General features: G+C 66.6%; 48 protein-coding genes and 1 riboswitch (1 of these 49 running past the window's edge). Of the genes, 36 read left to right on the top strand and 12 right to left on the bottom strand.

The genetic code is table 11. The annotated features are described in order from the left end of the window. From KF791_14770 to KF791_14750, 5 genes are all read left to right on the top strand, one after another. Positions 1-453, top strand: the 3' portion of a protein-coding gene (locus KF791_14770; GenBank protein MBX3733842.1) for a response regulator transcription factor. The gene continues 288 nt to the left of window position 1, outside the view; the window shows 453 of its 741 coding nt (coding positions 289-741); the start codon falls outside the window, past its left edge; it ends in the stop codon at positions 451-453. A 389-nt stretch (positions 454-842) separates the two neighbouring features. Beyond that, positions 843-1,202 (top strand): antibiotic biosynthesis monooxygenase, encoded by a 360-nt coding sequence (locus KF791_14765; GenBank protein MBX3733841.1) that lies wholly within the window; start codon positions 843-845, stop codon positions 1,200-1,202. Between the two features lie 48 nt (positions 1,203-1,250). Next, positions 1,251-2,276: a Gfo/Idh/MocA family oxidoreductase gene (locus KF791_14760; GenBank protein ID MBX3733840.1), complete on the top strand. Its 1,026-nt coding sequence runs from the start codon at positions 1,251-1,253 to the stop codon at positions 2,274-2,276. A gap of 20 nt (positions 2,277-2,296) precedes the next feature. Beyond that, positions 2,297-3,100 carry a PIG-L family deacetylase gene (locus KF791_14755; GenBank protein ID MBX3733839.1) on the top strand — a complete coding sequence of 268 codons (804 nt, stop codon included), beginning with the start codon at positions 2,297-2,299 and terminating at the stop codon, positions 3,098-3,100. 4 nt (positions 3,101-3,104) lie between these two features. Further along, positions 3,105-4,043, top strand: coding sequence for a glucosamine-6-phosphate isomerase (locus tag KF791_14750; GenBank protein MBX3733838.1), 939 nt, complete (start codon positions 3,105-3,107; stop codon positions 4,041-4,043). Positions 4,044-4,103: 60 nt separating this feature from the next. Here the strand turns inward: KF791_14750 and KF791_14745 are convergent, their stop codons facing one another. Further along, a complete protein-coding gene (locus KF791_14745; protein MBX3733837.1) occupies positions 4,104-4,514 on the bottom strand; it encodes a type II toxin-antitoxin system VapC family toxin in 411 nt (136 codons plus the stop codon). Beyond that, on the bottom strand, positions 4,514-4,906 hold the full coding sequence (locus KF791_14740) for a hypothetical protein (GenBank protein MBX3733836.1): 393 nt from the start codon (positions 4,904-4,906) through the stop codon (positions 4,514-4,516). The genes KF791_14745 and KF791_14740 overlap by 1 nt, the downstream gene beginning before the upstream one ends. Before the next feature lie 195 nt (positions 4,907-5,101). On the opposite strand from KF791_14740, the gene KF791_14735 reads away from it, so the two are divergent. The 7 genes from KF791_14735 (at position 5,102) to KF791_14705 (ending at position 11,060) form a co-directional block, all read left to right on the top strand. Continuing rightward, entirely contained in the window at positions 5,102-6,289 is a 1,188-nt protein-coding gene (locus tag KF791_14735; GenBank protein MBX3733835.1) for an ATP-binding protein, read from the top strand. A 599-nt stretch (positions 6,290-6,888) separates the two neighbouring features. Then, positions 6,889-7,821: a hypothetical protein gene (locus KF791_14730; GenBank protein ID MBX3733834.1), complete on the top strand. Its 933-nt coding sequence runs from the start codon at positions 6,889-6,891 to the stop codon at positions 7,819-7,821. A 36-nt stretch (positions 7,822-7,857) separates the two neighbouring features. Beyond that, entirely contained in the window at positions 7,858-8,541 is a 684-nt protein-coding gene (locus KF791_14725; protein MBX3733833.1) for a protein-L-isoaspartate(D-aspartate) O-methyltransferase, read from the top strand. Positions 8,542-8,640: 99 nt separating this feature from the next. Further along, positions 8,641-8,767, top strand: a riboswitch (SAM riboswitch). A gap of 96 nt (positions 8,768-8,863) precedes the next feature. Beyond that, positions 8,864-10,129, top strand: a complete 1,266-nt coding sequence (locus KF791_14720; protein MBX3733832.1) for a threonine synthase — start codon at positions 8,864-8,866, stop codon at positions 10,127-10,129. 28 nt (positions 10,130-10,157) lie between these two features. Next, complete coding sequence (locus tag KF791_14715) at positions 10,158-10,430, top strand: MoaD/ThiS family protein (GenBank protein ID MBX3733831.1); 273 nt, start codon at positions 10,158-10,160, stop codon at positions 10,428-10,430. A gap of 60 nt (positions 10,431-10,490) precedes the next feature. Next, positions 10,491-10,766 (top strand): MoaD/ThiS family protein, encoded by a 276-nt coding sequence (locus KF791_14710; GenBank protein MBX3733830.1) that lies wholly within the window; start codon positions 10,491-10,493, stop codon positions 10,764-10,766. Positions 10,767-10,778: 12 nt separating this feature from the next. Further along, positions 10,779-11,060 carry an NIL domain-containing protein gene (locus KF791_14705; protein MBX3733829.1) on the top strand — a complete coding sequence of 94 codons (282 nt, stop codon included), beginning with the start codon at positions 10,779-10,781 and terminating at the stop codon, positions 11,058-11,060. A 25-nt stretch (positions 11,061-11,085) separates the two neighbouring features. Here the strand turns inward: KF791_14705 and KF791_14700 are convergent, their stop codons facing one another. The 3 genes from KF791_14700 to KF791_14690 are packed head-to-tail and all read right to left on the bottom strand — an operon-like array spanning position 11,086 to position 13,270. Then, positions 11,086-11,754 (bottom strand): hypothetical protein, encoded by a 669-nt coding sequence (locus KF791_14700; GenBank protein ID MBX3733828.1) that lies wholly within the window; start codon positions 11,752-11,754, stop codon positions 11,086-11,088. Next, a complete protein-coding gene (locus tag KF791_14695) occupies positions 11,751-12,695 on the bottom strand; it encodes a hypothetical protein (protein MBX3733827.1) in 945 nt (314 codons plus the stop codon). The genes KF791_14700 and KF791_14695 overlap by 4 nt, the downstream gene beginning before the upstream one ends. An 8-nt stretch (positions 12,696-12,703) precedes the next feature. Then, complete coding sequence (locus KF791_14690; GenBank protein ID MBX3733826.1) at positions 12,704-13,270, bottom strand: RNA polymerase sigma factor; 567 nt, start codon at positions 13,268-13,270, stop codon at positions 12,704-12,706. 357 nt (positions 13,271-13,627) lie between these two features. On the opposite strand from KF791_14690, the gene KF791_14685 reads away from it, so the two are divergent. Further along, positions 13,628-15,913, top strand: a complete 2,286-nt coding sequence (locus KF791_14685; GenBank protein ID MBX3733825.1) for a hypothetical protein — start codon at positions 13,628-13,630, stop codon at positions 15,911-15,913. A gap of 11 nt (positions 15,914-15,924) precedes the next feature. Here the strand turns inward: KF791_14685 and KF791_14680 are convergent, their stop codons facing one another. After that, positions 15,925-17,508 (bottom strand): sulfotransferase, encoded by a 1,584-nt coding sequence (locus KF791_14680; GenBank protein ID MBX3733824.1) that lies wholly within the window; start codon positions 17,506-17,508, stop codon positions 15,925-15,927. A 218-nt stretch (positions 17,509-17,726) separates the two neighbouring features. Between KF791_14680 and KF791_14675 the strand changes: the two genes are divergently transcribed. Both KF791_14675 and KF791_14670 read left to right on the top strand, forming a co-directional pair. Further along, on the top strand, positions 17,727-18,572 hold the full coding sequence (locus KF791_14675) for a UTP--glucose-1-phosphate uridylyltransferase (protein MBX3733823.1): 846 nt from the start codon (positions 17,727-17,729) through the stop codon (positions 18,570-18,572). A 70-nt stretch (positions 18,573-18,642) separates the two neighbouring features. Next, positions 18,643-19,872, top strand: coding sequence for a M20/M25/M40 family metallo-hydrolase (locus KF791_14670; GenBank protein ID MBX3733822.1), 1,230 nt, complete (start codon positions 18,643-18,645; stop codon positions 19,870-19,872). A 442-nt stretch (positions 19,873-20,314) separates the two neighbouring features. Here the strand turns inward: KF791_14670 and KF791_14665 are convergent, their stop codons facing one another. Next, positions 20,315-21,088, bottom strand: a complete 774-nt coding sequence (locus tag KF791_14665) for a prepilin-type N-terminal cleavage/methylation domain-containing protein (GenBank protein ID MBX3733821.1) — start codon at positions 21,086-21,088, stop codon at positions 20,315-20,317. Positions 21,089-21,188: 100 nt separating this feature from the next. Here KF791_14665 and KF791_14660 point away from each other — a divergent pair, with 100 nt between their 5' ends. From KF791_14660 to KF791_14620, 9 genes are all read left to right on the top strand, one after another. After that, a complete protein-coding gene (locus KF791_14660; GenBank protein MBX3733820.1) occupies positions 21,189-21,629 on the top strand; it encodes a hypothetical protein in 441 nt (146 codons plus the stop codon). A gap of 149 nt (positions 21,630-21,778) precedes the next feature. After that, complete coding sequence (locus KF791_14655; protein ID MBX3733819.1) at positions 21,779-22,165, top strand: hypothetical protein; 387 nt, start codon at positions 21,779-21,781, stop codon at positions 22,163-22,165. A gap of 169 nt (positions 22,166-22,334) precedes the next feature. Continuing rightward, a complete protein-coding gene (locus KF791_14650) occupies positions 22,335-23,396 on the top strand; it encodes an SPFH domain-containing protein (GenBank protein ID MBX3733818.1) in 1,062 nt (353 codons plus the stop codon). Positions 23,397-23,547: 151 nt separating this feature from the next. Beyond that, positions 23,548-23,715, top strand: coding sequence for a hypothetical protein (locus KF791_14645; GenBank protein ID MBX3733817.1), 168 nt, complete (start codon positions 23,548-23,550; stop codon positions 23,713-23,715). Positions 23,716-23,766: 51 nt separating this feature from the next. Then, the gene (locus KF791_14640) at positions 23,767-25,107 is read left to right on the top strand and encodes a PQQ-like beta-propeller repeat protein (GenBank protein MBX3733816.1); all 1,341 of its coding nucleotides are present in this window, start codon (positions 23,767-23,769) and stop codon (positions 25,105-25,107) included. 90 nt (positions 25,108-25,197) lie between these two features. Further along, positions 25,198-26,121 (top strand): ADP-glyceromanno-heptose 6-epimerase, encoded by a 924-nt coding sequence (gene rfaD / locus KF791_14635; GenBank protein ID MBX3733815.1) that lies wholly within the window; start codon positions 25,198-25,200, stop codon positions 26,119-26,121. Positions 26,122-26,129: 8 nt separating this feature from the next. Continuing rightward, complete coding sequence (locus KF791_14630; GenBank protein MBX3733814.1) at positions 26,130-29,144, top strand: hypothetical protein; 3,015 nt, start codon at positions 26,130-26,132, stop codon at positions 29,142-29,144. Between the two features lie 311 nt (positions 29,145-29,455). Beyond that, the gene (locus KF791_14625; GenBank protein ID MBX3733813.1) at positions 29,456-31,492 is read left to right on the top strand and encodes a YjhG/YagF family D-xylonate dehydratase; all 2,037 of its coding nucleotides are present in this window, start codon (positions 29,456-29,458) and stop codon (positions 31,490-31,492) included. Further along, entirely contained in the window at positions 31,456-32,073 is a 618-nt protein-coding gene (locus KF791_14620; protein ID MBX3733812.1) for a sigma-70 family RNA polymerase sigma factor, read from the top strand. Before KF791_14625 ends, KF791_14620 begins: the two co-directional genes overlap by 37 nt. Positions 32,074-32,129: 56 nt before the next feature. On the opposite strand, the gene KF791_14615 is transcribed toward KF791_14620, so the two are convergent. The 3 genes from KF791_14615 to KF791_14605 form a co-directional block, all read right to left on the bottom strand. Next, positions 32,130-33,671: a response regulator gene (locus tag KF791_14615; protein ID MBX3733811.1), complete on the bottom strand. Its 1,542-nt coding sequence runs from the start codon at positions 33,669-33,671 to the stop codon at positions 32,130-32,132. Between the two features lie 4 nt (positions 33,672-33,675). Then, positions 33,676-34,074 (bottom strand): response regulator, encoded by a 399-nt coding sequence (locus KF791_14610; protein ID MBX3733810.1) that lies wholly within the window; start codon positions 34,072-34,074, stop codon positions 33,676-33,678. Between the two features lie 158 nt (positions 34,075-34,232). Then, the gene (locus tag KF791_14605; GenBank protein MBX3733809.1) at positions 34,233-34,874 is read right to left on the bottom strand and encodes a hypothetical protein; all 642 of its coding nucleotides are present in this window, start codon (positions 34,872-34,874) and stop codon (positions 34,233-34,235) included. A 243-nt stretch (positions 34,875-35,117) separates the two neighbouring features. Here KF791_14605 and KF791_14600 point away from each other — a divergent pair, with 243 nt between their 5' ends. From KF791_14600 to KF791_14560, 9 genes are all read left to right on the top strand, one after another. Further along, positions 35,118-37,769, top strand: coding sequence for a zinc-dependent metalloprotease (locus tag KF791_14600; protein MBX3733808.1), 2,652 nt, complete (start codon positions 35,118-35,120; stop codon positions 37,767-37,769). Positions 37,770-38,223: 454 nt separating this feature from the next. Beyond that, entirely contained in the window at positions 38,224-38,523 is a 300-nt protein-coding gene (locus KF791_14595; GenBank protein ID MBX3733807.1) for a transposase, read from the top strand. Between the two features lie 255 nt (positions 38,524-38,778). Beyond that, a complete protein-coding gene (locus KF791_14590; protein ID MBX3733806.1) occupies positions 38,779-41,640 on the top strand; it encodes an immunoglobulin domain-containing protein in 2,862 nt (953 codons plus the stop codon). 79 nt (positions 41,641-41,719) lie between these two features. After that, entirely contained in the window at positions 41,720-42,010 is a 291-nt protein-coding gene (locus tag KF791_14585; protein MBX3733805.1) for a hypothetical protein, read from the top strand. Beyond that, a complete protein-coding gene (locus KF791_14580) occupies positions 42,007-43,590 on the top strand; it encodes a hypothetical protein (protein ID MBX3733804.1) in 1,584 nt (527 codons plus the stop codon). The genes KF791_14585 and KF791_14580 overlap by 4 nt, the downstream gene beginning before the upstream one ends. A 425-nt stretch (positions 43,591-44,015) precedes the next feature. Then, positions 44,016-45,443, top strand: coding sequence for a hypothetical protein (locus tag KF791_14575; protein MBX3733803.1), 1,428 nt, complete (start codon positions 44,016-44,018; stop codon positions 45,441-45,443). 198 nt (positions 45,444-45,641) lie between these two features. Next, the gene (locus tag KF791_14570; GenBank protein MBX3733802.1) at positions 45,642-48,182 is read left to right on the top strand and encodes a DEAD/DEAH box helicase; all 2,541 of its coding nucleotides are present in this window, start codon (positions 45,642-45,644) and stop codon (positions 48,180-48,182) included. A gap of 94 nt (positions 48,183-48,276) precedes the next feature. After that, on the top strand, positions 48,277-49,203 hold the full coding sequence (locus tag KF791_14565) for a shikimate dehydrogenase (GenBank protein MBX3733801.1): 927 nt from the start codon (positions 48,277-48,279) through the stop codon (positions 49,201-49,203). Then, a complete protein-coding gene (locus KF791_14560; protein MBX3733800.1) occupies positions 49,200-50,336 on the top strand; it encodes a prepilin peptidase in 1,137 nt (378 codons plus the stop codon). Before KF791_14565 ends, KF791_14560 begins: the two co-directional genes overlap by 4 nt. Positions 50,337-50,402: 66 nt before the next feature. Here KF791_14560 and KF791_14555 read toward each other — a convergent pair whose 3' ends face one another. Then, entirely contained in the window at positions 50,403-50,684 is a 282-nt protein-coding gene (locus KF791_14555) for a hypothetical protein (protein MBX3733799.1), read from the bottom strand. Between the two features lie 108 nt (positions 50,685-50,792). Here KF791_14555 and KF791_14550 point away from each other — a divergent pair, with 108 nt between their 5' ends. From KF791_14550 to KF791_14540, 3 genes are all read left to right on the top strand, one after another. Further along, positions 50,793-51,548 (top strand): fumarylacetoacetate hydrolase family protein, encoded by a 756-nt coding sequence (locus tag KF791_14550; GenBank protein ID MBX3733798.1) that lies wholly within the window; start codon positions 50,793-50,795, stop codon positions 51,546-51,548. Between the two features lie 162 nt (positions 51,549-51,710). Continuing rightward, positions 51,711-54,041, top strand: a complete 2,331-nt coding sequence (locus KF791_14545) for a hypothetical protein (protein MBX3733797.1) — start codon at positions 51,711-51,713, stop codon at positions 54,039-54,041. After that, positions 54,038-56,365, top strand: a complete 2,328-nt coding sequence (locus KF791_14540; protein ID MBX3733796.1) for a hypothetical protein — start codon at positions 54,038-54,040, stop codon at positions 56,363-56,365. The genes KF791_14545 and KF791_14540 overlap by 4 nt, the downstream gene beginning before the upstream one ends. Positions 56,366-56,403: 38 nt before the next feature. On the opposite strand, the gene KF791_14535 is transcribed toward KF791_14540, so the two are convergent. Next, positions 56,404-57,216 (bottom strand): GTP cyclohydrolase I FolE2, encoded by an 813-nt coding sequence (locus tag KF791_14535; GenBank protein ID MBX3733795.1) that lies wholly within the window; start codon positions 57,214-57,216, stop codon positions 56,404-56,406. Positions 57,217-57,671: the final 455 nt, after the last annotated feature.

Below are 57,671 nucleotides of genomic sequence, written 5' to 3'. Positions count from 1 at the left end.
AACGGCACCGCCGGCTGGCTGCGCAAACCCGTCTCGCCCGCCTCGCTCGGTGAAGCGCTCCGTGCGGCCCGGACCCATCTTGCCGCCCGGATCGGCCCCCCGGCGTCCGCTGGAGGCGCCGGCGGACGCATCACGGTCAAGACGGGAACCTCCCTCACCCTGGTGGACCTCGACTCGGTGGTGAGGGCCGCGGCAGCCAACAACCATTGCCACCTCGTCACGACCCACCGGACCCTGACGGTGCGCGAAGGGCTGTCGGCCCTTGCCTCACGGCTGCCGCCAGGGCGCTTCGTGAGGGTCAACCGTTCCTCCCTGATCAATGTGGACTACATCGCCACGCTGGAATCCAAGTCGCACGGAGACTGGATCGTGCGGCTCCGGGACGGCTGCCAACTGACCATCAGCCGCGCCCGTCGCGCCAGCATCTTCCGGCAGATCCGCGCCGTGACCTGACCTGACCCCAAGGACTAGCCACGGGCACGGCGGACCTGATCCCGATGGGTAGGGATGGGCTCCCGCACGTCCCATACTTCCGCCGCCAGCCGCGCGAAGTCGCCGCGGGGATCGGGGGAAGCACCGGGGCGGCGGTACTTCCCGCGTTCCCAGTCGCTCGCCCACGGGCACGCCGGATCTGATCAGGGTCGCGGATGGAACGCGCCCCTACCAATGGGTAGGGGCGGGCTCCTGCACGTCCGAAACTTCCGCGCCAGCCGCGTGGAGTCGTTGCTGGGATTGGGGGAAATGCCGGGGTGGTGGCGCTTCCCGCACTCGCCGTCGCCCGCCCTCAAACACGCCGCGACGTTGCACCCGGGGGCCGATCTCTGGAATCCTCCCGCCGCATCATGAATTCCACGGCGCTGGTCACCATTCACCCCTACTTCAAGGCCCATCCCGGCAAACGGGACGCCGTGCGCGCGCTTCTGCCGGCGTTTGTCCAGCGCACCGCATCGGAATCCGGGTGCCGCTACTACGAGTTCACCCTGCAGGACGACGTGGTTTTCTGCCGCGAGGGCTATGTGAGCGGCGCTGCTGCCTTGGCCCATCTGGAGAACGTGGGTGAACTGCTCCAGCAACTGCTGGGCGTCTCGGACTTGATCCGCCTCGAACTCCATGGCCCTGCCGCGGAACTGGAGTGCCTGCGCGCGCCGCTCGGCCCCTTTCAGCCCGCGTGGTTCCTCTGGGAATGCGGCCTGCAGCGGTGACCGGTCCGTCACACGGCTTTCCGCACACCTCACGCACCCGTCCCCTTCATGAAACCCCTCAATGTCGGCGTCATCGGTCACGGATGGGTCGCCAGCGCGCACATCCCGGCCATCAACGCCACCGGCCGGGCCCGGGTGACCGCCATCCATTCGTCCCGCCCCCTCGATGATGCCGCGCTGTCCGCACGCTACGGCAGCCCGATCCGGGGCTACGACGACCTCGATCAGATGCTTTCCGATGCCTCGCTCGACGTGGTGAGCATCTGCAGCTACCCGCAGGAACACGCCCGCCACACGGTGGCGGCGGCGCAGGCGGGGAAGCACGTGATCATCGAGAAGCCACTGGCGCTCTCCTGGGCGGATTGCCTCACCATGGATCGCGCCATTCGCGATGCAGGCGTCAAAAGCTGCGTCTGCTTCGAGTGTCGTTGGTCCAGCCAGTTCCTGGTCACCAGGGCGGTCCTGGACCAGGGGTTGCTCGGGGCCCTGCACTACGGGGAGGTGGACTACTACCACGGCATCGGACCGTGGTACGGACAGTTCCGCTGGAACACGCGCAAGGATGCCGGCGGCAGCGCGCTCCTGACTGCCGGATGCCACGCCCTGGACGCGCTGCTGCTTTGTCTGGGTACGGACGTCGCCGAGGTGACCAGCTACGACACCCGATCCCGCAGCCCGATCTTTGAGGCCTACGAATACCCCACCACCAGCGTCAGCCTCCTCAAGTTCAAGGGGGGCCAGGTGGGCAAGTGCGCCGCGATCGTGGATTGCCTGCAACCGTACTATTTCCACACCCACCTGGTGGGCAGCGAAGGCAGCCTGCTCGACCGGAAGTTCCACTCGAACAAGCTCGCCACCCACCGCCACCAATGGAGCGAGCTGTCCATGAAGATGCTCGATTCGGGCGACGTGAGCGATCATCCGTATCAGACGCAGTTCACCGCGTTCTTCGCCGCCATCGAGCGGGGCGAGGAGATGCCCCTGACGAGCTTCCGGGACGCGCTGAAGACGCACGAGATCCTCTTCGCCGCCGACGAGTCCGCGGCGACCGGCAGACCGGTCCGGATCGGATGACCCCAGCTCCCCTGAGCCGCATGCCCGCCGTCCTCGCCCTCGCCGCGCATCCCGACGACATTGAGTTCCTGTTCGCCGGCACCCTGCTCCGCCTCCAGGCCGCCGGCTGGGATCTTCACTATTGCAACCTGTCCTCCGGCAACCTGGGGAGTCTGACGCTCTCCGCCGCGGACACCCGGCGCACCCGCGAGGCGGAGGCCCGCGAGGCCTCCGCCCGGCTGGGTGCCACCTGGCATGCACCGTTCTGCGACGATCTGGAGATCCTCTACACCGTCCCAAACCTCCGCCGCGCCGCCGGCATCATCCGGTCCGTCCAACCCCGCATCCTGCTCACGCATTCCCCGGTGGACTACATGGAGGACCACATCGTCACCTGCCGCCTCGCGGTCACCGCGGCCTTTGCCCGCGGCATGCCCAACTTCTGGACCGAGCCGGGTCACACCCACGTCGAACAGGACGTCACGATCTACCACGCAATGCCCCACGGGTTGGTGACGCCCCTGAGGGAGGCAGTTCTGCCCGACCTGTTCGTGGACACCGCCGGCGTGCATGAGGCGAAACGGGCGGCTTTGGATTGTCATCGCAGCCAGAAGGCGTGGCTGGACGCCTCGCAAGGCATGGACAGCCACCTAGGGGCGATGGAGGAATTCTCCCGGCGTGTCGGCCGGTTGTCCGGCAGGTTCGAGCACGCCGAGGGCTGGCGCCGTCGCCTGCACCTCGGCTACAGCGCCCACGATGACGATCCCCTCGCCAACGCGCTTCAGGAATTCGTCACTCCCCGCCCCCAGCGTCCGGCCTCCAGTTTCCAACCCCCGGCCCTCTGATCCCATGCCTCGCAACCTCAGCACCATCGCCCCAACCTGGTGGGACTACACCACCCTCGACGCCGGCCTGATCCGCGAAGCGGCCACGCTCACGCCGGAGAAGCTGGCCAAGCTGTCGCGTCCGGGATTCCAGATCTACCTGTACGAAACGCTGGAGGAATTCTATCTGGCGGAGGCCCTTGAATACATTGAGGCCTGGCGTCAGGCCACTCCGGACAATCCGGTCGGCATCTGCGGACCGATCGGCCCCACCGAGCAACTTCCGTTGGTGGCCCGCCTGGTAAACGCCTTTGGTCTCAATCTGGGTGCCGCCCATTTCTGGGGCATGGACGAGTGGGTGGACGCCGCCACGGGTCTTGAGGTTCCCGTGAGCCATCCGCTGAGCTTCGAGCGGGCCGATCGTGAGCTGTGTTTCAACCGGATCGAGCGACGCCTCCGCCCCCCCGAGGCCAACCTTCACTTCCCCAAGTCCGACACCGCCGCCTACCGCAAGTCCTGGTCCGCGGGCATCCGGTGTGCCGTCATGCAGGGTGGGCAGGGAGACATCAAGCACTGGGCGTTCAACGATCCCCTGCCCCGTCGCGGACGCTGGAAGCACGAGCCGCCGCCGCCGTCCGAATACCGCAAACTCGCAACCCGGGTGGTGGACCTGCACCCGTTGACCCTTGCCCAGAACGCCCGAACCAGCGGCGGCGGCAATATCGCACTGGTCCCCACAAAGGCGGTCACGGTCGGCCCCGTCGAGACCTGGAAGGCCGACCGGGTGTCCATCTGGCATGCCGGCACCCACGACAATCCCCTCGGCCAGCGTCTCACCGCCCTCATGATTTCCCGGCGCCTGGCCGACAGCGCGGTGCCCATGTCGCTGCTGGCCGATCATCCCGACGTGCGCTTCCATTATTTTCGCGGCGGTCTCGGCCGCTGCGCCATCGAGATGCATTGACCGATGACGGGCGCCCAGCGGTGGTGCGCTCCCGGAAACAGCGGACCACCGCACCGCCGTTCACCCGACGACTTCGAATCCGCCGACCTGTCGAAAATGGTCGTCGAAGGCGGCAACCCGTTTCACGCCCAGGCGCCTCATGACCACGAAGGAAATGGCGTCACAGAAGGGATACGACTTGTCCGCATGCTGCCGGAGGAACCGGATGGCCTCCCGGTGGTCGGCGTCGGTGATCTCCGCGAAGTGCAGCAGCGGATTCTCCCAGAAATCGGCGATGATCATTTCCCGCACCACTTGAGACCGGGCAAAGGTCGCGTGGGTTTCCGCAAACACGAAGGGCGTGCTCACGAAGTGGGTCCGCTCCCGAAACAACTCCCCAAGGCATGCGCGCGCCCGGGCATGATGGGTCTGGCGGGCATCGCGAAACGCGATCCAAAACGACGAGTCAAGAAAGACCCGATGGCTGTGCATCAGCGCCCCGCCTCCGGTGCGGCCACAACCCACTGCCCCCGTTTCTTCACATACTTCCTGGGGGCGCCATAGAGATAGTGGTCATGGTTGATCGCAGCGTCCTCCGGCAGCTCCAGTCCGGCATCCTGCGGCGTGGGCTCCAGCATGGGATTGGCCGACCAGGCGGCGTCCGGCAGCCGCATCTTGTCGTCAATGAAGCCGCGGATCACCGCCGCCATCGGTTCGCCCCGGCGCGCCGCCTCGGCCGCAATGAAGCCGTGCTCGGCCCGGGTCAGGTAAATCTGGGTGCGAACCATGCCCCCCGCCTCGTCACCTCCCGGGATCGGTCCCACAACGTCGCGCAGGACATCCGGCGGCGGCGGCGTGCTCGAATACTTCAGCGCCTTTTTCACGCGCCACATATACATCACACCACATCCACACCGCAAGCAGGATCTCCCAGTTCGGCTTCGCGGGGGCGCACCTTGAGGGGAATGGCGGGCTTCCCGGACGAATGGAAGTTGAGGCGAATACTTTTCGAACCGACGAACATGCGGATCCACGTTTATTTCTTGATTTAGCACTGTCGCTCGAAAAAGTGGTGAAAAATGAGAATTGTGCGGCAGTTGAGAGGTGAGTTGCTGCAGGCGGCGGACGGGCTGCCGATTGTCACGGTGGTGGGCCCACGACAGGCAGGGAAGACGACACTGGTGCGGGAGGTTTTCCCAAAGCGGCCGTACCGGACCCTGGAGGATCCGGATGCACGGGCCTTTGCCGTTGAGGATCCGCGCGGGTTTTTGGGCGGGTTGCGGGAAGGTGCGGTTTTGGATGAGGTTCAGCGGGTACCGGAGTTGATGTCCTACCTGCAGGGGATGGTGGATGAGGATCCGACGCCCGGCCGTTTCATTCTGACCGGGTCGCAACATTTCCTGATGATGGAGAATGTGAGCCAGTCGCTGGCCGGGCGCACGACGGTGCTCACCCTGCTGCCGTTGAGCGTGCGGGAGCTGGCATCGGCAGGCTTCACGGATCCGGGTCTGGAGCCGTTGATCCAGCGTGGCTTTTACCCCCGGCTATACGAACGCCCGCTGCCGCCGTATTCGGTGCTACGCGACTACTTTGCGACCTATGTGGAGCGGGACGTGCGCCAGTTGCTGAAGGTCCATGACCTGCTGGCGTTTGAGGGCTTTGTGCGACTGTGCGCCGGCCGGGTTGGCCAGCTGCTGAACCTGAGTTCGCTGGCCAGCGACGCGGGCATCTCTGCGACGACCGCCCGGGAGTGGGTCTCCCTGCTGGAGGCGAGTTTCGTGCTGTTCCGGATGCCGCCATGGCACGCCAATATCAGCAAACGGCTGATCAAGACGCCGAAGCTCTATTTTCACGATGTGGGGCTGGCGGCCTATCTGTGCGGGATTGAGGAGGCCGGTCAGCTGGCGACTCATCCGCTGCGCGGAAACTTTTTTGAGAATCTGGTGGTGGGCGAACTGCTCAAGCACCGGTTCAATCGTGGGCGGGACAACCGCCTGATGTTTTTCCGGGACCGCGCGGGCCATGAGGTGGACGTATTGTTTCCCTGCGGGCCGAGGATGCTGCCGGTCGAGATCAAGTCTGGACGCACCATCCAGGGCGAATGGTTCACGGGATTCGGAAAGCTGGCCGCATGGTCCGCGGACATCCTGGATGCCGGGATGGTGGTCTACGGCGGCAATGAGATCCAGCGTCGCACGGAGGGCGTTGCCTGCGGTGTGTGGCAACTGGCGAAGGTCTTGGAGGAAGCGGTGGCGAATGCCGGATGATCCCTGTCCCGCCGTCATGGGCCATCAAGACGAGAGCCTGAATCGCAGCCGGGAACAGTTCCGCAGGCCCCAACATTCGTCCCGGAAAACGCCACACCGACCTTCTCTTTTCCAGCCTTCCCGGCCCGGCGGATTCGCCCACGCGCTCCTCCCCGTTGCTCTCCGCCCCCGGGTAACTGGACCCGGATCCCCCCACTCTCCCGAATCTTGACCAAGCGGGTCAATAGGGTTGCTCGACCTCTCGTAGAGATCGGCCAAGGCGGCCAGCCTCCCAAGCTCCTCTACGATGATTGGACTTCCACATGCCATGGCTGGCACAAACTCGCCATTTTTGGTGCCTTGATAAAGGGAAACCGGGCCTGCACCGCGGCCGGCCGTGCACCATCCGCATGCATCCCCGGAGCCCCGCACATCGTCGCCCCGGGGCCGGAGAGTGATTCACTTGCCGGGCCAGGCCCTGCTTTACCCGATGGACCGTCCTCAGGATGGCGTGGGTCCGCTGCCGGCCCCGACCCCTGACATTGCGCCCGCCCCTTCGGGCCGGAACGAACGTCGCCGGGAGGATTGACCGGTGGTCGCCGCAGAGGTTCTGTCTGAACATGCGTTTCCCCCCCGGCTTGCTGGCGGCATTTCTGGCACTGGAATTGTCGGCCGTAATGGATGCTGAAGGCGGCATTCGCACCAACCTGGCGGCGCTGCGGGAGCTTCCGGAGGGGACGGGGCTGGCGGCCGGGCACCCCGGAGACGTGGGAATTGCCGCAGCGCCCGGGGTGCTGTTTGCCGACGACTTCGAATCCGGACCGCTGGGAGGCGGCTGGGATGAGGTGCGGAATCCCGAAGGAGAGGTTCTCGGCTGGGAGGATCCCGGAGATCCCGCCCTGGGACGCCGCTGCCTCCGCGTCGAGGCCCGCCTCGACCGGAACACCGGGGGCGGGTTGACCCGCTGGTTCGAGCCCGGCGCGCGGGTCTTCATTCGATTCCACACCCGGTTCGCATCCGAAGGTGACTATGTGCACCACTTCGTGACGCTCAGGGCCAACCGCGGGCTGCGCGGCGGGGATCGCTGGAGTGGTTTCGGGGGCGCCGGGGTCAAGCCCGACGGCACCGAGCGGTTCTCAACCGCCATCGAACCGTGGGGGGACTCGGGACGCTGGCCCGCCCCGGGCCGCTGGAACTTCTACAGCTACTGGTACGAAATGGACGCCTCCCCGGACGGCCGCCACTGGGGAAACTCCTTTGCCGTAACGGAGGCCCCGCTGATCCCGAGGGACCGGTGGATCGCCGTGGAATTCATGCTGGCCCACAACACGCCGGGAGAGGCCGACGGGGAGCAGGCGTTCTGGATTGACGGCAAACTCCAGGGCCATTGGAAGGGAATCCGCTGGCGCAAGGTGCCAGAACTCCGGGCCAACGCCCTGACGCTGGAAACGTACGTCACGGACCGATGGACCCGGCACCCGGTCAACGTGGTGTGCTTCGACAACGTCGTCGTGGCCGACCGCTACATCGGCCCCTCGGTGCCGTCCCATTGAACGGCCAACCAGGCGATTGGGATCCGGATGAATGCGATGAGTGAGACCAGCGGTCCGGACCCCTTCGCATCGAGGCGCGCGCAGATGGTGGACGCCCAATTGCGGCAGCGCGGGATCCGGGATCCGCGGGTGCTGGAGGCCATGAGCCGGGTGCCCCGGGAGTTCTTCGTCAACGCATCGGATCGCGACCGGGCCTACGACGACACCCCGCTGCCCCTGGAGCTCGGCCAGACGATTTCCCAGCCCTACATGGTCGCCCGGACCCTGGAAGCCCTGAGGCTCACCGGCCGGGAGCGCGTCCTGGAAATCGGCGCGGGCTCGGGCTATCAGGCGGCCTTGCTGGCACGGCTCGCGCGCGAGGTGTTCGCCGTGGAGCGCCTGCCGGCGCTGGCCGCGAGGGCAATGGCCCGGCTCGACGCCCTCGGGCTGGATCGCCTCACGGTGGCGTGCCTGGATGGCAGCCGCGGTTGGGCGGCCCATGCGCCGTATCAGGCCATCGCGGTGGCGGCGGGAGCTCCGGGCATCCCTGAAGTGTTGTTGTCCCAGCTCGACGAGGGGGGGCGGATGGTCATTCCCGTGGGCGACAGCGAATCCCAGCGTCTGGCGATCCTGACGCGACACGGGTACGGCAGTGAGGTCGTCTGGGACATCCCGTGCAGCTTCGTACCGCTGGTCGGAGACTTCGGCTGGCCGGGCCCCCCGGTGGGCGGCACGGATTGAGGACGGCCGCCGCCGTCGGTCCACCGGTCCCTGCCGAAAGTTTCCTTTGACAGCGGTGCGGAGGTTTCCCCAATCATTCCGCGTCCCGGAGGTCCGGGACACTCATCAAGAGTGGCGGAGGGAAACGGCCCGAAGATGCCACGGCAACCGGTCGAACCGGCAGTTCGACGACCAGGTGCCAATTCCGGCAAAGATCCCGGCAGCGGGGTGTTTGCGACGATGAGAGGAGCCGATCCGCGTTGTCGCCCTCTTCTCATCGGTCCGGGAAGGGGGCTTTTGTTTGCCTGCCTCCCGGCGCCGGGCGCAACGCAGGACAAGTGACATGAGCAGCAGCAGCAATGGTTTCATGAAGGCGTTGAAGTGCCGCGAGTGCGGTCACGAGTACCCGCTCGCCGCCACGCATGTCTGCGAATTCGATTTCGGCCCACTGGAGGTGGCGTATGACTACGACCGGATCCGGAAGGTCCTGTCCCGGGACGTCATCCAGTCCCGCGCCCAAACGATGTGGCGCTACCGGGAACTTCTGCCCATCGCCGGCGAGCCGACGGTTGGCAGCGAGGTCGGCTTCACGCCGCTGATCCGCGCCGACCGCCTGGCGCGCCGCCTGGGCATCCGCGAGCTCTGGATCAAGAACGACGCGGTCAATTACCCGACCCTGTCCTTCAAGGACCGGGTGGTCAGCGTTGCGCTCAGCCGCTCGGTGGAGCTGGGGTTCCGCACGGTGGCCTGCGCCTCCACCGGCAACCTCGCCAATTCAGTGGCCGCCAATGCCGCCGCCGCCGGACTCCAGTGCTTCGTCTTCATCCCGCATGACCTCGAGCAGGGCAAGGTGGTCAACTCGCTGATCTACGGCGCCGCGGTCATCGGCATCCGCGGCCACTACGACGAGGTCAACCGCCTGTGCGCTGAGATTGCCGGCAAATACCCGTGGGCGTTCGTCAACGTCAACATGCGCCCCTACTACGCCGAGGGCTCCAAAAGCATGGGATTTGAGATCCAGGAACAGCTCGGATGGCGCATCCCGGAACACACCGTGGTGTGCATGGCGTCCGGGTCGCTGCTGACCAAGATCCACAAGAGCTACCAGGAATTCTCAAAGCTCGGACTGGTCCCAACGACGCCTTGGAAGATCCACGGCGCGCAGGCCACCGGCTGCAATCCCATCACCCTCGCCCACAAGGCCGGGCTCGACTTCTTCAAACCGCAGAAACCCGACACCATCGCCAAGTCGCTCGCGATTGGCACGCCCGCCGACGGCTTCTATGCGCTGCGCGTGATGAAGGAGACGGGCGGCTCGGGCGACGACGTCACCGACGACGAGATCCGCGAAGGCATCCGCATCCTTGCCGAGTGCGAGGGTATTTTCGCCGAGACCGCCGGCGGCGTCACCGTGGGCGTCGCCAGGAAGCTCATCGCCTCCGGACGGATCCCCGCAGCGTCCAGCGCGGTCCTGTGCATCACCGGCAACGGCCTCAAAACCCTGGATGCAGTGGCCGGCCACGTCGGGGCCATCCGGGACATCAAACCCAGCCTTCGAGAATTCGAGGCCCTGCTGGCGCGCGATGCCGCCCGCACGGTTTCCGCCTGAATCCCGACACGCCTTCCCGACCTGCGACATGATCCGACTCCTGATTCCCCCGACGCTCCGCCGGCTGTGCGGCGGCGAGGATACCCTCCAGATCCCCGCCCGAACCGTGGGCGACCTGATCGGCCAGCTGCACACCCGCTACCACGGGGTGCGCGACCGGTTGTGTGACGAACAGGGCCGCCTCCGTGGTTCCGTGCTGGTGTACGTCAACGACGAGGACATCCGCTTCCTCCAGGCCCAGGGCACGCCGCTCAAGCCGGGCGACGAGGTCAGCATCATCCCCGCCTTCGCCGGGGGCTGAACCAAGCGGCTTGCATCACCCCGCCGTTCCCGCAGATCCTCACTTCCATTGTTGCCCGCCATGCCCGTCACCATCCGAATCCCGACCCCGCTCCGCAAGCTGACCCTGGACCACGAGACGGTCGAGGTCCCGCCAGGCACCATCGGCTCCGCCATCGCGGCGCTGCAGGAGGCATTTCCCGGTATCCGGGAACGGCTTGTGGACGACGCCGGCCAGGTCCGGCGCTTCGTCAACATCTACGTCAACGAGGAGGACATCCGGTTCCTCCAGAACAACGACACGCCGCTGAAGGATGGCGACGAGGTCAGCATCATCCCCGCCATCGCCGGCGGTTGATTTCCCCGCTCCATGGCCACATCCAAACGCAAGGCGGCCCGGTTTGTCCCGCCACAGACCTCACGGCTCTGGTTGATGTTCCCGGCGAAGCTGATCAAAAAGCCGGTCATCTGGGAGCTGGGGCACAAGTTCGACGTGGTGACCAACGTGCGGCAGGTGAGTGTCGCGGATGACATCGGGATCGCCTGCCTGGAACTGGAGGGCGCTCCAGCCGAGGTCACCGCCGGGGTCCGCTGGCTGCGCAAGCTCGGGGTCAACGTCGAGCCCGTGGAGCTCGGGACGATCGAATCCTGATCCCTTCCCCGGTCGCCGGATCCGATCACTCGAGGTCCAGCCGCCATTCGCCATTGAGTTGTTGGAGGCGGAAGATGTCGGTGAACCCTCCAAGCCGCGGATCAATCGTGTACGTGATTTCCACCTGGCCATCGGCGGGGCCTTGGATGGAAAGGATCTGGAGGCCACCGATCGCCGCCAGTCCGTCCAGCAGGTCCCCTTGGGGCGGTGCCGCCAGCATTTGCGCAACACGCGAGTCCGGAGCCAGGACCCGCAACAGCGCGCCGGCGTCGCCTGCCCGCGCGGCGGCGACAAACGATTCCACCGCATCGGTGGGTGTGGCTAGTCCCCGGAAACTTGCCTGGGAGGCGGGCAGATACGCCCCGGCCGCGAGTCGCTGCTCCGGGGGCAGCTCACGGCTTGAGGCGCTGACCGCAACCGTCAGGCGCTGATGTTGGTCCTCCAACCGCTTCCACGCCGCCTTGCGCTGGCGAAGCTGACCGACATCCCGTCGCAGGGAGAGCAGCTCCCGCAGTTCGTCGTCCGTGAGCGGCGGTGCGGCTGGCCCGGGAACTGGCGCGTCCGTCGCCGCGGGAACGGGTGCCACTGCCGCATTTTGGAGGGAGTGCCGCTTTCGTCGCTGTTCCCAAATGCCCACGACAAGCCCGGCCATCAGTACGACGAACACCAGGGGCAGAATGCGATGCGGCTTCATGGGGCTGGAGGTGCGGGTGCCGGAGGTGGCTCCGCCATGTACCACAGGGCGCCGTCCCGGTGGACCAGACGGTCCTTGATGTTGGAACCGTCGCCACGGGCCATCTGAACGCTGCCGTCATTCAGGAGGATGTTTCCGTGAGTGGGACAACGTGCGGCAACCCGCAGCGCCTCAGCGGATCGCTCACCTTCCAGGCTCCCCGGGGCAAGGAACTCATAACTGATCTGGGCGGCGCTGAAGGTCGCCCAGTCCAATGCCGTGGTGTGCAAGGGGTCCGACGGACACACCAACAGCTTCGGGGAGCTCAGTTCGCGGGAGGCAGAGAGGAAATCCGGCGGGAACGTCTGGTCGTGTTCCATCGCCCAGACCCGGATTGCCAGTCCAACATTCTTCAAATTGTTCACGCACCCGATGGACGTGGCCCGTTCCCGGGCGGCATCCAGTTTTGCGAAATCCTCAGGACCAAGCCCCGACCGTGCCGTCAGTTCCTCCTGAAGGTGCAGATTCTCCATGGCACGCTGCGTGGCCTGAAGATCGGTCGCCTGGAGTGCGGCGCGTTCCTCGCGCAGCTCCACGATCTCCTGGCGCTGCCTGCCGGCATCGGGAAGGGCGATTGCGGTGACCGACGTCTCGAGGACCCCGGCAGCGCCTTCGGAGACTGCGGAGGGCAATGCCGGCGATGCCAGCGACTCCATCGGAGAAGTCAGCCGCTGAAGTTCACCGTGCTGCTGGATCAGCACGCCGGCACAAGCCAGCACGCCTCCGCCGGCAAGCAGCGTCGGCCACCAGCGTCGCAGCCAGTCCCCGGCGGCCTCCGGTCGTTGGGGCACCCCGGAACCGGGGTGCCACGGGTTCTGCCGCACGAGGCGGTCACGGAGCCCGGGCGGCACCGCAGGTTGGGGCGCCCGGCGGAGCAGGGATTCGAGTTCGGAGGTGTTCATGATTCTGCTCAAGCAATGCGTTGGGAAATCACGGTGGGGCGGCGGTCGAGGGCGCCGTGAATCGCGGCGAGGGCCGCGCGAAGGCGGTTCTTGACGGTGCTCGTGGAAACCCCGAGCGCTTCAGCGGTCTCTTGAAGGGTGAGCCCCTGATAATAGTGCAGGTGAACCGGATGCTTGAGGTCCGCATCGAGGGTGTCCACGGCCGCAAACACCACGCGGGAAAGATCCGCGGCCGCCACGGTGTCCGCAGGTGTGGGACCGGGCGCCGGGTGTTGATCCCACCACGCATCGGTCTGCGCGTCACAAGGCCTGCGGGATCGCAACCAGTCGAGGAGGACGTGATGCGCGATCCCGTGGATCCACGAACTGATGGACGAATGGCCCGAGAAGCGGCTGAGGGAGGTCCACACCCGCGCAAAGGTCCGCTGGGTCAGGTCCTCCGCATCAGCGTCATTGCCCGCCAGCCGCCGCAGGTACGCGAAAACCCGCTCGTGATGCTCGGAGACCAGTTCCCCGGCAGCCTGGGGATCCCCAGCCTGCGCGGCGGCAATCCTGGAGTCGTGCGAAAAGGCCATACGTCACCCGGTGAGTCGCAGGGACCGGGGCGACTGGACAACGGAAAGTTCAGAACGCGACGGGTCTGCCCGGCGACCGACACCGGGATTCAAGCAGCCCGTGACCCACGGACCCTCAGTGGCGTCCATCGGATCACGGCGGTGCGCTCGGCGTCCGTCTCGTTTTCCACCCGCAGCGGAACTGACGTTTCAGACAACGCCGCCCGCAGGTTCCTCGGCGCTTCGCGGAGCGGTCCGCGGTCTCCGGAATGCCACCAGGAGGTTTCCCGGTTGTTGGTGGCGATGCAGGCGGGGGTCCGCTTTTCATTTGACGGCCTCGGGCGCCCAGCCCCGAATGCCAATCATCCCTGAAGCTCCATGAAAGATTCAACGCATCGAATGGGCCTGGCGATTCTGTCGGGCGGACTGGCCTTTGTCGGCACGGCGCGCGCCACGGAGTTGATCGTGGACGGCAGTTTTGAAAACACGACGACGAGCAGTCTTCCGGTGGTGCGGGTCGGTGGGGTGCCCGAACCCGGAGTTGGACAGGGATGGAGCACCTTCAGCACCTACCTCTACTCGACGCAATACACGCTGCCAGGGCCCGCCGGAGCCGGTCTTGGATTCCTGAGGCCCTATGCGCCCGGGACCTACGGCATCCTCCAGAGCAGCGAGGAGGTCCGTCAGACCGTCAGCCTGCTGGAAGGCACCACGCTGAGCGCCGCGAAGATTGATGCCGGTCAAGCGGCCTACACGATGTCGGCCTGGTTCAGCAGCTATCGGGTCCAGGGGGATTTCAGCGACCTGACCCTCGAATTCCTCGGGGAGGCCGACGAACTCGTCGGCGGCCCGGAAATCCTGGGCGGATACGACTTCGTGCTCGAAATCCCCACGGGTTCCAACTCGCGCTATTCCGACGCAAAGGAATGGGCCCAGGACCGCCGGGCCGGCATCGTTCCCGCCGGCGCCCGGAAGGCCCGCATCACGATCCAGTCCACATCCATCGGCGGGGCCCCCGACGGGTATGTGGATGTCGTGTCCCTCGACGTTGTGGACACGGCGGAGACCCTGCCGGCAATCACGGCGGCGACCCCCGGCAATAATGCGGTGGGGGTCGGCCCCGAGGTGACCCTTTCGGTCACGCTGCAAAACCGGGTGACCTCGGTGGACCCGCAGACCATCCGCCTGTTTCTCAATGACCTTCCGGTGACCCCCGGTGTCACCCAGTCCGGCAACGAGACCTTGGTGACCTACAATGCCGGCGTGCTGCCCGCCCTTTCAGTGAACCGGTACCGGATCGAGTATGGCGACACGGGAAGTCCGGTCGTCACCCAGACCAACACCTTTTCGTTCACTGTTGCCGACTATGTCTCGCTGACGGCCTCCGACGGGTCGCCCTTGGGATCCGAGGATGCCACGAGGCCGGGATTCAACGTGAACGTGTTCCAGGTGGACACCCTGTTCACCGACCCGCCCCCGGTTCAGGCCAACCTGCCCGCCAGCATCGCCTTCCTGGAGTCCGTGCTCGCCGGGTTGGTGGAGGCGAACGTCGCCGACCTCTCCGGTGCGGTGGAGACCAACCGGTTCGAGTTCCCCGGGGTGATCAACTGGGTGAACTCCTCCGGGTCCGCCGCCAATTTCCCGGAGGACACCGGATTTCCGGGAATTCCCGGCGTCACGGGCAGCGAGGACAGTGCGGTACACGACGTCACCACCTACCTGAGGTTCCCGGCCGCAGGCTACTACCAGTTCGGGGTCAACAGTGCCGATGCGTTTCGGATGACCTCCGGATTCGGGCGGGCGACGACGCTTCAAATCACCGGGGCCACCAATTTCGTGATCCCCAGCGTGCCCATCGCGACCAACATCACCCAGTTGCAGTTCGGTGGCGCCCTCCCGCAGGCGCCACTCACCGCGCCGCTGGCCTATGCGACCCCGGCCGGTGTTCCAGACCAGGCATGTGACCTTACCGGGAACACGGAGCTGGCAGGCCGCATCGCATTGATTGACCGGGACACCGGCGGCGGCTGCGACTCGGCCACCAAGGCGGAGCAGGCCCAACTGGCCGGGGCCGTCGCAGCCCTGCTGATCACCCCGGACGATGCCGGGTTTCCATTCCGCATCGGGGACATCAATCCCAACGTCCGCATCCCTGTCCTCGTCATCTCCGAGACGTTCGGCGGGGCCGTGTTGCGCCAGCTGGTCCAGAACGGCAGCGCCATCAGCGCGGTGATCCAGACCGACCCGCAGCCCCGGCTGCTCGAATGGGACGGCCCCAAGGGCTTCGGGGCCGTGGATGCCCTCGGCGGCTTCGCGGTGCCGGCGCCCGGGGTGTACCCAGTCCGATTGATCGCCGGGCACACTTCGGGAGCGGCCAACCTCGAATGGTTTTCCCTGAAGGCCAACGGCAGCCGGGTCCTGATCAACGATCTCTCGGACCCAGAGGCCATCCGCGCATTCCAGGCTCGAACCGCGGTGGCGCCACCGGCGTCCTTCAATCCTCCGGTCTTGGACGCGAATTCGGTCACCATCTCCTGGACCGGATCGGGCGTGCTTCAGGAGGCATCGGCCCTTTCCGGGCCCTGGACCCCGGCACCCAGCCAGGCAAATCCGCAGACGATCCCGGTCGGCGACGGACTCAAGGTGTACCGGATCCTCCAATAGATGGTCCCGGCTCAATATCCATGGGCCTTCACGGCGGGCTCAAGGATGGGCAGCCACGGCTTGAGGAACCGCTCGTAGTGGCGCCAGCGCCCGATGGCGCGGGTGTAGAGTGGCTGACGGACCGCCTCGTAGCTCGGGGAGCCAACGGCCCGCGTCCGGATCCGCTCCCGGTAGCCCAACACGCCCTCCTCCCAGGGCAGGCCAAGAAACGCCAGCGCGCGCCGGGCTTCGTGGGGCAGATTCGTGACCGTGTCCTCGTAGCGGATCTCGATCCAGGGTGAGGGGATCAAGTCGCGCAGGCGATGCCAGACCCTCAGGTCGCCCGCATAGCGCTGGCACGCCCGTTCCAACGTGAGGAAGCACACGCTGTTCGGGTTCAACGGCAGGGCCTGCATGAAGCAGCTGATCACCACATCCCTCGGATCCCTCAGGGCGAACACCGTCTTCGTCTCCGGGAAAAGCCTGAGGTAACCGGGGAGCACCAAAGTGAGCGGAGGGTTCTTGTCGAGGTGGATCCGCCCGCCGATGGGCTCCGCCAGGGCGGCTTCCATGTAGTCGAGGTATCGCGACCGGAGCGCGCGGAGCCGCGCAGCCGGCACGGCATCCAGGGCCGCGACGGTCGGGACCGGGCTTTCGGGCCCAAGCCACATGGCGGGAAAAATGTCCCTCGCGAAGGCCTCGCGTTCGTCGGAGCTGATCACGCCGGAATGACTGTCGAGGACCTGTTCCAGCAGGGTGGTCCCCGACCGGGGAAAACTGGTCAGCACGGCGGTGCGGTGCTGCGGGAACTCCCGGGCCGCAGCAGACCAGCGTTGGAAGTCGTCCGCGGTCAGCGAATCGGCAAGCCGGCCCAGATGTTCCACCACGAATGTGGCCTCCCGCAGGACCGGCCCCTCCAGGGGGCGCATCAACTCCTTGGCCGCCAGCAGCGCCTGCATGGCCTCGTCATAGGCCTCACGGCGATCGAGGCACTGGGCGGCTTCAGTCCATGCCAGGGACCGCACCGCCGGGTGTGCGGACTCCTGCATCGCCAGCTCACGGAAGGCCCGCAGGGCGGTGTCCTCGTCGCCGAGCCGACGGATCAGGCGCGCATGCATCAGCCGGGCCTCCGCATAGCCGGGCACCAGGCGCAGACACTCCTCCACCAGCTCGCGCGCACCCGCCAGCTCGTGACGGCGCTCCTGGAGCACCGCCAGCTCCAGGAAAGTGTCCGGGATCTTCCGGGTGCGCTTCAGGACCGCTTCGAAGCATTGCTCCGCCAGCTCCGGACGAAAGATCATCCGGTAGCTTTGCCCGACAAGGTGGAGGATCTCCGGACGCGACTTTCCCAACTTCAGGAGCCTTTCCAGCAGCACCCCGGCGCGGCGGATCTCGAACCGCGCCCCGAGCGCCCTGCTGCCGTCAATGAGGGCAACCAGGTTCTGCGGATGCCGCCGGGCGGTCTGCTCAAAAAGTTCCAACGCCTCATCGAAGCGGTTGGCCTGCCACAGGGCCCGGGCCTGTTGCAACCCGGGCAGGTCGGATCCGAGACCCGGGATGATGTCGGCGGCGCCTTGAAACGTCCGGGGATCGCGGCGAACCGGTCCGAATTTCATACGGCGCGTGGTAACGTGGACCCGCTACGAAGGGGAGCAAGAAACGATGGCCACGCCCATCCGGGCACGGTGTTGCACGCCGGATGGCCCGGGCCATCCTGAAGGTTCGTCTCCGCGGGAAGGAGCAGGCCCGGGAAAGCGAAACCGTGCCCCGTCGTCGGGCATCGGCCGCTTTGCGAATTGAGCTTTGGACCGCAGTCCCGGCACCCTTCCCGGCGATGCAGCTGTCCAAGGCCGTGATCACCGTGGCGGGCAAGAACCAGCGGAACCTGCCGCTCCAGTCCCTGGTGGATCGTGACGGGGTGGCCAAGACGGCCCTGGCGATCATCATCGGAGAGGCGCTTTCCGCCGGCGTGGAGGAAATCGCGCTGGTGGTGGCGCCCGGGGATACCGGGGTGTACCAGGCCGCCGCCGGCGGGCATTCGGGACGATTGCAATTCATCGAGCAACCGGAACCGCTGGGCTACGGACACGCCGTCTGGTGCGCACGGGAGTTCGTTGGAGCGCAACCCTTCCTCCTGCTGGTTGGTGACCATCTGTATGTCAGCGCGACCGATGCCGGTTGCGCACGCCAGCTGGTGGAGGTGGCGCGGATCGCCGAGGCCTCCGTGTCCGCCGTCCAGGCCACCCACGAAAGCAAACTGCCGCATTACGGCGCGGTTGGCGGGCGCCTCGTCCCCTCGCATCCCGGGTGGTACGAGGTGTCGGAGGTGCTGGAAAAGCCGACCCCGACCGAAGCCGAGCAGCGACTGGTCGTGCCGGGGTTGCGGGCCGGTCATTACCTCTGCTTTTTTGGGATGCATGTGCTGACCCCGGCGGTGATGGATCTGCTGGGCACATGCATCGCCGGGCGGGCAGGCACCAGCAGCGTGCACCTTTCCGATGCCCTCAACATGCTGGCCCGGCGCGAGAGGTACCTCGCGTTCGAGGCCCGGGGACGGCGCTACGACATCGGCGCCCGATACGGGTTGCTCACCGCACAACTGGCGCTCGCGCTGGACGGGGCGGACCGCGAAGAGGTGCTGTCCGGGCTGGTGGATCTGCTGGCGCAACGCGCCCGCTGAGGCGAGATGGGCACTGCCGGGAGGCCCTCCGGGTCATTGACGCACGGCGGCGCCGCCGCACGCTGGCGGGGTGATCGAACCGGATGCCCTGTTGAGCCACCTCGAACGTCGCCTTCCCGCCGCGCTGGACCTCCTCCGGCAAATGGTCGGGATCAACAGCTGGACGGAAAATCCGAACGGCGTGGACCACGTCGGACGAGTCACCGCGGAGGCGTTCGCACCGTTCGGCTTTTCCCGGCAGCTGGTTGCGTCCGCAGATCCCGCCCACGGACACCACCTGCTGATGACACGTCCGGGATCCGATCAGCGGACCATCGCCATGGTCTCGCATCTGGATACCGTGTTTCCGCCCGAGGAGGAGGTGCGCAACCACTTCCGTTGGAGCGTGGAGGGGTCCCGCGCCTTTGGTCCGGGAACCCACGACATCAAGGGCGGCACGGTGATGATGTGGTTGGTGCTCGATGCCCTCCAACAACTGGCCCGGCCGGCATTTGAGGCGACCACCTGGCGGTTGTTTTGGAATGCCGCCGAGGAGACGCTCTCTCCGGACTTTGGAGATCTGTGCCGGTCGCAACTGGGACCGGACACACACGCGGCGCTGGTATTTGAGGCCGAGGGACGGGGCCCTGGAGTCCGACGGATGGTGGTGGGCCGCAAGGGACGCGCCACGTGGCGGGTCCGGGTCTCCGGCCGCGGGGCCCATGCCGGCACCCAGCATGCGAGAGGCGCCAACGCCATTGTCCAGATCGCCCGCGTGGTGGACCGGATTGCCGCCCTCAGTGATGCCGACACCGATCGGACGTTCAACGTGGGAACGATCCGCGGCGGCGCGGGATTAAACCGCGTGCCGCACTTCGCGGAGGCCGAAGGCGAGTTCCGAGCGTTCACCCCGGCCGCCTATGCCGCCGGGCGATCACGATTCCTGAGCCTTGGAGGACCGGGAGACGTCATCAGCCCAGTGGATGGATTCCCGTGCACCGTTGAGGCGACCATTGTGAACGAGACCCGGCCGTGGCCCCGAAATCCGGCCACGGACCAGTTGATGACAGCGTTCCAAGCGATGGGAAGCGTCCTGGGCCAGTCGGTCGAACCCGAGATGCGTGGAGGGCTGAGCGATGGCAACCATCTTTGGGACCATGTCCCCACTTTGGACGGCCTCGGACCGTCCGGGGACAATGACCATTGCTCGGAACGAAGCCCGGATGGCACCAAGCTTCCCGAATACGTGGACCTTGATTCCTTCGTCCCGAAGGCCGCCCTCAACGCCCTCGCCATTCTTCGAATGCTCGCGCCGGGCTAGCGGGGCACCCACCAACGCATTACCCGCGAGCGCCTTGCCCGATCCCCAACGGGGGCCGAAACGAGAAAGCGCCCGCCCCGGCTTGCGCCAGGGCGGGCGCTCCAACCCAGAACCAACCTTCCGCACCACTCAGTGCGACGTTTGGTGAATGCAGCGGTGCAACTTGGATGCCACTCTTCCGCTGCGGGGCCTATCGGCGATCGAAAGCGGCGGATGCTTCGGCCATCTGGAGGCGAATGAAAGTCATAAGTATTTAATTACCAGATTTTTAGGTGAGAAATATCCGACCGCAAGCTCGCGATGAGCCGCTTGCATCGGCGACGGCTTTGCCAGAATTCGAGAAGCATCCGTCGCTTCACCGTGGGAAAATTCCCAGACAGCGTGGTGCTGTTGGGGAAAATCACCCGACGCACGACCCAGACGGACCCCGGGATTCCGGCCGTCAATTCCCGATATTGATGGCGTTCGTACGCCAGCGTTCGTTGACAGCCCAAAGATTGATGGGGCCCAGGGAGCGACCATGGCGCAAGTAGCGGACGCTGCCATCCGTAAATGCGTAATTGGACCCTCCGCCAATGCCACCCTTGGGTCCCCGGGTCCCGGCGCCATGAACGCTGTGGTTCAGGACATCCACGTCATTTCCCAATCCCTCGAGGAAGTCCATGTAGTAGTGGCCGCTTCCAAACAGCTTTTCCCCGAAGAGGATCGTCTCGCTGGGCTCGCGAATGGCCGTGTCCTTGAGCGTTCGACCGATGATGCTGTTCATGTTGAAGGCCTCGCCCATCTCGGCCGCAAAAAAGTCATTCCACCCGTTGATGATGTAGGTCCGCGGCGCGGAATCGCCGACCAGGTTCGGGTCGCGAACTCCGGTCGCCGGCTGGTTTCCCGACGACCCGCCGGACGCGTCCCTGCCGATGTCACTCGGGCACGCGAGGATCTTGACCGTTCTGTAGTAGGCCAACAAACGCTCGGGCCAGCGGGGACCGGTGTTGCGCTCCGGGAAGTCGCCCCCGTTGTCACCCGCATACAGGGTGGAGGCCAGACCCAGCTGGCGGACCTGGTTCACGCAGGCGATGCGTTGGGCCGATCCTTTTGCCTTGCCGAGGGACGGCAGCAACATGCCCGCCAGGATCGCGATGATGGCGATGACCACCAGAAGTTCGATCAGGGTGAAGGCGTTCCGTCGGAACGATGCGGGGAGTTGTTGGCGGCGCATGATGTCGGTATTCGGGACCCGCACTTCCCCATCACCCGGAGCTGGAATCCACTTCCGTCGAATCGTCCCGGCCCACGGTCCGTCGCTAACGCGACTGCCTATGGACCGGAAATCCTGGACGCTGATCGCCGTGGCACTGGTGTTGGGGACGTGGTACGTCCTCCGGTTTACGGACTTGGGACGCCGGCGCGACATTCAAATCAACGTGTCGTCACGCCCCTTCGCGCCAGGGACCGCGCCGGGCGAAGCCTTGCCCATCCTCTTCGGACTGGACCGCGACTGGAAACTGACACGCGTCCGGGTGGTCGCGACGGCCGGTCCGTCGGCGCCGCGTCCGCGCCCCATTTGGAATCTGGAGGCGCGGGCGGGTTCGGAGCCGATCCGGGGGTTTCGGTACGGGGACTCGATTGCCGGGATGCAGGGGGCCGGAGGGGCTGCCGCCGGGACGCTGATGCCGGGCGAGACCTATCGCCTCGAACTGGAGGCAGGTCGCGCGCGGGGATCCGTTGAGTTCACGCCGCAGGCCGCCGGGGATCCCTAAGTCCCGGGTGCACCCGGTGCACGCGCGAACCCGCACTCAGTAATTGTGGCGATGGTTGCGATCGGGAAGGCAGGAGAGCGTGACCGACGGAGACGGACCGTGGACCGCGCTGAAGCGGGACACCTTTCCCCGGCTCCCAATTCGCAGTCATGAATCGTTCGTTGTTCACCCTGGCGGCACTGGCCGCCGTCTTGTTCCTCACGCCCCCGCACGCGGGAGCCGGTCCCGACACCGAGGCGCCCCCGGAGGCGCCCCGGAAGTCCTCAACGCCCGCCGGAATTCCCTTCCGGGGGCAGGTCGGATCGGTGGATCCGGCCGCCATGACCGTCACCCTGGCCGGAAAAAAGCGCGATCGGGTGCTCCACATCACCGGCCAGACCCGGATCGAGCGGGACGGTCGGACCGCCGTGATTGGCGACATCCGCCCCGGCGACCAGGCCCGGGGATCGCTGGCCAAGGATGCTGAAGGCCGGGAGGTCCTGTTGAAGGCCACCTTCATTGAGGCCGCGGGCAGCACGGCATCGGCGGGACTCTAGGCCGACGTGCTTGGACCCATCACCCACGGGCGCGGCGCGGCGGGCGGCTCTCCGTCCGCCGCGCTTGCTTTTTTGTCGAATCCGCAACCGCGGCGTCCTACGGTCCCCGGCAATCCGGAAACGCGGTTTCGCGCACACGGCACCACTGACACGACGACCCCTTCATGCCATGGGTTTGATGGATTATCTAAAGACGCAGCTGCTCGACATCATCCAGTGGGAGGACGACTCCCGGGACACGTTGAGCTGGCGGTTCCCCGACCAGGACAAGGAGATCAAACGCGGCGCCCAGTTGATCGTGCGCGAATCCCAGGTCGCCCAGTTCGTGTACCTCGGCCAGTTCGGGGACGCCTTTGGTCCGGGCAAGCACACGCTGGTGACGGACAACATTCCCATCCTGTCCACGCTCAAGGGCTGGAAATACGGGTTCGAATCCCCCTTCAAGGCCGACGTGTACTTCGTGAACACCCGCCTGTTCACGGGCAACAAGTGGGGAACGCAGAACCCGGTGATGATGCGCGACGCCGATTTCGGGATCGTCCGCCTGAGGGCCTACGGGACGTACGACTTCCGGGTCGTGGAGGTGCAGACCTTCCTGCGGGAGGTCGCCGGGACCGACCACCATTTCCGTCTGGACGAGTTCTCCGACACGATGCGGTCGCGGTTCGTGAGCGTGTTTTCGGACGTGCTCGCCTCGGCGCGCGTTCCCGCGCTCGACGTGGCCACCCGTTACTCAGAGCTGGGTGAGGCGTTGCTGCCGGTCTTGAACCCGGTGATGCGGGAGCGTTACGGGCTCGAACTGGTGTCCTTCATCGTCGAGAACGTCAGCGTCCCCGAGGAGGTGGAGAAAGCGATTGACAAGCGATCCAGCATGGCGGCCGTGGGCAACCTGAACGACTACGTGAAGTTCCAGATGGCCGAATCGCTGGGCAAAGGTGACGGCGCCGGCGGGGTTGCCGGCAGCGCGGCCCAACTGGGCGCGGGTCTGGCGCTTGGACAACAACTGGCCGCAGCGATGGCGGCCTCTCAGACGTCGCCGACCGCCGCTCCCGCGGCGGGCACCCCAGGCACCCTGCCGGAACTGCTCGGACCTGCGGACGCCGCACAGTTGCTGGGTGTCTCCGAGGCCGATGTGCTGGAGGCGCTCGGGGACGGGTCGCTCAAAGGCCGAAAAATCGGCAGCCAGTGGCGCATCCCCAGGACGGCGCTCGAGGAATTCTTGAAGGGTTGATTCCGGAAGTCCTCCCGGGGTTCGTCACGATCGGGTGACGTCCGGGCAACATTCTTTCTGGCGCGCCTTGCGGTGACGTGCTTTTCTTAAGTGCGTTGGACCCTCCTTCTCCCGGAAGGCCGGGGGAAGGGTGACGATCCCCAAAGTCACTATGAGCAAGAACACCGACCTCATCCGGGAAATCCTCAGGAGTTCCAAAAATTCATTCCGCGCCGCCACAGACCGGCCCGGCAAATCCCAAAAACACCGGTACGAACGCCGCAAGGCCCGGGAAATCCTCAAGCTGGCGGACTGGTCGGACGACCCCGTCACCGCCTGAGGCGCGAAGGCAGGCTTGCCCTCCCGGCGCCGACAGCCCAGAACAGCCTGCATGCTGTTCCGGGCTGCCCTGTCGCTGTTGCTCGCCCCCTTAGCCGCCACCGGCTCGGACTGGCCTCGATTTCTAGGACCCACGGGTGATGGGGTCTCGCCCGAGACCGGCTTGATCACCCGCATCCCGGAGTCCGGCCCGAAGGTCATCTTCGACCGGACGGTGGGGACAGGCTATTCGGCCCCGTCCGTGGGTCACGGTCGGCTCGTCCTCTTTCACCGCATCGGCAACGAGGAAGTGGTGGAGGCGTTGGATCCGGCGACCGGCGCTGCGATTTGGAAACGCGGCTACCCAACCGCCTACCAGGATCCCTTCGGCTACAATAACGGACCCCGGTGTGCGCCGATCCTCACCACGGAACGCGTGGTGACTTTCGGGGCCGAGGGAAAGCTGACCGCACTCGACCCCGCCACCGGAGAAATCCTCTGGCAGCGGGACACCGCCAGGGATTTCGAAGTGCCGGAGGCGTTCTTTGGAGTGGGCTCAACGCCGTTGCTCGAAGGAAACCGCCTCCTCGTCATGGTCGGCGGGCAGCCGGATTCCGGGGTGGTGGCGTTTGATCCGGAGTCCGGCCGGACGCTTTGGCAGTCGGTCGGCCGCAGCAACTGGGAGGGTCAGGCCATGTTGGGGTGGCCCGGTGAACCCCCGGTGCGCTGGGGTGAGTGGTGGAAACAGGCCAGCTACGCCTCACCCGTCGCCGCCACGATGCACGGCAGGCGCCTGGTCTTCTGCCTGATGCGTCAGGGGCTCGTCGCCCTCGACCCGACCGATGGCAAGGTCCAGTTCTCCCGGTGGTTCCGCGCCCGGGTTGAGGAATCGGTCAACGCTGCCAATCCAGTCCTCCTGGGCGACGACATCCTCATCTCCAGCGCCTACTACAAATCCGGCTCCGTCTCGCTCCGCGTCGCGCCCGATGTCACCCGGTTCACGGAGAACTGGAAGGGGCTCGGTCTTGAAATGCACTGGGCAACCCCCGTCCTTGTGGACGGTCACCTGTACGGATTCAGCGGACGCAACGAGCCGGATGCCTCGTTCCGATGCGTGGACTTTGCCACCGGCACGGTGCGGTGGGAGCGCGACGAGCGGTGGCGTGCGCACACCTCCTCCCAGCCCCCGGTCTTCGGACGCGGCTCATGCATCGTGGCGGACGGACGGCTGATCGCCCTGGGAGAGGGCGGATTGGTGGGGATGTTTCAGCCGGATCCGAATTCCTGCCGCGAACTGGGTCGCTGGCAGGTGCCGTCTCTCGAATACCCCTGCTGGGCGGGACCCGTCCTGGCCGATGGACGGCTCTATCTGCGCGGTGAGAAGCGCCTCGTCTGCCTCAGCCTCCGGCCATGACCCGGTCGGTTCGAAAAGGGCTCGGTGCCCGGGTACCGCACCGCGACAGGGCGCTTGCGGCGGTGCGCACACGGACTGACTGTCGCGGACGTGCGCAATATACTGGTCACCGGCGGTGCCGGTTTCATCGGTTCGAACATCGTCCGCGAGCTTCAGGCCCGGTTCCCGGAGGCGCGCCTGGTCGTGGTGGATGATTTTCGTTCCGGCGACTTCCGGAACCTCCGCGGATTCACCGGCGATTTTGTGACCGCCGATGTGTCGCGGCTCGACTGGTCCCGCCAATTTGGCGACGCCATCTTCGACGCCATCATTCACGAGGCGTCCATCACCGACACCACTGAACACGACGCACGCCTCCAGGGACACGACAACATCGAGGGCTTCCGGCGCCTGCTGGAATTCGCCGCGCCCCACGAAACCCCGGTGGTGTACGCCAGTTCGGCCGCCACCTACGGAATCTGCAGCGGTGTCCAGACTGAGGCCCAGCCCTCCGCCCCGGCCAACATCTACGCGTTCACCAAGGTCCAGCTCGACAACCTCGCCCGCGAGCACGCGCGCCGCCATCCGTCGTGGCGAATCGTCGGCCTCCGGTACTTCAACGTCTACGGCCCGGGTGAGGCCCACAAGGGCGCGGCGGCCAGCATGGTGTACCAGTTGTTCCAGCAGATCCGATCCGGACACCGCCCGCGCGTGTTCCGCGCCGGAGAGCAGCACCGGGACTTCGTTTATGTGAAGGACGTGGTGAGCCTCACGCTCCAGGCGCTCAATGCCCCACGGAGCGACATCTACAACTGCGGTTCCGGATGCGCGATCTCCTTCAACCGCGTCATCGCACTCCTCAACCGCGCGCTGGGCACCGACCTGGCGCCGGAATACATCGAGAACCCATTTGCCTTCTATCAACCGCACACGGAGGCGGACATGTCCAAAGCACGGCAGGAACTCGGATTCGTCCCCGAATTCCCGCCCGAGTCCGGCATCCCCGACTACGTCCGCAGCCTGTGCACCTCCTGATTCGCCCCATGCCCTCCAAGTCCTCGCGCCTTCGCCGTCCGGCAATCGTTGTTGCCGTACTTGTCGCCCTCCTGGTCGTCACCGGTTTGGTCGTGACCAGCGGCCCATTTCTCCGGGCCGTGGTCATTCCCCGGATTGGCGCCTCGCTCGGCAGCGACCTCACGGTCGGCGACATCCGCCTCCGCCCGTTTTCCTCGCTCGACGTCCGCACGATTCGCCTGACCCCCCGGGGTGGCGAAACGCTGTTCGCTGCGGACGCATTGCGAATCCGCTACCGACTGGGCGACCTGCTGCGCGGCCGCCTGGCGCTGCAGGAACTCTCGCTGGAGGACCCGGTGGTGACCGTGGTTTCGGCACCGGACGGCACCAGCAACCTTTCGGGCATCCTGTCGGACTCCCCGTCTGCAGCAGACTCCGGGAAAGGTGATCCCGGGTCGCTGGATCTCCGCAATCTTTCGATCCGCAACGGCACGGTCCGGATCCGGACGACCGGTGCGGACGGCGTTCGCGAGGCGGCGCTGAGCGAACTGCAAGTGACCCTTGATGTGCTGGCACCGGAAGTCCCCGGAAGGCTGACGGTCGGCGCCCGGTTTCAGGTCACGGCGGCCGCCACGAACTTGCTCGCCGGCGACGTCCGCGGTGAGTACGGCTTCGTCCTGAACCGGAAGCTCGCCCCGCAGGAAGTGAACGGATCGCTCCTTGCGTCGTTAGCTTCCGCCCAGGGTGCCTGGAGTGAATCCACAGGCCTGGCGGTGGAACTGAGTGCGGACTCCACCCGTTCCGAAATCCGCGGCATCCGGTTGGCCGTCACACGGTCCGGCCGCCCTGCAGGCGACATTCACATTTCCGGCCCCTTCGATCCCGATGCCGGCGAGGCGCGGATCGCATGGCGGGTGAACGGCCTGGGGCCGGAGGCCCTCGGGTTGGCGGGGGCGCTGATGGGCGTGGATTTCGGCAACACACAACTCGGCGCGGAAGGCCGTGTGGATGTCGCCCGCGGCGGGTCCGCCGTGGCTGCCCAGGGCAAGGTGACGGCCAATCCGTTCATGGTGCGCACGAGCACCACTTCGCTGCCCGAACTCTCGATCGAGTCCGCATTCCGGATGCGCTCGGATCTGGAGGCAAAGACGGCGCTGATTGAGACGGCAGACCTGACGGTCCTCGAGGCCGGGCGGACGGTGCTCCGCGGTGCACTGGACCACGCAATGCCGCTGGCCTGGGGGCCCAAGGCGCCGGCGGTCCGGGATGCGACCTTCACGCTGACTCTCGACAACCTCCAGCTGGAATCCTGGAAAGGACTGCTCGGCGCCCAGGCACCTTCCGGACGGGTCGCTGCCGTCACCCGCCTGACGGTGGAACAAGGCGGAGCCCGCATGCGGCTCCAGTCCGACGGGACCGCCGGCGACCTCCGGTTTCCCCCCGCCAATCCGGGAGCCACTGCCGCGGAACTGGACGTTCAGATGACCCTTCAGGTCCTCGTCGAGGACTTCGATCTGGTCCGGGTCGAACGGCTCGATACCACGGCCCGGCATCAAGGAGAGGTGCTGCTCACCTCCACCGGATCGGCACGGGTCCATTTGGGGACCGGCGAATCGGGCGCCCAGCTCAACACGATGTTGGAACTGCCGGCGCTGCTCGGCGCGTTTCCTGTCCCCGACCTTGCGCTGCAATCCGGAACGGGCGCCCTGGGCATTCAGGTGGAACAGCGCCGCGGAGCGACCGAAGGTACGATCGGGTTCGCATTGACCGGGGTATCCGGAGACGTTGCCGGATATCGCCTCAAGGATCAGCGGGCGGATCTCCAACTGGCGGTCGCGGCACAAGGGCCGGTGGTCGAGGTGTCCCGAATCGCCGTCAATCTGCCGCCGACCGACCGCGCCTCCAACCAGCTTGGAGGCAAGGGGCGACTCGATTTCTCGATTCCCGGCCGGATTTCTGGCGAGCTCGCCGCCACGGCCGACTCGCTGGACCTGACCCCCTGGGCAGGCCTGCTCACGGAGGGCAAGTCGTCCGGTTCGCGAACGGCCCAACCCACTCCCCCCTCCGGAGAACCCGCGGCGCCGGTGGATCTACCGGTGGGGCGGTTGACGCTGGACTCCCGGATTGCGACCACCTACTTCAGGGAGGCGGTGGTGTCCAACTGGGTTTCCCGGATCGAGATGTCGTCCAACCGAATTCGCCTCGACCCGGTGACCCTCGAACTGAACGGCGCCCCCGCGTCGCTGCGTGCCGACCTTCAGTTGTCCGAGCCCGGGCACCGCTATGATGTGAACGCGATGGTGAAATCGGCGCCGTTGAGGCCGCTGGCGACGTCGCTGCTGTCCGGAACCATGCCACAACCGGAGGGGACGCTGGACGCCTCGGTGGACCTGACAGGCGTGACGTCTGACCCCGTCCGGCTGCGACGCGAACTGGCAGGCACAGCCTCCCTGTCGGGCACCAACCTGAACTACCAGATCGCCACGTTGAAATCCCCGATGATGCAGGTTCTCGTCCAGGTGCTCTCGAGCTCGCTGCAGCTGCCCTCGATTTCCGAGGCCCCGCTGCAATGGATGCAGGCGGAGATCAAGGCGGGACAGGGCGTGGTCACCCTCACCTCGGCCGGTGCCGGCAGCGACGCCTTCCGCGCCACGGCACGCGGTGAAATTCGCCTTGCGGATGTCACCGCCGACTCCGGCCTGTCATTGCCCGTCACGGTGAGTCTGCCCCGCGATGGGGCATGGGCCGACCTGCCGGCTTTTCTGACCCTCAAGGGCACCCTGGGCAGGCCGCGTCCGGAAGTGGACGCTCTGGCCCTGGCGCAAACGCTGACCCGTCTTCCCGGGGCAGCTGGGGAATTGGGCGCCCGCGGTGTGGAGAAGCTGGGCACCGTCCTGGACAAGGCCCTGCAGGGGAGCTCGGGCACCAACACCGGTGCGGGTTCCCGACTGCTCCGGGGATTGCTGGGTGCGCCGAAGTCCCCGACCAACGCGCCCCCGTCGCCAACGCCCGACCCCGGCAACCCGCCGGCACCGCAGCCCTGACCGCAGCCTCGCGTGATCGCGTGCCTCCCGCGTTCGTCCTGACCTGCCTCGCAGATCCCTCGCAGCAATCCTTGGGCGGACGCCGCGACGGCGCCCGGATCCCCGGCATCCGCGCCCAGTCGTCATACGCGGCAGACGGACGGCGTGACAACGGCTGCACCACCGCGAGGGTCGGATCGCGTCATCCGCACTCCGGAGGGCCTCGACGCCTGTGAGATGGGCGGGCGAATGGGCGCCCACCCGCGGCCGGACCCGGAACTCGCGGCCTCCCGCGACTGGCGTTGCCGCAGGCGAACTGGTTTGCTGCCGCCATGCCGCTGGACACCTATTTCAACAACACCGCCGCGGAGATTTACCACGTGCGGTCCCGGGCGCCCGGCCCCCAGGGGCGGCTGCCGATCACGGCGACGATGCTTCGGGAGGAACCCAGCGGTCATCTCTTCGGACTCAGCCAGAACGCAGGCATGGGCTGGGATCCCGCGGAGGCGGGACGTGACCCCTTCCTGATCCTTTCCACCCAGGGCGGTGTACGGGCACCTGACGGAACGCCGGTGGCGCTTGGATACCACACCGGACATTGGGAGATCGGGGAACTGGTTCGCGCCGCCGCCGAAGAACTGCGCCGGCTGGGCAAAGTCCCGTTTGCGGCGTTCGTGTCGGATCCCTGCGACGGACGGACCCAGGGCACCCCGGGCATGTTCGATTCGCTGCCCTATCGCAACGACGCGGCCATCGTATTCCGACGGTTGATCCGGTCCCTGCCCCTGCGGCGCGGCATTCTCGGAGTGGCCACCTGCGACAAGGGGCTTCCCGCGATGATGATGGCCCTCGCCGGAGTCCCCACGCTGCCCTCGGTGCTGGTGCCGGGCGGCGTGACCCTGCCGCCGGAATCGGGCGAGGATGCCGGAACGGTCCAGACCCTTGGCGCCCGATTTGCGCACGGACTGGTCTCACTGGACGAGGCCGCCGAACTCGGATGTCGCGCCTGCGCCACCCCGGGCGGTGGGTGCCAGTTCCTCGGCACCGCGGCGACCTCGCAGGTCGTCGGCGAAGCCCTGGGCCTTTCCCTGCCCCACTCCGCCCTCGCGCCCAGCGGCGAACCGGTCTGGCGGGACCTCGCGGTGACCTCCGCCGCCGCCCTGGCCGCCCTCGCCGCGGCGGGCCGCACCACCGCCGACCTGCTCTCCGACGCCGCGATCCGCAATGCCATGACGGTGCACGCCGCGTTCGGCGGCTCCACCAACCTGCTCCTGCACATCCCCGCCATTGCGCACGCCGCCGGACGGCGACGTCCGACGGTCGCCGATTGGACCGCTGTGAACCGCGCCACGCCGCGTCTCGTCAGCGTGCTGCCCAACGGTCCCGTGCATCATCCAACGGTGCGCGTCTTCCTCGCGGGAGGCGTTCCGGAGGTGATGCGCCACCTGCGCGATCTGGGCCTATTGTCGCTGGACGTCCTGACGGCCACCGGCCGCTCCCTGGGCGAGGTGCTGGAGGCCTGGGAACGGTCGGAGCGCCGGTTGCGGTTCCGCGAACAATTGAGGGCCCTGGACGGTGTGGATCCCGACGACGTGATCCTGCCACCACCCAGGGCCAAGATCCGCGGATTGACCAGCACGGTCACGTTTCCCCGCGGCAACCTGGCGCCCGAGGGATCCGTGATCAAATCCACGGCCATTGACCCCTCCGTTGTGGACGCCGACGGGGTGTACCGCCACGAAGGGCCCGCACGTGTGTTCACCTCGGAACGGGACGCCATCGCGGCGATCAAGCACGGGCGGATCGCGGCCGGGGATGTCGTGCTGCTGATCGGCGTCGGGCCGCTGGGGACCGGCATGGAGGAAACCTACCAGCTGACCAGTGCCCTGAAACATCTGCCCTTCGGCCGCCACGTCGCCCTGGTGACCGACGCCCGATTCAGCGGCGTGAGCACCGGGGCCTGCATCGGGCATGTGGGACCGGAGGCGCTGGCAGGTGGGCCGCTGGGCCGCGTCCGCGACGGCGACGTGATCCGCATCGAGATTGACCGGGCCGCATTGACCGGCTCGGTGGACCTCGTGGGCGAGGGCGGACGGCGCTTTGATCCGGAAGTGGGGGCCTCAGTGCTCGCGTCACGCGAGCCGCATCCGGAGCTGGAACCCCATCCGCAACTGCCGGCCGATACCCGGTTGTGGGCATTGCTCCAGGCGCCCGGCGGGGGGACCTGGGGGGGATGCGTTTACGATGTGGATGCCATCGCCGCGCGCCTGGGAGATCGTGTGGGAACGCAACCTTGTCCGCCCGCCGGGTATCCACACAGCATTTCGCCGCAATGCCCGAGCCCCTTTCCGATCCCGACGCCGCACTGATGCTTCGGGTGAAGGCGGGTGACCGCGACGCCTCCGACGCCTTCGCGCAGTTGGTGACGCGATGGCAGCAGCCGGTGCTCTCCTTCGTGTTTCGGACCCTGCCCGACCCGGAGGAGGCGGAAGACATCGCCCAGGGGGTGTTCGTCCAGTTGTGGCGGAGCGCCGGACGATACCAGCCTTCGGCCCGGTTCAGCACGTTTCTGTTCACCATAGCCCGCAATCTCACACTGAATGAAGTTCGAAGGAGGCGCCGGCATCCGGCGGCCTCACTCGACGAGGAACCGGAGCCGGATGGACGCGGGGCCCATGGGCGCCTTCCGGATCCCACAACGCCCGGCGCCGACGTCCACCTGGAACGTGCCGAGCTCGTTGCCAGAATTGAGGAGGCCCTGGCCGCGCTCCCGGAGAAGCAACGGACGGCCCTTTTCCTGTGCCGCGAAGGTGAACTCAGTTACGAGGAGATTGGAGCGGTGTTGGGCACCTCAGTCCCGGCCACCAAATCCCTGATCCATCGTGCCCGCGAAGTCCTGAAGGCGCGCCTCAAGCCGTATCTGCGGACGGGTGAATGGGATGCCGGGTGACGCTGGCGGCATCCGTGCCGCCGGGTTCACAGCGCCGGCGTTCCGGATCGGATGCCTCACGTTGCCTTGCGTCCGGTCAGGAAATGCGTCTGAAGAACTCCCATGCCCTTGATCGGAATCGCCCCGCGGGGTTCGAACTCAAATTTTCCCGCGAGTCGCCCGGCCACCGCCGAGGTCACATGAATGCGGTCGGGAACCCCATGCGATTCCATCCGGCTCGCGGTGTTCACCGTGTCCCCCCAGAGGTCGTAGCTGAACCGGTGGCGGCCGATCACGCCCGCCACGACCGGTCCCGCATGCAGACCAATCCGAAGCCGCAGCGGCGGATCGGTCCGCTCACGCAGGTCTCCGATCACCTCGAGCATTTCCAGGGCAAGGTCCGCGGCGGCCTCGATGTGGTCCGGACGCGGTTCCGGAACCCCGCTGGCAGCCATCCACGCATCCCCGATCGTCTTGATCTTCTCGATGCCATGGCGGTCGGCGAGGCGGTCGAAGCGGGTGAAGATGTCGTCCAGCAACTGGACGGTGTCCGGCGCCGGGAGGGTGGCGGCCAGCCCGGTGAATCCGGCCAGATCCGCGAACAGCACTGTCGCCTCGTCGAGGGCGTCCACGATGGTGCCCCCGCCCTGCTTCAGCCGCTCGGCAATGGGGGCGGGCAGGATGTTCAGGAGCAGGCGTTCCGAGCGCGCCTGCTCCTCGCCCACCTGGGCCGCCAACGCCCGCTCCTGATCGAGCAGCCGCTTCTTCTCCAGGCACGCCGCAATGCGGGCCCGCAGCAGTGCAGGGTTGAAGGGCTTGGTCAGGTAATCGTCGGCCCCCGCCTCGATGCATCGTGCAATCCCCGAGCCCAGGTCAAAGCCCGAGATGATGATCACCGGGATGTCAGCCACCTCCGGATCCCCCTTGAGCCGGATGAGCACCTGGTAGCCGTCGAGCCCAGGCATCAGGATGTCCAGCAGTGCTAGATCATGCGCGCGGGCCCGGAGTGCCTTCAGGGCCTCCAAACCATCGGCCACCACGGTCACGGTATAGCCACTGCGGGTCAGACATCGCTGGAGAATCTCGCGGTTGGACGCATCGTCGTCGGCCACCAGGAGGCGTCCGCGGCACGGTGCCGGCGGGGGGCCGGCTGGCGGGGTGACGAAGGAGAGGGTCGGACGCAGCACCGGTCCGGACGCAACGGTGTCGGCGGGGTCCGGATGCCGCAACGGCATCAACAGCTCCTCCATCAACCCGAGCCAGGTGCGGGCAGCCTGCTGGATGCGGCGGAGGTCGGGAAGGAACTGGTCCAATTTGCGCTCCACGGCCAACTCCTCCAGCAGCTCGCCATGACCGATGATGTGGTTCACCGGCGTGCGCAGGTCGTGCTGCAGGCGGGCCACCTCGATCGTCTCGGTCTGCAGCCGGTGCTCATCCAGATAGTGGCTGATCAGCTCGATCAGGCGCCGGCCCCCACTGCGGATCCGTTCAAGGTCTCCGACCAGATCGGCAGGCAGCGCCTCGTCCTCAAGGAGAATCTCTGCATAGCCGACGATGTGGTTGATCGGACCGCGCAGGTCATGCCGCACCTTGCTGAGATCGAGCGGGGACACGGACATGGACTCAGGCGGGGGGTGTCCCCGAAGGGGCACCCCGGGGGGCGTTGAGCAGTCGCTCGATCTTTGAGAGCAACCGGGGCAATTCGATCGGTTTGGTATCGAAGTCATCACAACCGGCCTCGCGGGCCTGCCGCTCATCCTGCGGCATGGCGTGCGCCGTCAGCGCGATCACCGGGATCTGTGAGGTGATGGGGTCGGCCTTGAGGCGGCGGGTGGCTTCCCATCCGTCCAGGACTGGAAGGCTCATGTCCATCAGCACGATCTCGACACCTCCTGCCTGCGCCCGGGCGAGGCCCTCCGCCCCGTCACAGGCGAGGACGACGGTGTACCCGCGGCGTTGCAGACGCCGGGACAACATGTCCCGGTTCAACTCGTTGTCCTCGACCAGAAGGATTTTCGGCATGCCCCACCCCGGGAACGAGCCTACGCCCCGCCCCCGCCCGGAAACAAGCCGGGCTTCTCGGGCGCTGCGATTCAGACACTGGGGGAGAGGAAACCGGATGATGGTCGCCGATGAATCCGCCGGGACTTGATTCGGTGGCCCTCAGTTCCGCGGGTCATTCAGCCCAGAACGATGTCGGGCGGTGGCCACACCACGAGACCCGGCTCACGGAGGGTCGTCTTGAACCAGAGCCATGCCCTTCCGCTGATCTGTTCGAGGAACAGGTCGGCACTCGTTGCCGAAGGCAGGTCGGTGATCGTTGCGGTGACGGTTCGGGTGGCATTCGCCGGGACGGTCACGGTGGCGGCTCCGACGAGGGTACCACCGAGGGCGAGGAACCGGAATCCGACCGGATTGGAGACCGCGCGAACGGTGAACGAGAACAGAAACGTCCCAACACCCGAATACCCATAAGATTCGGACTTGAAGCGGGTGAGAATGATTCCCGGTTCTCCGGTCTCCCACGACGCAAATCCGGTCGGAAACGAGGAGCTCTCCTGACTGTCGAACTGCGTGGCGCGGATCAGCGCCAGATTGGTTCCCGGTCGTCCGACGGTCCGGCTCGGGCTCAATGTTTCAAACGGCAGCGGCCAGCGAAGTCGTGCCTCCCGGATTTCAGGCATGGCCCCTCCGAGAATCTCCCGGGACCACCCCGCCGGGCTCAATGAGGGCTCCTGGTCCTGCAGGCGAAGGGATCCGCGCGGTGGACGGGTGAGCGCGCGCAGGGCGGATGCCGATGTTTGTCCTTTGGGCTTTCTCATGGAGGCGGAGCGTATGCCGAACGTCGCAGGCTCAACAAGGCCGGACTCCTCCATGCATCCTCTGGAACTCCCGCGCGCTCCCGGGACGGGAGCCGACCCGGAGTCCGAGGGACTGCGGACCCTTGCCGGGAGGACTTCCGTCGGCTCTCGCCGAACGTCACGAAATCGTGGCAGTGGCAACCCCGCGGGGAGATCGCTAGCGTCCTCCAACGCGGCAAACGCCCGCACCATTTGATTCACCGCATGAAAGCCGCATCGCTTCCGGACCCCATCGCCGCCGCTGGCGTCCGATTCATCCTCCTGATCCTCTGCCTCGTGGCGCCGGTGGCGGCACAGCCGGAAGGTGCCGCAAAACTGGAGATTTCCGTCGGGACCGACTTCACGCTCGTCATCCCGCGCTCGGCACTCGGCCGGGACCACCTGATGTCCGCCTCGCGCATTCCCCAGGCCCTGGCCGCCACCAGCACCGGGCTGTCAGGAAAAATCGTCCGGTTCGAGGCGTTTCATGACGGCGTGGATCTCTACGAATCCACGGACGGCCTTCTGGTGACCCGGGATCTGCCCGCCCGGCGCCTGCTCACCACCTTTCCCATCGTGGCGCAGGACGACACGAAGGTTGTCATTGACTTCAACCGGGGCATGCGCCGGCTGTACACGGACATCTGGTATGCCGGCAGCCGCCGCTTCGCGATGGCGTCGCGGGACGAGTCGCTGGAAATCCCCCAGTCGCGGGTCTTCGCCGCGGAAAAGCGGGACGACCTGCTGGTCATCCGCCAAAGCGTCCAGGTCCGCGACCGCGAGCAGGACCCCAACCTCGAGCAGCGGTTCGAGGTCCGCTACTTCTTCACCCCGTACACGCCCGGGACGAATCCGGGCCGGGAGGCACCGGCGACGGACCTGCGCTATGCGCGATTTTTCGAGACGCAGGCGCAACTTGAGGACACCACCGGCCGCGCGTCCCCGAAGATGGCGCGCTTCAACCTCTCCCGGCCGCTGGCCTTCCACCTGAGCGCCAACACGCCGCCTGAATATGTCCAGGCCGTGAAGGACGGCATCCTCTACTGGAATCGCGCCTTCGGAACGAATCTCCTCACCGCCGGGGTGGCGCCCGAGGGGGTGACCGCACCCGACCCGCGGTACAACATCGTGCAATGGGTGCCATGGGACAACGCGGGCTTTGCGTACGCGGACCTCCTGCTCGATCCGCGCAACGGCGAGTCGCAGCACGGCCAGGCGTACATGACCAGCGTGTTCGCCCTCAGCAGCAAGGCACGGGTGCGGGCGCTCCTGCGGGCCCTGCGCGGGATCGCCGCCGACGCCAGGGACGGCCGGACCCCCGGGGCGCCGGACGCACCCGGGGGTTTTCCCTGGATGAGCTCAGACGGCGTCTGCCAGGTCCATGCGATCGAATTCGCGATGCAATACGCGCATGGCCTCCAGGAGCTGCTGGCCGACGAGGCGCTGACCGACGAGGCGGTGCTGCAGGCGTCGCAGGACTATGTGCGCGAGGTGGTCGCTCACGAGGTCGGGCATGTCCTCGGATTGCGCCACAATTTTGCCGGCAGCCTTGGCGCAACGCTGAACCACCGCGAACTGGACGAATGGTTCAACGCCTACGTCGCCGGCGAATCCCTCGACGCTTACACCAACCGGTATGCCTCGACCTCGACCATGGAATACATCGCCTTCAAGGCGGCCCTTCAGGTCGGCTGGTGGATCCGCACGCAGTCCAGCCCCCTCCCGCACGATCGCGCAGCGATCCGCTGGGGCTACTTCGAGAGCGAAGAACCGCGCGAGGGGAGAATGCTCTTCGGCACCGACGACCAGGTGCCCGTTTACGGCGATCTCCGTCGCTTCGATTTCGGGACGGAGCCGGTCGTCGGCGCCTACGTTGAACTGGCCGAGACGCTTCGCCTGCTGCCCAACCGGACGATCGAGGAGTTCATTGCGGCCCGGGCCCCGCGCGATCCGCGCGACCGGGTGCCGCTGGCCGAGGTAACGCTCCGGCCTCGCAGCGAGGCGCAGGCGGTCGCGACCCGGTTCGCGGACATGCTGGCCTGGTTCCGTGCCGGCACCCGCTCGCTGCGGGTGGAAAATGACTTCGACTTCATCGGTGATCTCAACCAGCAGGACCGGGCCCGGGCGCACTGGAAGTCGCTCAACGGGCAGCTGGAGCGCCTCGGCGGCGTGGACCGCGCGCTCTTCGGCTTCCTGCCGCTCGACCTGAAGCTCGAACTCAAGGACGTCCCGAAGGACGCACCGGTGGTCGAACAGATCGCCGCCACCAACCTGCTCGCAAGGCTTCAGCGGCTGCTGGACGCGCCGGCATACACCAACTTCGTCGGCCTCGACGAAAAGCGGTACACGTTCACTCCCGAGGAGAAGGCGCTCATCACCGACCGCGCACGACTTCACTTTGAGGAATTCGAACGCGAGGTCCTCAAGCAGGTCGGGCTCCGCCTGGAGGACGCGCCCCGCGACCTTGGCATGGCCGCCAATGAGGCCATCGGCGAAGACGACATCACGGCGGTGCTGGAGAAGAGGATCATGGATTTTGCCCGATGGATCCTCACGGCCAAGGACGACGCCCGACGACTCAAGGGCAAGGTGGACAAGAGCATCGTCGAGGTCGTGGACTACCGGTTCGACCACGAAACGCGCCTCGCCGCCGCCAAGGCCTTGAACGACAAGACCGGCTCCTTCCGCGGCTGGGCGCTCGATGCCAAGGCCGAATTGAACAAGCATCTCAAGGAGGACGTGGAAGGCGCCTTGAACATCGGAAACTTCAAGGAATTCAAGGACTCGATGCTCTCGCGAACCTTGCGCGATTGGTACCTGAAGCAGCAGGACATCCTCGCCCTGTTGCCGGCTCCCAAACCCGAGCCGCCGAAATAGGCCCCGTCCGCGGCGGCAACCGACCCTTCCCGACCCCGCAGGCCTCGCATTCACGCGAAGCCGATCCATGGACTGCCGCAAACGTCCACCTGGGCTGTCGGACCCTGTCTCCCGCTGTCCGCGGAGCGCCTACCCCTGGCCGCTCTGTCATCATGATGGTCGCTGAAACGGCATTCGCCCCCCACTGACAGCATTCAAGACGGGCTTGTACCAATCGTCCTCCCCAAATCCGCCGATGCCCCGCCTTCCCGCAATCGGTTCCACTGCCCTTTGCTTCCGGACGTTCGAATCCCCGGAAGCCGGGCATGAAAACCTACCGGTCCCGCAACCTCCGCAAATCCCCGGTGTGGCAGTGTGTCCAGCGTCACCACGACACCTTCGTGGACCGCTATCCCGACGCCTACGAACCCCGCCTGGGCCCCCTGCGCCCCGTCGTCTCCGCACCGCCCTGGGATTGCCTCGCGGACGCCCCGCCTTCCTCCTCACCCTCCACACCTTCGGCGAATACCTCGACTTCCACCCCCACATCCATGCCCTCGTGGCCGAGGGGGTGCTGTATTCTGAGGGCCAATGGCACCCGGCTCCCGAGATCGCCCACGCCATTCTGGAGTCCGCCTTTCGGGACCGGATCTTCGCCGAACTCCTGCGGATGCGTCGGATCTCCCCCCCAACTGGTGGAGCGCATGCGCGGCTGGAAGCACACCGGATTCAACGTGGACGCCGCCCGGAGTGTGTCCCCGGAGAATCGCGCTGAACGGGAGGCACTCTACCAGTAGTTGGTCCGGCGATGCCCGGGGCGGAAATGGGAACAAAGCGCTTGTTCACAGGATGTTGTGTTTGATTTAACCTCCCCTCCATGTGCCACCGATTTCTTCGTCCCCGCCTTTGTACCTTCCGATGCTTCCGAACCCAGCGGTCATCGCCTGTCCGAAGGCATAAATCACAACAACGAAAACCAACAAGCGAGTGATCTGTGCAACGAATCCTTCCTAAAACCCCTGCCGTGGGCATGGGGGTCGCTGTCGCCGGACTGGCGACGTGCCTCCTGAGTTCAGCGGCCCTTGGCCAGACGATTCCCAACCCCAGTTTTGAGGCCAACAGCTTCGCCGTCGCCCCGGGCTATGTGATCGACAATGGCGACATCACCGGTTGGACCACCGACTTCCCGGGCGGGGCCGGATTGAGTCCGGCCGGAGGGGACGGCACCTTCGCCGACAACGGGACCATTCCCGACGGCAGTGCCGTGGCCTTCCTGGCCGGTGGCGGCACCCTGGCGACCACCGTCACCGGCCTGACCGCCGGAACGACCTACAAGGTCTCCCTGCGCGTCAACGCCACCACGGCGCGGACACCCATCCTGCGGGTGACCGTGGACTCCGCCGACATCATGGCCCTGTCGGTTTATTCCGTCAGCGGCACGGCCCCGTACCAGCACGTCGCGTTCGAGTTCACCGCGGCGGCGGCCACCGCGGCCCTGGGACTGGTCAACGATGCGGATGGCGGTCAGACGCTCCTGATGGACAACCTGACCATCGCGGAAAGCAGCGGGCGATGGACCGTGGAGCCGTGGACGGACGACGGCACCTCCGGCGTGGACAACCAGTATGTCTACACCCATGCCTACAGCTTCGGCACCGGCAATTCGTCGGTGGTGAATGGCGTGCCCTTCGTCGGCGTGGGCGGGCCCAATCCCAGCGTCGCGGGCAAATTCGCCGCGACCCGGTTAGGCAATGTGTTCAATGGCGACGCGAACAACATCACCGGAGGGAGCAGGGGCCTGGCCACCGACTTCATCTACTCCGGGGCCAATGTGAATGCCGGCGAGTACCAGAGCATCGCCCTTGAGGGGTTGACTCCGGGGACGGAATACGTGGCCACCCTGTTCTCGGCCGGATGGGAAAGCCCGACCACGTCCGCCCGCTGGGCCACCTTCAGCGTTGGGGACGACCGGTTGACGCGGAACCAGGACGAGTTTGACGACAACAACGGCATCCGCCTGTCCTACCGCTACACGGCCGACGCCAGCGGGGCCGTGGTGCTCAACATCGCCCCGATGAACCCGGTCAACGTGAGCATCCACATCTACGGCTTAAGCAACCGTGAGGCCGTGAGCCGCAACGTCGCGCCCGGCATCACGGTGCCGCCGACGGGTGCCACGGTTTCCGCAGGGCTCCCCGTGGAGTTCAGCGTGAGCGCCTCCGGGTTTCCCGCCCCCACCTACCGGTGGCGCTTCAACGGCGAGGACATCCCCGGCGCCACCTCCAGCACCCACACCATTCCCGCCGCCAGCGCCGCCGATGTCGGCGAGTATGACGTCGTGGTGTCCAATACGCTCGGCTCGGTGACCAACGACGTCGTCCGCCTGGTCGTCGGGGTGCCTCTGCCCAACTCGAGCTTCGAGGTGGATTCGTTTCTCTCATGGCCGGGATACAGCGGCGACAATCCGGGGAACGCCAGCACCCCGCCCGGACCCAACGTGCCGATCACCGGTTGGCTCCAGAGCGCGCCGGAGAACAGCGGCATCAATCCGATTGAGAACGGGGAGTCTCCGTTCGCCGACAACGGGCGGATTCCCCACGGCCGGCAGGTGGCTTTCCTCCAGTCCCTCGACGTGCCCGTCACCTTCGGCCGGGCGGTCGAGGGCCTGACGGTGGGAGCCCAATACTACCTGCACTATTACGAGAATGCGCGGGCGGCGTCCGGAACCCCTGCCCTCGAGGTGTCGCTGGGAGGCACGGTCCTGGTGCCGGAGCACACGGTGCCCTCGGGTGGCTATCGGGAGGTCTTCAGTGATGTCTTCGCCGCGTCGGCCACATCCCTGGACCTGGTGTTCACCAAGAGCAGCCCCGGGGGCGGCGACACCACCGCATTGATTGACAACGTGGCGGTGGTCCCTGTCCCCGCCAACACGGCTCCGTTCATCGCCCGCAGCCCCTCCGGCGCCGCAGCCTATGTCGGCGGTTCTGCAACGCTTTCCGCGCAGGTCCTGGGCAGCCTGCCCCTGAGCTATCAGTGGTTCCGGGATGGCGTGCCCGTGCCCCAGGGGACGGGGCCGGCCCTGGTGCTCACCGATCTCCAGAAGCCTGCGGAAGGGAACTACACGCTCCAGGTCACCAACATCGCAGGCGCGGTGACGACCACCGCGGTGCCTCTGGCGGTGAACCGCCGGGTCCCGGGCCTTTTCAACACCGGGGTGGATGACACCCACGCATCCCTGCCGGACGGCGAGACCGACACGCACTATGAGCTCATCGTGAACCCCCACATCGAGTCCACGGCGGCAATCGTCCAGGATTCGACGGTGTTTCCCATCGTCAGCGGCCCCTGGCTGCTGAACACCGCCACGTCGAAGTGGATCGGGCCCGAGTTCAACACGGTGGCCGGCGCGGTGGGACTTTACACCTACCGCACGGAGCTGGACCTCACGGGACTGGATCCGCGATCGGTGGTCATCCGGGGCCAGTGGGCCTGCGACAACGCCGGCCGGGACATCCTCGTCAACGGGGTTTCCACCGGGAATCCCCAGAGTCCGGGCTTCGGCGCCTACACCCCGTTCGCCATTGAGGGCACGGAGGTCGCGTTCACGGCCGGAGTCAACACCCTCGACTTCATTGTCGAGAATGTGGACGCCATCGGATACACGGGATTGAGGGTCGAGATTCTCACCAGCAACGCGGATCCCGCCGGATCGCGCATGGAGATCAGCCGCAGCGGGGACACGGTGACGCTCACGTGGACCTCCACGGGCGCCGGGCCCCGGCTGCAGTCCGCTCCCGATCTGGACGGGCCCTGGACCGACGTCACGGGAGCCACCAGTCCCTACGTCACCACACCGGCCACATCGCCGTTGTTCTTCCAGCTCGTGCCCTAAAGGCCCGGATCAGGTGCCGCACGACCGGGAGCGGGAAGCCGCTCCCGGTCTTTCGTTTGGGTGGCCGGCATTCGCACACATGATCGGCCTCAACGGCAGTGTCTTGAACATCGGCGAGTACTTCGACGAAGCGGTGCAACTCGAATCCGGGAGTGTGTTGAACAACATCAACGCCGAGGCCGGATCCTCTGCCACCGGCAACCGGACGTTTGTAGACGGCGCGGGATCCCAATGGAACGTCTCAGGGCTGTTCAAAGTCCGGCCGACGGCCGGCGTGAACGTTCGCAACGGCGGGGCCGTGAACGCCGGCAACCTGCACTTCGACGAGCCCTCCTTTGGTTTGCTGAAATTGGTCATGTTCCCGGGTTGATCAACGGCACCGTCTCCAGTGGCGGGATGATGGCCTTGAAACCGTCCGGTTCGCTGCGCATCGGCGACGCCCCGGGGAGCGACGCGCGGCTCACCGTTTCACAAGCCGCCTCCCTGCTGGATGCGACGGCTGCGCCCGAGATCGTCGTGGGACGCGCCGGCAAAGGAACCTTGACGGTCGCGAATCAGGCGGAAGTGAAGGTGCGTCGTCTCCAGGTCGGTCACGATGCAGGGAGCGAAGGGGTGGTCACCCTCCTGACGGCCGGACAGGTGGAGGTCACCGGTGAAATTCGCATGGGTGCCGCCGCCGGCGGACAGGGCCAGTTGTCGGTCAACGGCGGGGCGGATGTTTTCGCTGGAAAGATCAGCCTCGGCCGTTCGAGCGCGGACAACAAACTCGTCGTCGATGGGGCCACCGGCGCGTCGAAGGTCCGTATTGCGAAGGAACTGCTGGCTGGCGAAGCGGGCCAGGGCGAGGTCGAGGTGCGCAATGGCGGCGTGCTCGAGTTCGCCGGTCCCGACCCGTTCGCGGCGGTGACCCCGGCATCGAATGACGGGGTTGGCGACGGCGGTCTGCTGGTGGACGGCACGGATTCGCGGTTTGATCTGCGCAACGGCGCACTGGGCATCGGCATCGCGGGTGCCGGACGGTTGACGGTGAGCAACGGGGGCGAAGTCCTGGCCCATTCGCTCGATGTCGGCGCAAACGGGCAAAACTCGCTCGTCACGATCACCGGCGACTTGTCGGCGGTGCGCACCACGGAAGGCATCCGGATCAGGAACGGCCGGATCGAGCTTGGGCAGGGAGCGTTGCTTGAATTGCAGACCGATGTCTCCACCGCCTCGTTGACCCTGATCGAGCCGGCTGTCATTTCGCTGAACGGAGGCGGCGTGAAGGTGGGCAGTGCCGGTGCGCCGCCCGGCGGAGTCGTGCGCGTGGACAATGGCCGGCTCAACGGCAGCGGCACCATCGAGGGAGACGTCGAAGTGGTCGCGCCGGGAACCATTTCACCCGGCTCGGGCGAAAGCCGGCGCGTCGTGATCACGGGCGACTTCGTGCAGTCGGGCGGAACGTTGATCGTCGAAGTGACCGGCGCCGCGCTGCCCAACAACGACCGTCTCGAGGTGGGGCGGGGCGTGGTGATCACCGGCGGCGAATTGAAGGTCTATTTCGCGGGCATCATGCCGCAGACCGGCCAGTCGTTTCCCTTCATTCAATTTGAGGAGAATTTCACGGGGACCTACCCCGTCGTCACGGTGCTTGGCTTGGAGCCGGGTTTCATGTTCTCGCAGCAGGTGGTTTCGCCCGGCGTCTTCGGGTTGGTCGCGCTGAATGACGGCCAGCCCTTGCCGCCGGGCTCGTCGCTGTCGTTGTCCGGCTTCCAGGTGAATGACCGAGGCGAAATCCAGTTCAATGTCTCCGGAACCCCCGGTCGGTTGACGCATGTTGAAGTCAGCGAAGATTTGATGAGCTGGAGCTCCTTTGACCGCCTGGAACTGCCTGCTGGAACACCGGCGACCCTCCGCGACGGCCGGCTGAACGTCCTGCCTGCGCGCTTCTTCCGGGCTGTGTCATGGTGAGGCGCGCGCCGGCCCGCTGGCCCCATGAATGGTGCGGAATCAAGCGTTGCCGGAGGTCAGCAACCGCCCCCTTGGTCATTACGCCGGGAGCGGACAAGGGTGGCCCAGCCGGATGAGAGGCAGCTTCGTGAACATTGATGCAGAGAGGCCCTGTCGAAGACGGGCCTTACCATTCCAATCCCCGACTGCGCCTCGCCCCGGGTGAGGTGTCTCCACGACCAGGGCACCAAGCCGCCGACCCACTCCGGGGCTCCCGGCCGGTGCCCAAGATTTTGACCCCATCACCCGCCGCGCCCCAATCGCCTCCACATTTCGGAATCCATGTTCCCCGGATTCCACCATTGCCCCGGGGTGGATCGGGTGGTAGGTCCATGCACCCTCAGGAGAAATATCAGACGCTGAGTTCTGAACACCCCCGGACCGTCATGTTCCTCTCTTCGATCGCCAGAGCCCTTTCCACCTCGCTCATGCTGCACGGCCTCGGCATCGAGCAGGTGGATGCGCAGCCCGTGCTGAGCCGGATCCATGAGTTTGCCGGATACGAATGCATCGCCCAGAACACCGGCCTGATCGAGGGGCGGGATGGAATGCTCTACGGCTGGATCGGTCACGCGGGCCAGCAGCAGCGAAGCGTGCTCTGGCGCATGGGACGGGATGGCTCCGGTTTCAGCATCCTGCACACCTTCGCCGGATTGGCCGGGGATGGCGAGAATCCCACAGGGTTGGTGTTTGGTTCCGATTCGATCCTCTATGGGGTGGCCGGAGATCAACGGTCGGAAGGGCGGGTATTTGCCGTCGGGCCGGATGGCAGCGGCTATCGTGTGCTCAAGCAATTCACCGTCGCGGCGGATCAAACCGTGCTTCCGTTTGGACTCATCGAGGCCGGCAACGGACGGCTGTATGGAGTGACGGGAACCGGCAGTCCTTTGGGAGCCGTATACGGCATCAACCGGGACGGAGGCGCCTTCGAAATTCTGGCTCGGTTCCAGCGGCCCACGTCGGATGGACAGTTCCCGCGCGGCCTCCTGCTCGAAGGTCCGGAGGGACGCCTCTACGGGGTAACCGCCTCGGACCGGAGCCAGTTCCTTGGCACGGTGTACCGGTTGAACCTGGACGGCTCGGGGTTCGAGACCATCCACCAATTCACCGGGAACGGCCTCGGGACCCAACCGGACAGCGGTTTGGTGCTGGCAACGGATGGTTACCTGTATGGGCAGGCGGCCCGAGGTGGCTCTGGAAACGTCGGGGGCGTGTTCAAACTGCGGCCCGGCGGTGATGGGTACCAATTCCTGCCGACCGGTCCGGGCAGCACGCAGTGGTACCGCAGCGTGGCCGAGAGCGGCGACGGGTACCTGTATGGAGCCCATCCGGGAGGTGGGGCCCAGTTCAACGGCACCCTGTTCCGAATCCGTCCGGATGGCTCCGATCTCGAGACGCTCCACGAATTCGCCGAAAACGCCGAACCGAGGACCGGAGTCCGACCGAAGCAACTCCTGCATGGTGGTGATGGCCAGCTCTACTGCATCACTTATCAGCGGTCGCAAACTCCCATTAATTCCGCGACGGCCTACACTCCGATCCTGCTGCGTATCGGACCCGTGCCGCTGCCAAATTCCTCCGGGCAGCAACTCATCTTGGTGCCGAGTTCTACCACCGCGGGTACGGACGTCGTGTTCCGGATTTCGCTCACGGGCGATCCCGGACACACCTATGCTTTGCAGGTTGCCGATTCGCTTCCGCCACTCTGGCAGAAGGCCGGGGAAGGCGCCGCCAACGAACAGGGTGTCGTGGAGTTTTCCGAAATCATCCCCGCGGCCTCCAGAGCGCGTTTCTTCCGTGTGACGGCCGATTGACGGTCGCGCCGGATTCCCAGAAGACGATGGCTCAGGCCTGTGCTGTCAACGTGGATAAGGAGGGGGACCGAGATGGCCCCGTAGATTCACCGGAATCCCATCCGGATCCGTGGGGGCGCGTCAGGGAAGAACAGCCGGCGGCGCACCGGCCCCGGGACGGAGGCTGGTTCTTTCGGACCCCGGGGGTATCGTCGCGGTGTGCAGGGGGTTGATGCAGGAACAGGAACAGGAACAGGGCCAGGCCGGGAGCCCGCCACTGCGGAATGGGGCCGGGTGACCATTCCCGACCTGTGGCAACAGGAGGCGGTGACCGCATTGCGGGACGGACAGGATGTCGTGGTCCATGCCCCGACCGGCGCGGGCAAGACGCTCATCTTCGAGCTGTGGTCCAATAACGGGAAACCCCGCGGGCAGGCCATCTACACCGTGCCCACACGGGCACTGGCCAACGACAAACTCGCCGAGTGGCGGGCGCGCGGCTGGAACGTGGGCATCTCGACCGGGGATCTCTCCGAAAACCTCGAAGCGCCTGTGATCGTCGCGACACTGGAAACCCAGAAACAGCGCCTCATCCGCGGCGAAGGCCCGGCGCTGCTCGTCGTGGACGAGTACCAGATGATCGGCGATCCCGACCGCGGCCTGAACTACGAGCTGGCCCTCGCGATGGCGCCGCCCAACACCCAGTTGCTCCTGCTGAGCGGCTCGGTGGCCAATCCCCAGCAGGTGGTGGCATGGCTGCGCCGGCTGGACCGGCGGGCGGTCCTCGTGCGACACGAGATCCGCCCGGTCCCGCTGGAGGAGGTCTTCGCGTCGAACCTCACCTGGCATTTGCCCTCTGAAATCCGGGGCCTGTGGCCCCGGCTTTGCGCCAAGGCCCTCGCCGAGAACCTCGGGCCGATCCTGCTGTTTGCCCCGCGCCGCGCGAGCGCCGAGGCGCTGGCCCGCGACCTGGCGCGGCAACTCCCGAATCCCCAGCCGCTCCCGGTCAGCGACGCCCAGCGGCGCCTCGTGGGCGAAGACCTCGCCCGCATGCTCAAGGCCCGGGTGGCCTATCATCACAGCGGACTCAGCTACGCCGCGCGCGCCGGGGTCGTCGAACCGCTGGCAAAGGCCGGACAACTCCGCGTCGTCGTGGCCACCATGGGACTGGCCGCCGGAATCAACTTCTCCCTCCGCAGCGTCGCCGTGACCGATGCCACGTACCGCCGCGATGGCATTGAAACCCCGATCCGGGAGGACGAGATCCTTCAGATGTTCGGCCGCGCCGGCCGGCGCGGACTCGACGAAACCGGCTACGTCCTTGTCGGTCCCAATGGCCTCCGCCTGCACGACGGGCATGCCGCACACCTCACCCGCAGCGGACTGGTGGACTGGGGCGCACTGCTCGGAGTGATGCACATCGCGGCGCTTCGGGGACTGGACCCGTTCGCCGAGGCGGTCCGCGTCCAGGAACGCCTGTTCACAACGCGACCGATCTTTCTCGGCGTCGAGGCGGCGCTGCGGCACCCGGACGCACCCTGCGGACTCAAGACCGACGCCGAGCGGGCACGTCACGTGCGGCGCCGCGTGCGGCAGCTTCTCAATTCGCGGGGGGAATGGCAGCCCATGCCGGGTCGCACCGAGCGCCGGCTCGACACCATCATGATCCCGGAATACGCACGGGCAGCCGCACCCGCACCCGAGGGCGGTTCGGATTCGCCGGTCACCGTGCGGTTGCGTCCGGCCCTTACCGAACCCGCCGCCCTGCAAAAGACGGGCTTCGGCGAGCTGCTCACGTTGGCCGATGGACGCTACGGCCGCTCGGTCAAGGTGGCGGACCGCTTCGGTACGGACGGCATCCGGCTCACCGGATGGATCCGGCGCCAGACCGGGTGGAACGGGCGGGAGACGCGACTGGAGGTCTGGCGTTCACTCGTGGTGCCGCTGGTGACGCGGGCCTTTGAGGCGGAAGGACTGCCGGTCGTGCGCCTGGTCGAGGAACCCGACCAGATCCTGGCCCTGGTGAGCCTCGGGGCGCAGCCGCTGGAGGTCCCCGTGGACGCCCACGGGGTGGCCCTCTGGCGGGCGCGGGAACGCGAGGTTGTCCCCGAGGACTGCGGGGCGTGTCCGCTTGTGCCGGAGTGTCGCCGCCTGCCGACGGCGGTGGGGACCGCCCTCCTGTGGCGCCGTCTGGGCCTGGTGGATCCGGCCGGCAATCCCACACGCCGCGGGCGGGTGGTGAGCGTATTCCACGGAGGCGACGGACTCGCGGTGGCGGCGGCGTTGGAGGACGAGGCGTATCCGCTCGATGACCTCGTGTACGACCTGGCAAATCTGGATGCCGGACACCGCTTCAGCGGTCCCGAGGACCGTTGGGGTGGGCGGCTGGCCATGACCTGCCGCGGCGCCTATGGCAACGCGTCTGTCCCCGGCTATCTCGACTCCGGCGTGCCCCCCGGCTACGGCGATGGTGCCGACGTGGTGGTGCGCACCATCCATCGGGATCCGATGGCCAAGGGGCGATTTGCCACCGAATTCCTCGGCACCGGCGACGTGGACCGGATCATCATTGAATGGCGGAGCCTGTTGCGTCAGGTGGTCCACGCCGGGTTTCCGGACTGGCCCCGTTGGACGGGACTGCAGGCGCTTGGCAAGTCGCTCCTGCGGGAGACGACCTCGCCGACGCTCACCGATCTGCCGCCGATCGAGTATGGGCAAACGCGGCGGGTGGATCTCCAACTGCGTTTCCGCCGGCACTGAGCCGGCACCGGGTCGCTCAGGCGAAACAGGGACACGTCCCCGGTCGAGTTCCGGCTTCTCACCGGGGACGGCCCGCCTAGGCTCTCGCGCGCGCATGACGCCCCCGCTCCGGCCATCCCCTGGCGCCCGCACCCGGCTGCTCGCCGTGTTCGGTTCGCCCGTCCGCCATTCGGCGTCGCCTGCCATGCACAATGCCGCCCTGCAGGCGCTGGCTCTGGACTGGACGTACGTGGCCTGTCCGGTCGGCGCGCCGGACTTGGGCGCGGCTCTGGAGGGGGCGCGGCGCATGGGATTCGTGGGGCTGAATCTCACCGTGCCCCACAAGGAGCTGGCGGCACCGCTGATGGACAGTCTCGATGCCACGGCGTCCGACTATGGGGCGGTGAATACCGTGGTCTTCGAGGCGGAGGATCCGGAAGGCGTCTGGCGGCCGGTCGGCCAGATGCGGGAGCCGTCCGGCCCCGTGCGGGCGCGCGGATTCAACACCGACGCGGATGCGCTGGTGCGTTCCCTGGGCGAGGCACTCGCGATCGAGCTGCGAGCCTCCCGGGTGCTGGTGCTGGGCGCCGGAGGCGCCGCCCGCTCGGCCGCCCTGAGGCTGGCGGACGAGGGGGTGGGCGAGCTCTGGCTGGTCAACCGCACCCGCGCCCGCGCCGAGGCCCTCGCCGGGGAAGTGGCCGCGCGGGCACCCGCCACCGACGTGCATGTGGGCTATCCCGACAGCGATGTGGAGGTGGTCCTGAATGCGACGTCCCTGGGATTGCGCGAGGGCGACCCGCTGCCGCTGGATACTGCGCGCTTTCCGCCGGGCCGGGCCGACGGGGTCTTCGACATGATCTACCGGCCGGCCGAGACGCCGCTGCTCCGCGCGGCGCGTGAGGCGGGCTGCCGGACGGCCAACGGCCTGGGGATGCTGCTCTACCAGGGGGCGGCCGCGCTGGAATTGTGGACCGGCCGGCCAGCACCCGTGGACGTGATGCGCCGCGCGCTGGAGGCCGAGGTGTATGGAGCCGCGTCATGACCGACCGTTACCTGGGGCTTCCCCTGGACTTCTGGCAGCCGGAATTCCTCGGCATTCCGCACCCGATCTGGACCCTGGCCTTCACGGCGGTCGGGTTGATTGTGGGCAGCTTCCTCAATGTGGTCATCCATCGCCTCCCATTGGGCGAAAGTGTCATCACGCCACCGTCGCGCTGTCCCCAATGCCGGACCCGCATCCCCCTGCGCTACAACCTGCCCGTACTGTCGTGGTTCCTGTTGCGCGGCCGCAGCGCCTGCTGCGGCCTCCCAATCTCGTGGCGCTACCCGGCGATCGAGGCGCTCACAGGCGGCCTGTTCCTCGCAACCTGGCTGGTGTTTGGGTACACGGATCCCTGGGTTGCCGTGGGGCTTTGCGTGCTCTTCTCGGGGTTCATCGCAGCGACGTTCATTGACCTGGATCACCTCATCATTCCCGACGAAATCACCTTGGGCGGCGTGGCGGCGGGCTTCCTCCTTTCGGCGGTCATCCCGGGGCTGCAACAGGCCGACAGCCCCATGGAGGCGATGAAGCGCAGTGGCGTGGGCATCTTGGTGGGCGCCAGCCTGGTCTATACCGTGCTGCGACTGGGCAAGCTGGTGTTTGGCCGCCAACGAATCCAGCTGCCCGAGGGGAGCCGGGTGCGTTTTCTCGAAACGGGACTTCACCTGCCGAGCGGCGAGGTGGCGTATGGGGAGCTTTTTTACCGGCGGTCGGACGCCGTCCGGCTCCGGGCACGCCGCCTGGAGCTCGCCGACCGGTGCTACCGGGACTGTCGGGTGGAGGTCCTGCTGGCCGCGACCCCCCCGGTGGTGCGGGTCGCCGGCGAGGAGTTTAATGCCGAAGACGAGCCATATCTGGAAGCCGAAGCCGACCGCATCGAACTTCCCCGGGAGGCGATGGGGCTCGGGGACGTCAAGTTCATGGCCGCGATCGGCGCCTTTCTTGGATGGCCCTGCACCGTGTTCTCGCTGTTCTTCAGTGCGGTCATCGGCTCGGTGGTGGCCGGGGTGCTGATCGCCGCCGGACGGCAGACGCTCTCCGGACGGCTGGGCTACGGTCCCTACATTGCGCTCGCGGCGATGACGTGGGTGTTCGGGGGCCGCGACCTCGTGGCACGCTGGCTGGGCTTGTAAGGGCTCCGGCCCGGCCGGGGGATCCTCGGGCTTCGGTACGGGTGGGTTCAGCCGACGGAAGGTCGGCTATTCCGCGGGGGCACCTGGACGAAGGCCCACCTCGTGGGCGATGTCCCGGAACTCCTCCCGACTGACCTCGTGGAGTTCCTTGCCGCGACGAGTGAGCTGCTCGTTGATCTTGATCGCCTTCTCCGTCATGGCCTCATGTGTTTCCGCCGTGCCGCCGACGAGCGCAAAATTCTTGCCGGTCGTGATCCGCTTATGGCCGTCCGAATCGAGCCCCACTCCCAGCAGGAGGGCTTTTTGCGGCCTGGGGGTCGTCGCCTTGGAATTCCCGGCATTCGCCATGGGCCAAGGTTACGAAGGAGTGTTGGAACGGCAAGGCCCAATCCCAAGCCCGGCGGTTGGGATTCACCTTGCTCCGTCAAGCGGGAATTTGATACCCCTTCGCGCGTCATGGCAGCAATCGGTCGGTTCCAAAAAGGCGAAGAGATCTTTCACGCGAAGGTGGTGGACGGGGAGTTGTTCAAGCTGATCGGGGATGTGTACGGGTCGCCGTCGTTCGAGAAGAAGCCCACGGCGCTCAAGGGGGTGAAGACCCTGGTGCCGGTGGTTCCGTCCAAGATCATCGCGGTCGGGCTCAACTATGCCGACCACGCCCGGGAAACCGGCAAGCCGCTGCCCAAGGAGCCCCTCTTCTGGCTGAAGGCCCCGACCTCGCTCATCCCCGACGGCGCCAAGATTGAGGTGCCGTTCTCGAATCACCGCACGGACTTCGAGGCCGAACTGACCATCGTCATCGGCCGCCGCATGCGCAATGTCACCCCGGCGGCTGCGGCCCGGTATATCTTCGGCTACACGGCGGCCCAGGACGTCACCGACCGCACGATCCAGAACAGCGAGAGCCAGTGGTCGCGGTCCAAGTCCTTTGACACCTTCACCCCGTTGGGACCCTACATTGAGACGAAGATTGATCCCCACGATTTGAACATCCAGCTCTTCCAGAACGGGCAGCTCCGCCAGAACAGCAACACCAGCCAGCTCATCTTCAACTGCTTCGACCTGGTCAGCTTCATCTCGACCAACATGACCATGCTGCCGGGCGACGTGATCCTCACCGGCACCCCCTCCGGGATCGGGCCCATCGAATCAGGCGACCGCCTTGAGGTGCGGATCCAGGGACTGGCCCCGCTGGTGAACACGGTGAAATGACACCGGCTGGAAAAGCCTCGGGATGAATTTTTCGGAATCTCCCCAGTCCCTGTCGGCGTGTTCAGCCGCCGGTTCCATTGCGAGGGCGCTTCCCTCAAGGTGATCCCGAATCCGGGGGGCCTGCCGCGCAGCGACACAAGGTCCGCCTCGTTCGGCCGGCAAATGGCCTTTGTGGCCGCCATTGCAGCTCCATGGTGGCTGTCCGCAGACCTGCCCCAGGCCCGCCTGCTGACGGTGTTCCCCCCTGGTGCCCCGGCCGGTGCGACGACCCCGGTGATCGTGGCCGGTGCCGATCTCGACGAAGCAAGCGAACTCCTCTTTTCCGATCCACGAATCCGCGCCACGTCGGCGGCTGATGCGCCCGGTCATTTCAAGGTGACGGTGCCGCCCGGGATGAGCCCCGGGATTGTGGATGTCGCCGTCGCCGGGCGCTTCGGGGTCTCCAACCCCAGGGCCTTCGCGATCGGGGCGGGTGCGGAATGGATCCTCGACGCCACCAACACAGTCCTGTCCGCCGCCTGCAACCTGCCGCCGGAAACCATCATCAACGGCCGCCTGCCACCGGCGCAGGTCCTCTGGTTCCGCTTTGCGGGAGGAACCCCCGGTGAACGATGGATCGCCCGCGTGCAGGCGGTCGAACTGGATTCCCGCCTCGAAGCCGGCCTGCGCCTCGTGGAGGCGCCTGACCAGGAACGGCAACAGGTGCGCCGGGACTGGATGGAGTTCGAGATGCCGGCATCGGGACCCGTCTTCATTGAGCTCCGGGATCTGACCCATCAGGGCGGAGACGACCGATGCTTCCGATTCAGCGTGTCAAAGGCGTCCCGGGTGGATTTCACCCTTCCCTTGATGCTGGAGCCTGGGGTCACCAACCGCGTGCGCTTGTTCGGACGCAACCTCGCCGGAGGACGCCCCTCCCCGCTCTTCGGAGTGGATGGACGCGTCCTCGAAGAACAAACCGTTGAAGTGGTGGCTTCGGGTGAGGCTGCGTGGGATCCGGTGTCGGCTGCCCTATTGAGGCATCCGGCAGCCGCCTCGCTTGCGGGTCGCCTGCTCCCGTGGCAGCCCACGGAAGCAAGCCCATTGCCTGCGCCCATCCTGTTCCCGGTCACCCGCAATCCGGTGGTCTGTCCGCCACCCGGCGACCTTGCCCGTGGCAATTCCCTGACGTCGGTGACATTGCCCATGGAATACTGTGGGCTGTTTCCCCGACGCGGTGGCATCAGCGGCGTGACCTTTGAGGCGCGCAAGGGCGAGGTGTACTGGATCGAGCTCTGGGCCGAGCGACTGGGGTTTCCCTGTGATCCATTCGCCGTGGTGCAACGTCGGCGACCCTCGCGAATACCCGAGGCGGAGCCGCGGTATGCCGATATCGCCGAGCTGAATGATCATGAGGCCAACCTGGACGGACCCGAGTTCAACACCTTTTGCCGGGATCCCGCGGGCCGGTTCGAGGTGCCCGAGGACGGCACCTACCGGATCCTGGTTCGTGACCTCTTCCATGGCGCCGCCCACAGCCCCCAATATCCCTACCGCCTCGCCGTGCGGCGACCTGCCCCCGGCTTTTCCCTCGTGGCACTGCCCATCCAACCGGTGGGCGCCAATGACAATGACCGCTCCCTCTATGCGCTGTCCCCCGTGATACGGCGCGGCCAGACGGAATTGATCCGGGTGATCGCCCTGCGCCACGACGGCTTTGAGGGCGAGATTGAGCTCACAGCCAGCGGGCTCACGCCCGGAGTCACTGCGGACGTCACGCGGATCCCGTCCGGCCAGGCGGTGGGTTACGTGTCGCTGACCGCGTCCGAGGCGGCCGTTGGTACGGCGGTCCCGGTCATCACCGGCAGCGCGACCGCAGATTCCGGAGTCCTCCGCGAGATCGCCGTCTTTGCGGTGACGGGACCGGTGGACGACACCAACGACCAGGCCGTGCCGGTCCGGTTCGCGCGCGAGCCGCGCCTGTCGGTATGCGAGGCGGAATGGGCGCCAGTGCGAATATCCGTGACCACGGCCGATGCCGTCGAACCAGGGCCCGACCGCAAGGTGCGGGTGCCCATTTCCGTGGCGAGGCAGGAGGGCTTTGCCGGAGCCTTCTCGCTCCGAATGGGCGGCCGCGCCGAATTGGACAAGGCACGTGACGCACCGGTCCCCGAAAAGGCCTCCGAAGCCACGCTGGAGATCCGCCTCGGTGATGCGGCGCTTCCCGAGGGGGTGCACCGGGTCTGGCTTCAGGGCCACGTGACGGGCAGGTACCGGAACAACCCCGAAGCCCTCGCTCAGGCTGAAGAGGCGCTGCAGCAGGTGGAGGAAGCGCTTGCCGCAGCGACGGAATCCGAAAAGGCCGCGCTCGACGAACACCGGAAGGCGGTCGTGGACCGACGCCAGGCGGCCGAAGAACGTGCGAAACCAAGGGACGTGACCTTCCGGGTGTATTCGCCGCCGTTTGATCTTCGCATCCCGTCAGTTGCGCCCACAAACGCCCCCGCACCATGAATTCGAATCCGGCCTTCGCCGTCGTCACGCTCGGACTGGCGCTGACGCTCATGCCTTGCCGGGCCGTGCCGCAGGAACTGGAGATCGCCCAACCCGACCACACGGGTCCGGTGGAATTTCACCGGGACATCCTCCCGATCCTGCAGGTGAACTGCCTTCCGTGCCACAACCGCACGACGCCCAAGGCCGATCTGCTGCTGGAGACGGCGGCGGACATCCTCCGGGGGGGCGAATCCGGTCCCGCCGTGATCCCGGGCCGGTCCGACGCGTCCCTGCTTTTCCGGTTGTCCGCGCACCGGGAACGACCGCGCATGCCGCCCAAGGACAACAAGGTCAATGCAACCCACCTATCACCCTCCGAGCTTGGATTGCTCGCCCTGTGGATCAACGAGGGGGCCCTGGACACTGGGGACCCCACAGAAGAGATCCATTGGCGACCTCTGGCCGCCAGCCTCGAACCCATCCTCGCCGTTGCCGTCAGCCCCGACAGCCAGTTTGCCGCTGCGGGTCGCGGCAATCGCATCGAGATCATCCATCTGCCCACGGCCCGACGCGTCGCGTTGCTGACCGACCTCGCATTGGAGTCCGGTGGCGCCCACCGCGACCTCGTCCATTCACTCGCCTTCAGTCCCGACAGCCGCACCCTTGTCTCGGGCGGCTTCCGCGAAATCAAGTGGTGGGAGCGGGTCGCGCCGGAATGGATCCGCGCCGCACCCTTGACCAACCCGCCCGCCGCCCATCGCAAGGGACCCTGGATCGCGCCGGACGGCTCGCGCACTCTGGGCCGGGGTGCCAAGGCGATCCTGGAATTGTTCGATGCCGAAGGCGCGCCGTTGGCGGCATTCTCCGGGGACGCCGCCCTCGAGGCCAAAGCGGAAGCTGCCCGCCGGACCGCCGAACGGGCCGCCATCCAGCTGGAACTGGCGACCGGACACTTGGGCAAGACGGAAGGTGAGGTGGGCGTACAGCAAATCCGGCAGCGACAGGCGCGGGAAGCCGTGCGAAAGACCACGGCAGACCGGCAGGCCGGCCAGTCCGCACTCGCGAACGCCATCCGCGAGCAATCGCGGGCGGACCACGAATACCAACAGACCCTGCGGCAGGCTGGCGGCGATACCAATGCGGCACCGGTGTTGGCGCTCGAGGAGCGTCGCAAAAGCGCCGCCACCGCGGTGACCCGGGCCGGGGAGACCGACCGGACCGCATCGCTCAAGGCCTCCACCGCGGCCAACGAGGAATCGCTCGCGCGCGACGCCGTCATCGTGGCCGCGAGCCAGCACGCCGCTGCGTCCTGGCGCCGGCGGGAGTTGGCCGTGCAGTGGCGTGCCGCTGAGGCGGCGCAAGCGGCCGCCACAAACGCCTTCGCCCATGCACCCCGGGTGCGCACAGCCGCCTTTTCACCGAACTCACGCCGGCTTGCCACCCTCGACTCCGAAGGCCGGGTGGTCATCCGGTTGGCTTCGAGCGGAAATCTCCTGGGTTCCTGGCAGGTCCCGGAGCCGTTACAAATGGGAGTGCTCTTTTTCGCAACAGACGACCTATGCCTGGTGGGCGATGCCGCGGCCCCGGAGCGCACGTGGTCGCTGGACCTGACACCGCGCTGGCGATTGCGCGACTCGGTCACCGGCGGCCCGACAACGGCTCCGGTGGACCGGGTGCTGGCCCTGGCCTTCAGTCCCGATGGACGCTGGCTGGCTGCGGGGGGCGGGGAGCCCACCCGAAGTGGCGAAGTGTGGCTCTGGGAGGCCGCGTCCCGCAAACCCGTCTTCGGCCTGCCGGCGCTCCACAGCGACACCGTGGCGTCCCTCGCCTTCTCCCCGGACGGCCGATGGCTGGCCAGCGCCGGAGCCGACCGATTTGCCCGCCTGGTGGAGGTGGCGTCCGGACGACAGGTGCGCCTGCTCGAAGGCCACGCCGGACACGTGCTGTCGCTGGGGTGGGACACCGACGGGTTGATCCTCGCCACCGCGGGAGCCGATCTCGTGGTGAACTTCTGGGACCTAAGGGCCGAAAAGCGGATTGGACAGGCCACCGGATTTACTCGCGAGGTCACCGGCATCGCGCACCTGCCGGCAACGCCCTTTTGGATCGCAGCGTCGGGAGCCCGGGGTCTGCGGGTACTGGCCAGAAACGGTGAGAACCAGCGCGAACTCACCGGCAACGAGGACTTCACCCAGGCACTCGCCGTCACCCCGGACGGCCGTTGGGTCGTCGCGGGCGGACAGGACGGTGTGTTGCACGTCTGGTCGCCCGATGAAGAAACACCTCGATATCGCATCACTCCGGGGCCCACCCCAACGACTGCGGCCACGATCCCGGAGTAGCAACGAAATCGCCGTTCCGGATCCCGGCGCCACCCGGCTCAACCCTTCTCAATGCACGCGTAGGCGTTGTGGTTGTGGATGCTTTCGTAGTTCTCTGCCTCCACTTTGTACCACATCACGGCCGGCTGCTCGTTGAGCTTCACGGACACCGCACGCACCAGGTCCTCCACGAAGACCGGGTTCTCATAGGCCCGCTCCGTCACGGCTTTTTCATCTTCACGCTTGAGCAGCGAGTACATCTCGCTGCTGCCGCAGGACTCGATCAAGGCGATGAGATCCTCGATCCACATGGTCTCCTTCGACCGCACCTGCACGGTGACCTCGCCCCGCTGGTTGTGGGCGCCGAACCGTGAGATTGCCTTGGAACATGGACAGAGCGTGGTGACATTGCACTTCACGGTGAGCACAAAGTCGTACTCGGGACCCAGCATCGCGGCGTCGAACCGGACGGTGTAATCCATCACGCCGGGCTTGCCGGACACCGGGGCGCGCTTGACCAGAAAGAACGGGAATTCGAGCTCCAGGTGCGCATTCTGGGCATGGAGACGCTGCTGCAGGTCGCGCAGGATCTGCGGGATGCTCTCCACGTGGATCACCGAGCCGTGTGCGTTGAGGGCCTCGACAAAACGGCTCATGTGCGTGCCCTTGAATTCATGCGGCAGATCCACGAAGAGCCCCACCGTCGCGACGGTGTTTTGAAGCGTTTCCGCATCCTTGTCCCGCACCTGGGCGGGGAACCGCAGGCCCCGCACACCCACCTTATCAATGCGCAACTGGCGATGGTCCCGCTCGTTCTGTTTGTCCGTGAGCGCGGCGACGGCGTCACGCGACTTGATTGATGAACTCTTCACAGGTGACCGCAGACTACCACCGTCCCCCACACCGGCAAATGCATCCACCGCAACGATGGCGTGTCGTCCGCTCCGGTTGCCCCCACCGGTATTGGAGCCATGACCTCTCGACTCGGAGGGGCAAGGCTCCTGCCGCGCCGTACGTGCAACCGCGAGCGGACCTCGTGGGAACTCCACATGCGCACGGCTCGCGGGAGTCTCGCCCCACCGGTATTGGAGCCACGACCTCTTGACTCGGTAGGGCAAGGCTCCTGCCGCGCCGTACGTGCAACCGCGAGCCGACGTCGTGGGAACTCCACATGCTCACGGCTTGCCGGGAGGCTCGCCCCACCGGTATTGGAGCGATGACCTCTTGACTCGGTGGGCAAGGCTCCTGCCGCGCCATACGCGGAACCGCGAGCGGACCTCGTGGGAACTCCACATGCTCACGGCTCGCCGGGAGGCGAGCCCCACCG

The organism is Verrucomicrobiia bacterium, assembly GCA_019634635.1.
GTDB lineage: Bacteria > Verrucomicrobiota > Verrucomicrobiia > Limisphaerales > UBA9464 > UBA9464.
The sequence above is the reverse complement of the archived record's forward strand: the minus strand, read 5'-3'. Positions and strand labels throughout refer to the sequence as shown.

Coding starts and splice junctions, on each gene's coding strand:
- KF791_14760 (MBX3733840.1), top strand. CDS start 1,251: ATGAAACCCCTCAATGTCGGCGTCATCGGTCACGGATGGGTCGCCAGC.
- KF791_14685 (MBX3733825.1), top strand. CDS start 13,628: ATGAAAGATTCAACGCATCGAATGGGCCTGGCGATTCTGTCGGGCGGA.
- KF791_14665 (MBX3733821.1), bottom strand. CDS start 21,088: ATGCGCCGCCAACAACTCCCCGCATCGTTCCGACGGAACGCCTTCACC.
- KF791_14575 (MBX3733803.1), top strand. CDS start 44,016: ATGTTCCTCTCTTCGATCGCCAGAGCCCTTTCCACCTCGCTCATGCTG.
- KF791_14765 (MBX3733841.1), top strand. CDS start 843: ATGAATTCCACGGCGCTGGTCACCATTCACCCCTACTTCAAGGCCCAT.
- KF791_14710 (MBX3733830.1), top strand. CDS start 10,491: ATGCCCGTCACCATCCGAATCCCGACCCCGCTCCGCAAGCTGACCCTG.
- KF791_14615 (MBX3733811.1), bottom strand. CDS start 33,671: ATGTCCGTGTCCCCGCTCGATCTCAGCAAGGTGCGGCATGACCTGCGC.
- KF791_14735 (MBX3733835.1), top strand. CDS start 5,102: ATGAGAATTGTGCGGCAGTTGAGAGGTGAGTTGCTGCAGGCGGCGGAC.
- KF791_14705 (MBX3733829.1), top strand. CDS start 10,779: ATGGCCACATCCAAACGCAAGGCGGCCCGGTTTGTCCCGCCACAGACC.
- KF791_14540 (MBX3733796.1), top strand. CDS start 54,038: ATGAATTCGAATCCGGCCTTCGCCGTCGTCACGCTCGGACTGGCGCTG.
- KF791_14690 (MBX3733826.1), bottom strand. CDS start 13,270: ATGGCCTTTTCGCACGACTCCAGGATTGCCGCCGCGCAGGCTGGGGAT.
- KF791_14630 (MBX3733814.1), top strand. CDS start 26,130: ATGCCCTCCAAGTCCTCGCGCCTTCGCCGTCCGGCAATCGTTGTTGCC.
- KF791_14745 (MBX3733837.1), bottom strand. CDS start 4,514: ATGCACAGCCATCGGGTCTTTCTTGACTCGTCGTTTTGGATCGCGTTT.
- KF791_14600 (MBX3733808.1), top strand. CDS start 35,118: ATGAAAGCCGCATCGCTTCCGGACCCCATCGCCGCCGCTGGCGTCCGA.
- KF791_14750 (MBX3733838.1), top strand. CDS start 3,105: ATGCCTCGCAACCTCAGCACCATCGCCCCAACCTGGTGGGACTACACC.
- KF791_14695 (MBX3733827.1), bottom strand. CDS start 12,695: ATGAACACCTCCGAACTCGAATCCCTGCTCCGCCGGGCGCCCCAACCT.
- KF791_14680 (MBX3733824.1), bottom strand. CDS start 17,508: ATGAAATTCGGACCGGTTCGCCGCGATCCCCGGACGTTTCAAGGCGCC.
- KF791_14660 (MBX3733820.1), top strand. CDS start 21,189: ATGGACCGGAAATCCTGGACGCTGATCGCCGTGGCACTGGTGTTGGGG.
- KF791_14565 (MBX3733801.1), top strand. CDS start 48,277: ATGACGCCCCCGCTCCGGCCATCCCCTGGCGCCCGCACCCGGCTGCTC.
- KF791_14675 (MBX3733823.1), top strand. CDS start 17,727: ATGCAGCTGTCCAAGGCCGTGATCACCGTGGCGGGCAAGAACCAGCGG.
- KF791_14560 (MBX3733800.1), top strand. CDS start 49,200: ATGACCGACCGTTACCTGGGGCTTCCCCTGGACTTCTGGCAGCCGGAA.
- KF791_14590 (MBX3733806.1), top strand. CDS start 38,779: ATGGGGGTCGCTGTCGCCGGACTGGCGACGTGCCTCCTGAGTTCAGCG.
- KF791_14605 (MBX3733809.1), bottom strand. CDS start 34,874: ATGAGAAAGCCCAAAGGACAAACATCGGCATCCGCCCTGCGCGCGCTC.
- KF791_14730 (MBX3733834.1), top strand. CDS start 6,889: ATGCGTTTCCCCCCCGGCTTGCTGGCGGCATTTCTGGCACTGGAATTG.
- KF791_14715 (MBX3733831.1), top strand. CDS start 10,158: ATGATCCGACTCCTGATTCCCCCGACGCTCCGCCGGCTGTGCGGCGGC.
- KF791_14610 (MBX3733810.1), bottom strand. CDS start 34,074: ATGCCGAAAATCCTTCTGGTCGAGGACAACGAGTTGAACCGGGACATG.
- KF791_14555 (MBX3733799.1), bottom strand. CDS start 50,684: ATGGCGAATGCCGGGAATTCCAAGGCGACGACCCCCAGGCCGCAAAAA.
- KF791_14550 (MBX3733798.1), top strand. CDS start 50,793: ATGGCAGCAATCGGTCGGTTCCAAAAAGGCGAAGAGATCTTTCACGCG.
- KF791_14645 (MBX3733817.1), top strand. CDS start 23,548: ATGAGCAAGAACACCGACCTCATCCGGGAAATCCTCAGGAGTTCCAAA.
- KF791_14650 (MBX3733818.1), top strand. CDS start 22,335: ATGGGTTTGATGGATTATCTAAAGACGCAGCTGCTCGACATCATCCAG.
- KF791_14700 (MBX3733828.1), bottom strand. CDS start 11,754: ATGAAGCCGCATCGCATTCTGCCCCTGGTGTTCGTCGTACTGATGGCC.
- KF791_14620 (MBX3733812.1), top strand. CDS start 31,456: ATGCCCGAGCCCCTTTCCGATCCCGACGCCGCACTGATGCTTCGGGTG.
- KF791_14640 (MBX3733816.1), top strand. CDS start 23,767: ATGCTGTTCCGGGCTGCCCTGTCGCTGTTGCTCGCCCCCTTAGCCGCC.
- KF791_14720 (MBX3733832.1), top strand. CDS start 8,864: ATGAGCAGCAGCAGCAATGGTTTCATGAAGGCGTTGAAGTGCCGCGAG.
- KF791_14545 (MBX3733797.1), top strand. CDS start 51,711: ATGGCCTTTGTGGCCGCCATTGCAGCTCCATGGTGGCTGTCCGCAGAC.
- KF791_14625 (MBX3733813.1), top strand. CDS start 29,456: ATGCCGCTGGACACCTATTTCAACAACACCGCCGCGGAGATTTACCAC.
- KF791_14655 (MBX3733819.1), top strand. CDS start 21,779: ATGAATCGTTCGTTGTTCACCCTGGCGGCACTGGCCGCCGTCTTGTTC.
- KF791_14755 (MBX3733839.1), top strand. CDS start 2,297: ATGCCCGCCGTCCTCGCCCTCGCCGCGCATCCCGACGACATTGAGTTC.
- KF791_14725 (MBX3733833.1), top strand. CDS start 7,858: ATGAGTGAGACCAGCGGTCCGGACCCCTTCGCATCGAGGCGCGCGCAG.
- KF791_14585 (MBX3733805.1), top strand. CDS start 41,720: ATGATCGGCCTCAACGGCAGTGTCTTGAACATCGGCGAGTACTTCGAC.